This window comes from Paraburkholderia sediminicola (assembly GCF_902859805.1).
GTDB classification, from domain to species: domain Bacteria; phylum Pseudomonadota; class Gammaproteobacteria; order Burkholderiales; family Burkholderiaceae; genus Paraburkholderia; species Paraburkholderia sediminicola.
In genome coordinates, this window is record NZ_CADIKC010000001.1 from 1150868 (window position 1) to 1207763 (window position 56896).

Annotated in this window: 54 protein-coding genes (2 of these 54 cut by a window edge); 25 read left to right on the top strand and 29 right to left on the bottom strand. The window is 60.1% G+C overall.

The window, feature by feature from the left end; genetic code table 11:
* Positions 1 to 48 carry the 5' end (the start) of an MFS transporter gene (locus tag R8871_RS05100; RefSeq protein WP_175049339.1) on the bottom strand. It extends 1524 nt beyond the left edge of the window, so 48 of the gene's 1572 nt are visible here — the first part of the coding sequence; the start codon lies at positions 46 to 48; its stop codon lies beyond the left edge, outside the window.
* 167 nt (positions 49 to 215) lie between these two features.
* On the opposite strand from R8871_RS05100, the gene R8871_RS05105 reads away from it, so the two are divergent.
* Entirely contained in the window at positions 216 to 1106 is an 891-nt protein-coding gene (locus tag R8871_RS05105; protein WP_175049340.1) for a LysR substrate-binding domain-containing protein, read from the top strand.
* A gap of 217 nt (positions 1107 to 1323) precedes the next feature.
* Positions 1324 to 2985 carry an alkaline phosphatase family protein gene (locus R8871_RS05110; RefSeq protein ID WP_175049341.1) on the top strand — a complete coding sequence of 554 codons (1662 nt, stop codon included), beginning with the start codon at positions 1324 to 1326 and terminating at the stop codon, positions 2983 to 2985.
* Positions 2986 to 3045: 60 nt separating this feature from the next.
* Here the strand turns inward: R8871_RS05110 and R8871_RS05115 are convergent, their stop codons facing one another.
* The 3 genes from R8871_RS05115 to R8871_RS05125 form a co-directional block, all read right to left on the bottom strand.
* Complete coding sequence (locus tag R8871_RS05115; RefSeq protein WP_175049342.1) at positions 3046 to 3249, bottom strand: hypothetical protein; 204 nt, start codon at positions 3247 to 3249, stop codon at positions 3046 to 3048.
* A 64-nt stretch (positions 3250 to 3313) separates the two neighbouring features.
* Entirely contained in the window at positions 3314 to 3646 is a 333-nt protein-coding gene (locus R8871_RS05120; protein WP_233464891.1) for a hypothetical protein, read from the bottom strand.
* A gap of 201 nt (positions 3647 to 3847) precedes the next feature.
* The gene (locus R8871_RS05125; protein WP_175049343.1) at positions 3848 to 4612 is read right to left on the bottom strand and encodes an SDR family oxidoreductase; all 765 of its coding nucleotides are present in this window, start codon (positions 4610 to 4612) and stop codon (positions 3848 to 3850) included.
* A 139-nt stretch (positions 4613 to 4751) separates the two neighbouring features.
* On the opposite strand from R8871_RS05125, the gene R8871_RS05130 reads away from it, so the two are divergent.
* On the top strand, positions 4752 to 5669 hold the full coding sequence (locus R8871_RS05130) for a LysR family transcriptional regulator (RefSeq protein ID WP_175049344.1): 918 nt from the start codon (positions 4752 to 4754) through the stop codon (positions 5667 to 5669).
* A gap of 69 nt (positions 5670 to 5738) precedes the next feature.
* Here the strand turns inward: R8871_RS05130 and R8871_RS05135 are convergent, their stop codons facing one another.
* Together R8871_RS05135 and R8871_RS05140 are read right to left on the bottom strand one after the other, a co-directional pair.
* On the bottom strand, positions 5739 to 6494 hold the full coding sequence (locus R8871_RS05135) for an SDR family oxidoreductase (protein WP_175049345.1): 756 nt from the start codon (positions 6492 to 6494) through the stop codon (positions 5739 to 5741).
* Positions 6495 to 6548: 54 nt separating this feature from the next.
* Positions 6549 to 6950 (bottom strand): nuclear transport factor 2 family protein, encoded by a 402-nt coding sequence (locus R8871_RS05140; RefSeq protein ID WP_175049346.1) that lies wholly within the window; start codon positions 6948 to 6950, stop codon positions 6549 to 6551.
* A 228-nt stretch (positions 6951 to 7178) separates the two neighbouring features.
* On the opposite strand from R8871_RS05140, the gene R8871_RS05145 reads away from it, so the two are divergent.
* The gene (locus tag R8871_RS05145; protein WP_175049993.1) at positions 7179 to 7817 is read left to right on the top strand and encodes a TetR/AcrR family transcriptional regulator; all 639 of its coding nucleotides are present in this window, start codon (positions 7179 to 7181) and stop codon (positions 7815 to 7817) included.
* A gap of 258 nt (positions 7818 to 8075) precedes the next feature.
* The gene (locus tag R8871_RS05150; protein WP_175049347.1) at positions 8076 to 9212 is read left to right on the top strand and encodes a branched-chain amino acid ABC transporter substrate-binding protein; all 1137 of its coding nucleotides are present in this window, start codon (positions 8076 to 8078) and stop codon (positions 9210 to 9212) included.
* 105 nt (positions 9213 to 9317) lie between these two features.
* Here the strand turns inward: R8871_RS05150 and R8871_RS05155 are convergent, their stop codons facing one another.
* Positions 9318 to 9794 carry an Lrp/AsnC family transcriptional regulator gene (locus tag R8871_RS05155; RefSeq protein WP_175049348.1) on the bottom strand — a complete coding sequence of 159 codons (477 nt, stop codon included), beginning with the start codon at positions 9792 to 9794 and terminating at the stop codon, positions 9318 to 9320.
* Positions 9795 to 9964: 170 nt separating this feature from the next.
* On the opposite strand from R8871_RS05155, the gene R8871_RS05160 reads away from it, so the two are divergent.
* Entirely contained in the window at positions 9965 to 11194 is a 1230-nt protein-coding gene (locus tag R8871_RS05160) for a diaminopropionate ammonia-lyase (RefSeq protein WP_175049349.1), read from the top strand.
* Between the two features lie 36 nt (positions 11195 to 11230).
* Complete coding sequence (locus R8871_RS05165; RefSeq protein WP_175049350.1) at positions 11231 to 12394, top strand: M20 aminoacylase family protein; 1164 nt, start codon at positions 11231 to 11233, stop codon at positions 12392 to 12394.
* A 58-nt stretch (positions 12395 to 12452) separates the two neighbouring features.
* Here the strand turns inward: R8871_RS05165 and R8871_RS05170 are convergent, their stop codons facing one another.
* A complete protein-coding gene (locus R8871_RS05170) occupies positions 12453 to 13112 on the bottom strand; it encodes an FMN-binding negative transcriptional regulator (protein WP_175049351.1) in 660 nt (219 codons plus the stop codon).
* Positions 13113 to 13253: 141 nt separating this feature from the next.
* Between R8871_RS05170 and pdxR the strand changes: the two genes are divergently transcribed.
* Positions 13254 to 14777, top strand: coding sequence for a MocR-like pyridoxine biosynthesis transcription factor PdxR (gene pdxR / locus R8871_RS05175; RefSeq protein WP_175049352.1), 1524 nt, complete (start codon positions 13254 to 13256; stop codon positions 14775 to 14777).
* A 38-nt stretch (positions 14778 to 14815) separates the two neighbouring features.
* On the opposite strand, the gene R8871_RS05180 is transcribed toward pdxR, so the two are convergent.
* The 3 genes from R8871_RS05180 to R8871_RS05190 are packed head-to-tail and all read right to left on the bottom strand — an operon-like array spanning position 14816 to position 19036.
* The gene (locus tag R8871_RS05180; protein ID WP_175049994.1) at positions 14816 to 16273 is read right to left on the bottom strand and encodes an efflux transporter outer membrane subunit; all 1458 of its coding nucleotides are present in this window, start codon (positions 16271 to 16273) and stop codon (positions 14816 to 14818) included.
* 17 nt (positions 16274 to 16290) lie between these two features.
* Complete coding sequence (locus tag R8871_RS05185; RefSeq protein WP_407673120.1) at positions 16291 to 17928, bottom strand: MDR family MFS transporter; 1638 nt, start codon at positions 17926 to 17928, stop codon at positions 16291 to 16293.
* The gene (locus R8871_RS05190; RefSeq protein WP_246287393.1) at positions 17894 to 19036 is read right to left on the bottom strand and encodes an HlyD family secretion protein; all 1143 of its coding nucleotides are present in this window, start codon (positions 19034 to 19036) and stop codon (positions 17894 to 17896) included. The genes R8871_RS05185 and R8871_RS05190 overlap by 35 nt, the downstream gene beginning before the upstream one ends.
* Positions 19037 to 19145: 109 nt before the next feature.
* On the opposite strand from R8871_RS05190, the gene R8871_RS05195 reads away from it, so the two are divergent.
* Both R8871_RS05195 and R8871_RS05200 read left to right on the top strand, forming a co-directional pair.
* Positions 19146 to 19907, top strand: a complete 762-nt coding sequence (locus R8871_RS05195; protein ID WP_175049353.1) for a CerR family C-terminal domain-containing protein — start codon at positions 19146 to 19148, stop codon at positions 19905 to 19907.
* Between the two features lie 139 nt (positions 19908 to 20046).
* Positions 20047 to 20448 carry a hypothetical protein gene (locus R8871_RS05200; protein WP_175049354.1) on the top strand — a complete coding sequence of 134 codons (402 nt, stop codon included), beginning with the start codon at positions 20047 to 20049 and terminating at the stop codon, positions 20446 to 20448.
* A 94-nt stretch (positions 20449 to 20542) separates the two neighbouring features.
* Here R8871_RS05200 and R8871_RS05205 read toward each other — a convergent pair whose 3' ends face one another.
* Both R8871_RS05205 and R8871_RS05210 read right to left on the bottom strand, forming a co-directional pair.
* A complete protein-coding gene (locus R8871_RS05205) occupies positions 20543 to 20914 on the bottom strand; it encodes a hypothetical protein (protein ID WP_175049355.1) in 372 nt (123 codons plus the stop codon).
* 465 nt (positions 20915 to 21379) lie between these two features.
* Complete coding sequence (locus tag R8871_RS05210; RefSeq protein WP_175049356.1) at positions 21380 to 22279, bottom strand: LysR family transcriptional regulator; 900 nt, start codon at positions 22277 to 22279, stop codon at positions 21380 to 21382.
* A 123-nt stretch (positions 22280 to 22402) separates the two neighbouring features.
* On the opposite strand from R8871_RS05210, the gene R8871_RS05215 reads away from it, so the two are divergent.
* Positions 22403 to 23185 carry an SDR family NAD(P)-dependent oxidoreductase gene (locus tag R8871_RS05215; protein ID WP_175049357.1) on the top strand — a complete coding sequence of 261 codons (783 nt, stop codon included), beginning with the start codon at positions 22403 to 22405 and terminating at the stop codon, positions 23183 to 23185.
* Complete coding sequence (locus R8871_RS05220) at positions 23163 to 23663, top strand: nuclear transport factor 2 family protein (RefSeq protein ID WP_175049358.1); 501 nt, start codon at positions 23163 to 23165, stop codon at positions 23661 to 23663. The genes R8871_RS05215 and R8871_RS05220 overlap by 23 nt, the downstream gene beginning before the upstream one ends.
* Positions 23664 to 23834: 171 nt before the next feature.
* Here R8871_RS05220 and R8871_RS05225 read toward each other — a convergent pair whose 3' ends face one another.
* From R8871_RS05225 to R8871_RS05235, 3 genes are all read right to left on the bottom strand, one after another.
* Complete coding sequence (locus tag R8871_RS05225) at positions 23835 to 25208, bottom strand: MFS transporter (protein WP_175049359.1); 1374 nt, start codon at positions 25206 to 25208, stop codon at positions 23835 to 23837.
* Positions 25209 to 25212: 4 nt separating this feature from the next.
* Positions 25213 to 25965, bottom strand: coding sequence for an alpha/beta hydrolase (locus tag R8871_RS05230; protein ID WP_175049997.1), 753 nt, complete (start codon positions 25963 to 25965; stop codon positions 25213 to 25215).
* Between the two features lie 186 nt (positions 25966 to 26151).
* Complete coding sequence (locus R8871_RS05235) at positions 26152 to 27279, bottom strand: C45 family autoproteolytic acyltransferase/hydolase (protein WP_175049360.1); 1128 nt, start codon at positions 27277 to 27279, stop codon at positions 26152 to 26154.
* Between the two features lie 239 nt (positions 27280 to 27518).
* On the opposite strand from R8871_RS05235, the gene R8871_RS05240 reads away from it, so the two are divergent.
* A complete protein-coding gene (locus R8871_RS05240; protein WP_246287395.1) occupies positions 27519 to 28397 on the top strand; it encodes a LysR family transcriptional regulator in 879 nt (292 codons plus the stop codon).
* A gap of 29 nt (positions 28398 to 28426) precedes the next feature.
* On the opposite strand, the gene R8871_RS05245 is transcribed toward R8871_RS05240, so the two are convergent.
* Positions 28427 to 29101 carry a helix-turn-helix domain-containing protein gene (locus R8871_RS05245; protein ID WP_175049361.1) on the bottom strand — a complete coding sequence of 225 codons (675 nt, stop codon included), beginning with the start codon at positions 29099 to 29101 and terminating at the stop codon, positions 28427 to 28429.
* 100 nt (positions 29102 to 29201) lie between these two features.
* Here R8871_RS05245 and R8871_RS05250 point away from each other — a divergent pair, with 100 nt between their 5' ends.
* The 4 genes from R8871_RS05250 to R8871_RS05265 are packed head-to-tail and all read left to right on the top strand — an operon-like array spanning position 29202 to position 33651.
* On the top strand, positions 29202 to 30488 hold the full coding sequence (locus R8871_RS05250; protein WP_175049362.1) for an MFS transporter: 1287 nt from the start codon (positions 29202 to 29204) through the stop codon (positions 30486 to 30488).
* Between the two features lie 15 nt (positions 30489 to 30503).
* On the top strand, positions 30504 to 32030 hold the full coding sequence (locus R8871_RS05255; protein WP_175049363.1) for an amidase: 1527 nt from the start codon (positions 30504 to 30506) through the stop codon (positions 32028 to 32030).
* Between the two features lie 4 nt (positions 32031 to 32034).
* The gene (locus R8871_RS05260) at positions 32035 to 32391 is read left to right on the top strand and encodes a RidA family protein (protein ID WP_175049364.1); all 357 of its coding nucleotides are present in this window, start codon (positions 32035 to 32037) and stop codon (positions 32389 to 32391) included.
* A gap of 27 nt (positions 32392 to 32418) precedes the next feature.
* The gene (locus R8871_RS05265) at positions 32419 to 33651 is read left to right on the top strand and encodes an NAD(P)/FAD-dependent oxidoreductase (protein ID WP_175049999.1); all 1233 of its coding nucleotides are present in this window, start codon (positions 32419 to 32421) and stop codon (positions 33649 to 33651) included.
* On the opposite strand, the gene R8871_RS05270 is transcribed toward R8871_RS05265, so the two are convergent.
* Positions 33632 to 34084: a cupin domain-containing protein gene (locus R8871_RS05270; RefSeq protein ID WP_175049365.1), complete on the bottom strand. Its 453-nt coding sequence runs from the start codon at positions 34082 to 34084 to the stop codon at positions 33632 to 33634. The genes R8871_RS05265 and R8871_RS05270 overlap by 20 nt on opposite strands.
* A gap of 312 nt (positions 34085 to 34396) precedes the next feature.
* On the opposite strand from R8871_RS05270, the gene R8871_RS05275 reads away from it, so the two are divergent.
* The 3 genes from R8871_RS05275 to R8871_RS05285 all read left to right on the top strand — a co-directional run bounded on the left by R8871_RS05275 (position 34397) and on the right by R8871_RS05285 (position 38193).
* On the top strand, positions 34397 to 35356 hold the full coding sequence (locus R8871_RS05275; protein WP_175050000.1) for an MBL fold metallo-hydrolase: 960 nt from the start codon (positions 34397 to 34399) through the stop codon (positions 35354 to 35356).
* Between the two features lie 18 nt (positions 35357 to 35374).
* Positions 35375 to 36406, top strand: a complete 1032-nt coding sequence (locus R8871_RS05280) for a CobW family GTP-binding protein (RefSeq protein WP_175049366.1) — start codon at positions 35375 to 35377, stop codon at positions 36404 to 36406.
* A 167-nt stretch (positions 36407 to 36573) separates the two neighbouring features.
* Complete coding sequence (locus R8871_RS05285) at positions 36574 to 38193, top strand: methyl-accepting chemotaxis protein (protein ID WP_175049367.1); 1620 nt, start codon at positions 36574 to 36576, stop codon at positions 38191 to 38193.
* Positions 38194 to 38196: 3 nt separating this feature from the next.
* On the opposite strand, the gene R8871_RS05290 is transcribed toward R8871_RS05285, so the two are convergent.
* Entirely contained in the window at positions 38197 to 38427 is a 231-nt protein-coding gene (locus tag R8871_RS05290; RefSeq protein WP_175049368.1) for a hypothetical protein, read from the bottom strand.
* Between the two features lie 315 nt (positions 38428 to 38742).
* Between R8871_RS05290 and R8871_RS05295 the strand changes: the two genes are divergently transcribed.
* The 3 genes from R8871_RS05295 (at position 38743) to R8871_RS05305 (ending at position 41722) form a co-directional block, all read left to right on the top strand.
* Positions 38743 to 39522: a carbonic anhydrase gene (locus R8871_RS05295; RefSeq protein ID WP_246287399.1), complete on the top strand. Its 780-nt coding sequence runs from the start codon at positions 38743 to 38745 to the stop codon at positions 39520 to 39522.
* 164 nt (positions 39523 to 39686) lie between these two features.
* Positions 39687 to 40328: an MAPEG family protein gene (locus R8871_RS05300; RefSeq protein WP_175049369.1), complete on the top strand. Its 642-nt coding sequence runs from the start codon at positions 39687 to 39689 to the stop codon at positions 40326 to 40328.
* A 140-nt stretch (positions 40329 to 40468) separates the two neighbouring features.
* Positions 40469 to 41722, top strand: a complete 1254-nt coding sequence (locus tag R8871_RS05305; protein ID WP_175049370.1) for an MFS transporter — start codon at positions 40469 to 40471, stop codon at positions 41720 to 41722.
* A gap of 625 nt (positions 41723 to 42347) precedes the next feature.
* Here R8871_RS05305 and R8871_RS05310 read toward each other — a convergent pair.
* From R8871_RS05310 to R8871_RS05335, 6 genes are all read right to left on the bottom strand, one after another.
* On the bottom strand, positions 42348 to 42878 hold the full coding sequence (locus R8871_RS05310; RefSeq protein WP_175049371.1) for a GNAT family N-acetyltransferase: 531 nt from the start codon (positions 42876 to 42878) through the stop codon (positions 42348 to 42350).
* A gap of 213 nt (positions 42879 to 43091) precedes the next feature.
* Positions 43092 to 43841: a nicotinamidase gene (locus tag R8871_RS05315; protein WP_175049372.1), complete on the bottom strand. Its 750-nt coding sequence runs from the start codon at positions 43839 to 43841 to the stop codon at positions 43092 to 43094.
* Positions 43842 to 44303: 462 nt separating this feature from the next.
* On the bottom strand, positions 44304 to 44993 hold the full coding sequence (locus tag R8871_RS05320) for a DUF4336 domain-containing protein (protein WP_217468883.1): 690 nt from the start codon (positions 44991 to 44993) through the stop codon (positions 44304 to 44306).
* Between the two features lie 372 nt (positions 44994 to 45365).
* The gene (locus tag R8871_RS05325; protein ID WP_175049373.1) at positions 45366 to 46067 is read right to left on the bottom strand and encodes an alpha/beta hydrolase; all 702 of its coding nucleotides are present in this window, start codon (positions 46065 to 46067) and stop codon (positions 45366 to 45368) included.
* 518 nt (positions 46068 to 46585) lie between these two features.
* Complete coding sequence (locus tag R8871_RS38325) at positions 46586 to 47464, bottom strand: 2OG-Fe(II) oxygenase (RefSeq protein WP_217468884.1); 879 nt, start codon at positions 47462 to 47464, stop codon at positions 46586 to 46588.
* Between the two features lie 263 nt (positions 47465 to 47727).
* On the bottom strand, positions 47728 to 48177 hold the full coding sequence (locus R8871_RS05335; RefSeq protein WP_175049374.1) for a hypothetical protein: 450 nt from the start codon (positions 48175 to 48177) through the stop codon (positions 47728 to 47730).
* Between the two features lie 780 nt (positions 48178 to 48957).
* Between R8871_RS05335 and R8871_RS05340 the strand changes: the two genes are divergently transcribed.
* Positions 48958 to 49533, top strand: a complete 576-nt coding sequence (locus R8871_RS05340; RefSeq protein ID WP_175049375.1) for a hypothetical protein — start codon at positions 48958 to 48960, stop codon at positions 49531 to 49533.
* Positions 49534 to 50842: 1309 nt separating this feature from the next.
* Here R8871_RS05340 and R8871_RS05345 read toward each other — a convergent pair.
* From R8871_RS05345 to R8871_RS05360, 4 genes are all read right to left on the bottom strand, one after another.
* Positions 50843 to 51643, bottom strand: coding sequence for a PhzF family phenazine biosynthesis protein (locus tag R8871_RS05345; RefSeq protein WP_175049376.1), 801 nt, complete (start codon positions 51641 to 51643; stop codon positions 50843 to 50845).
* A 368-nt stretch (positions 51644 to 52011) separates the two neighbouring features.
* On the bottom strand, positions 52012 to 52626 hold the full coding sequence (locus R8871_RS05350) for a hypothetical protein (protein WP_175049377.1): 615 nt from the start codon (positions 52624 to 52626) through the stop codon (positions 52012 to 52014).
* A 978-nt stretch (positions 52627 to 53604) separates the two neighbouring features.
* The gene (locus tag R8871_RS05355) at positions 53605 to 54009 is read right to left on the bottom strand and encodes a hypothetical protein (RefSeq protein WP_175049378.1); all 405 of its coding nucleotides are present in this window, start codon (positions 54007 to 54009) and stop codon (positions 53605 to 53607) included.
* A 217-nt stretch (positions 54010 to 54226) separates the two neighbouring features.
* Positions 54227 to 55981 (bottom strand): type II CAAX endopeptidase family protein, encoded by a 1755-nt coding sequence (locus tag R8871_RS05360; RefSeq protein WP_246287401.1) that lies wholly within the window; start codon positions 55979 to 55981, stop codon positions 54227 to 54229.
* A 628-nt stretch (positions 55982 to 56609) separates the two neighbouring features.
* Between R8871_RS05360 and R8871_RS05365 the strand changes: the two genes are divergently transcribed.
* Positions 56610 to 56896, top strand: partial view of a LysR family transcriptional regulator gene (locus R8871_RS05365; protein ID WP_175049379.1) — the start only. 631 nt of this gene lie beyond the right edge of the window; 287 of the gene's 918 nt are visible here — the first part of the coding sequence; its start codon is at positions 56610 to 56612; its stop codon lies off the right edge, out of view.

Sequence of the window (56896 nt, forward strand, 5' to 3'; positions counted from 1 at the left end):
AATGGCGACTGAGCGCCCCAATGAAACGGAAGAAAAAGTGTTGCTCATCGACGCTCCCCCAACGGAAACCGGTCTGCGCTACGCCGCCTCGGCGCGCACTCCCGGCAGAGCGATCAACGATAATTCGGATTCAATCCGTTAAAAACCCCGTAGAGTTCCGCTGATAAAGGAGTTAAATTCCTGAATTCAATCGACTTTAAGAGCGTCGGAGCTTGATGGACAACCTCAACGGAATCGTCGCGTTTGTGAGCACGGCAGAGGCGCTTAGCTTCGTCGCCGCCGGCCGCAAGCTTGGCATCTCAGCGTCGGCGGTCGGCAAGACGATTGCGAAACTGGAACAGTCGCTCGGCGTGCGGCTCTTTCATCGCACGACACGAAAGGTCACGCTCACCGATGAGGGACGTCATTTCTACGATCGCTGTCGCCAGATACTGGAAGATTTGCGCGATGCTCAGGCCGTGCTGTCGGAGGCCGCGCAAACGCCACGCGGCAAACTGCGTGTCAGCCTGCCCGCGATCGGCTATCGATTCCTGTTCCCCGTGCTGCCGGAATTCACGCGGCTCTATCCCGATGTCGAACTTGATCTGGATTTCAACGACCGGCTCGTGGATGTCGTCGAAGGCGGTTTCGATGCAGTCATCCGTAGCGGCGCGCTGACGGATTCGAGTCTGATGTCGCGTCGTCTCGGCGCCTTCTGCTTCATGCTGTGTGCGTCGCCTCGCTATCTCGCGCAGGCGGGCGTGCCGCGCACGCTGCGCGACCTGGAAGCGCACGCGTGCGTGCGTTACCGGTTTCCAACAACGGGCAAGCTCCAGCCGTGGGGACTGCTGGCGGATGGCAGTGAGCCTGCGAATCTGCGCACGGCGATGACCTTCAACAACATGGAAGCGCTGCGCGAGGCAGTGATCGCAGATTTTGGCATTGGATATATGCCGGACTTTCTGGCCCGCGATGCACTCGCGACAGGCATGCTCACGACGGTGCTCAACGAACTCTGGATCGCCCCAGGACAGTTCTCGATCCTCTGGCCATCGAGCCGGCAATTGTCGCCGAAGCTTAGGGTGTTCGTCGATTTCATGTGCGCGAAACTGTTCAAGACTTCGTGAATCGACGGCTCAAGATGGCCAAATCCCACCGCGCGACCAGACCACGCAATGCTTAAGGAACCCTTAAGCAATACAAACTATTACGTGATTTTCTCACCGTTGCATAAATCGTTAATGCGTTATGGAATCGAAAGCGTCGATTCATCCAGCCGACTCAATTCCACTGCACATTCATCCCCGATTACCAAATGTTTCGTAACAACCAAAAGGACGAGAGATGAAGACGATCAGGAGATGGAAGCGTACGCAAAACGCGATTGGCGTAAGCGTTGCCTTGCTTGCCGGACTGTACTCGCTAGGCGCAGTGGCGGACGATGATCACGAGCATGAGTCAGTGAAACACGTGCTGCTGATTAGCTTCGACGGTTTGCATGAGCAGGACGTCGCACGCTGTATCGGTTCGAATGCATGCCCCAATCTTGCGTTGCTGGCCAAGTCGGGGACGACCTACACCAACGCGCACACGCCACATCTTTCGGATTCATTCCCGGGCCTCGCGGCGCTCGTTACCGGCGGCTCGCCCAAATCCGCGGGCCTGTTCTACGACGTATCGTATGACCGCACGCTCTACGCGCCGTCCGATAGCAGTTGCACCGGCAAGCAAGGCTGGAACGTCGTATTCGACGAGACCACAGGCATCGACGGCGAGAACGGCGGCGCACTGACCAATCTCAACGGTGGCGGCGCGTTCAATCCGCAAGCCATCCCGCATGCGTTGGTCAATGGTGTCTGCACGCCCGTCTATCCGCACAATTATGTGAAGACCAACACGATCTTCGAAGTGGTCAAACGCAACGTGAAAGGTGCGCGCACCGCATGGGCGGACAAACATGCGTGGGGCTACGACTGGCTCAATGGTCCCTCAGGCACAGGCGTCGACGATCTTTCTCGCACCGAGATCAATTCGATTGATCCGGTTACCAAAACGAACTACATCGACGTCTACACGCACACGGAAAAGTTCGACGATCTCCACGTGCAGTCGCTGATCAATGAAATTGACGGCAAGGATTCGACGGGCAAATCCAGCGCCGACATACCCACCGTGTTCGGCACCAACTTCCAGACATTGAGCGTCGCCCAGAAGGCAACGGTCGCGAACGGCGGTGGCTATCTGGATGCGAGCTTCACGCCGGGTCCGCAGGTGACCGGCGCGATTGCTTATCTGGACAACGCCTTGGGTCGCATCGTGTCCGAACTCAAGCAGCGCAACCTTTATTCGTCCACGGCGATCATCGTCACGGCGAAGCATGGGCAGTCCCCGACCGATCATTCGAAGCTGGTCAAGAACGGCGACACGCTCTCCAAACTGCTTGAAGCAAACAACTATCTGGATCCGAACGGCAACTTCGGGCAGAACAATACGAAAAGCGGCAACCTCAATGACGGAACGGGGCTAGTCGATACGGGCTTCGTGCAGACCGATGACGTCGGCCTGATCTGGTTGCGCGATCAAAGCCAATTGCCTGCAGTCGTGAAGACGCTGAAAGACAACCTGAGCTGCAACGCGCCCGGCATCTGTGCGGACGGTCCGCAGGCGTACATTCTGTATGGCGCGCAGTTGAACGGCTGGTTCGGCGATCCGGCACGCGGACGCACGCCTGACATCGTCGTCCAACCGAACCCGGGCGTTATCTATACCTCGAGTACGGCGAAAGACGAAGAGCACGGCGGCAACGCTCCCGACGACAGCCATCTCGGCCTGGTGGTCTACGTGCCTCACGCCCATCACGCTGGTCGGACCAACGACGAGCGTGTGACGACCACGCAGGTCGCGCCGACGATCCTGCGTTTGCTCGACCTGGAACCTGAACTGCTGCACTCGGTCGCTATTGAAGGAACGCGTGCACTACCGGGCTTCGATCGCGAGCATTTCTAAGCGAATGGATGCGCGTGCGAGGCTAATGCCGCGCACGCGCATCGCCGACGACGCTGTTTTTTAATCGCTCGATGTCGTTTCTGACGACGTCGCCGGGGACGTAGACAGCACCTTGATCGACTCCCAACGCGGATGCAGAAGTCGCAACATGGCGAGAATCGCGCTCTTGGAATCTTCTGACACGGTTAGCACGTCACTTCCTGTCTGAACCGCTTTCTTGCCATGCTGGCAATACTGATACTCCACGCGAACCGATACTGACATGATTACGATTTCCTTCCTGTTGAGACTGATCTCTTACGAGTGATCGACGATTGAACGCTACCAGTCAGTCCCGGTTCGACTCGATTCGATTGACGAATCCGCAATCCAGCAGGATCTGACACAAGGCTTCGGGTGAGCAGGATGATCCCGCCACTTCGCTCATCCGGGCGAGAACATCAGAGAACGAAGCAAGAACGCGCCAACTGTCATAGTAAGCATGCAGTTGCGGCACGACTTCATTGCCCAGTTTTTCCCAGCGGACGGAGAGCATACCGACCGTTCCGCCGCCTTCCACCCGGTACAGACCGAAGGTGACGGCCGAGACAACGGCCATCACCCGGCAATAGGAAGCCGGGTTCACATAGAATTCACGCCTAAGACGTTCATCGTTGTTCATCGCCGTTCTCCCCCGAGTTTTTACGGTTGTAACCCGTATAACGGCGCGCAAACGTCGAACCTTGAGTCTCGCAGGGCGTTATGGTTCACAGCGGCCCGCGCGGTATGCACGGGAGTTTCAGGCGGCCGCAGCCGAATTGCCTTGACCGCCTGACGATCTCTTCAAACAAGGCGTCCTGAACGTCGGACGCCATCAAGAGAGTTACGTACGCGTAATCGATGCGCCGCCATCGACCAGCGAAGCAGTACCGGTCACGAACGACGAGTCATCGGATGCGAGATAAAGCACCGAACGGGCGAGTTCTTCCGGTCGTGCAACCCGCTTGAGCGCATGCAAGCCGGTCACGAAGGCTTGCGAATCGGCGGTGTCGTTCATGTCGCGATACATCGGCGTGTCCACGGCGCCGGGCAGAATGGCGTTGACGCGCACACCTTGCGGGCCATATTCGGCAGCCAGCGCTTGCGTCAGCCCAATCAGGCCGGCTTTGCTCGCGGCGTACGCCGCAGTGCCCGGGAAGGCGAACGAGTAACCAACGAACGTCGACGTGAAGATGACCGACCCACCACCGTGCTTCACCATCTCGGGGATCTGGTGCTTTGCGCCCAAAAAGGCGCTCGTCAGATTGGTCGCCAAAGCAGCCGACCAGCCTGCTTCCGACACACCCGAGGTCGGGCCCATTTCACCGAGGGTGCCGGCGTTGTTGTAGGCGATATCGAGCCGGCCGAAGCGGCTGACGGCGAGCGCAACCAGCGCTTTCGCGAAATCCTCGGACTGCACGTCGCCCGCCAGGAACGCGGCCTCGCCGCCTTCGCTGACGATCTCCGCCGCGAGCGTTTCAAGTTCAGCTTCGCGGCGCGCCGCGATCACCACTTTTGCGCCTTCCGCGGCGAACAGTTTTGCGGTGGCACGGCCAATTCCCGCGCTGGCGCCGGTCACGATTGCGACTTTTCCTGATAAGCGTTGCATGTTCAATCTCCTGCTTCAGTGTGTTGACCAGTGCCCAGTGCCTTGGTCCGTGAGAAGCAATATAGGCTTCAGTCACTTTTGCAGGAAGGCTCAATACATGGGTATATCATTCAGCATTTGTGAATGATCGGGGAAAGACATGGACCGGCTGCGTGCTTATGAAGTCTTTGTGACCGTGGTGAGCCGCGGCAGCTTCACGCGCGCCGCCGATGCGCTCGAGACGTCGCCCGCAAACGTAACCCGCTATATGAATGAGCTGGAAGCGCACCTCGGCACACGTCTGCTGAATCGCACTTCGCGCAGGCTTTCTCTGACCGAGGGTGGCGAGACGCTTTACGCCCGCTGCAAATCTATTCTCGACGACGTCGCCGAGACTGAGGGGCTTGTGTCATCGGCGTCGGTCGAACCGCGCGGCCGGTTGCGCATCAATGCGCCTGTGAGCTTTGGCATTCTGCACCTGGCGCCGCTATGGCCCGAGTTCATGCGGAAATACCCCGGCGTGGAACTCGATGTCGCGCTGATTGATCGTGTGGTCGATATCGTCGAGGAAGGCTACGACCTTGCCATTCGCATCTCACGCGCCGGTTCGACCAGCCACGCGGCGCGCAAGCTGGCCACATCGAGAAACATCCTGTGTGCGTCGCCGGAGTACCTCGCGCGTTGCGGATACCCCGCAACGCCAGCCGACCTGATCGAGCATCAATGCATCGGCTACTCGTATGCCGCCACCGGCGACGAGTGGCAACTGATGGACCGTGAACGCAAACCTCACACCGTGAAGGTCAACTGTCACATGCATACCAACAACGGCGATACAGCACGTGCGGCGGCACTCGCCGGGCAAGGCGTGATCTGGCAACCCACCTTTCTTATCGGTAACGACCTGCGCACCGGCAAGCTGGTTCAGGTGTTGCCTGACTATCGCCTGCCTGACATCGACGTCCTCGCCGTGTATCCGAGCCGCCGGCATCTGAGTGCCAAGATACGTGCGATGGTCGATTTCCTCGTCGATGCGTTCGGCGGCGTGCCGCCGTGGGATCGGGATGAGGGAGGTTGAACGAAGGTCGTGCCGCTGCCGCCAGATACGCGTCGATTTGCCTGCGATGCGTATCCGGCAGGCAGTCAATCACCCACCGAAGACTGCCGTCATCTGCGCATTAAAGTTATTGACGAAGGCGTGCTCGCCGGGTCCCGGGTTCGCGCGGAACGCCTTCGCCCCTTCAACCAGCACCTCATCCGCGTCCGTTCCGAGGACAGCGATCGTTTCGTCGATAAAGGCGTCAAGCGGCATCGCCTGTTCGGCTTCGCGGCTGTTCATGAGATCCGTGCGCACCCAGGGCGGTGCGATTTCGAGTACCCGAACGTTTGTGTCCCGCAGCATGAAGCGTTGCGAGAGGACGTACGAATGCAGCGCCGCCTTGGTCGACGAATACACTGACGTCACGGCCAACGGAACGAAAGCGAGGACCGAACTCGTATAGGCGACGACAGCGTCGTTCCGGGTCTTGAGATGATCGAGCAGCGCCGATGTCATGCGGATCGGCCCGATGAGGTTGGTCGTGACCGTGGACACCAGCAGCGCGTCGTCGATGTGGCCACCCGCCTGGTCGGGCTCCATGATCCCGGCGTTGTTGATCAGCACGTTGAGGTCGGGATAGTCCGCGATCAGTTGCGCCGCTACCTTCTCGATGCTGGCCGGGTCGGCAACGTCGAGCTCGATCGCCGCCATGCCGGGATTCGCCGCCACCACCTCGTCGAGATGGCCGCGCCGGCGGCCGCTGATGATGACTTTGTTGCCACGCTTGTGGAGCGCCTCGGCAAGCCCGCGGCCAATGCCCGAACCGCCGCCCGTGATGAAGATCGTGTTTCCGGTGAGTTTCATGATCGTATTCCTGATGAAGTTGAAGTTGATTTGCTGTTGATGAGCTTGGCGTGGTCAGGCAGGAAAGCTGTCGCCGAACATCGGCAGGCCGCTCGCTGATTCCGCCTGGGTCGCTTCGTCCTGAAGCACGTCCCAGTGCTCGGCGAGCTTGCCGTTTTCAAAGCGGACGACGTCGGCTGCGATCCACGCAGCAGGCCGGCCGTGTCCCGAGAAGCGCCCATGTGCAATGACATAGTCGCCCTCGGCCAGGATCAGCTGGTTCTCATAGCGCAAGGTGTCGGGCAGCGTGCGGATCAGGTCGAACAGGCCGTCGCGTCCCGGCGCGATATGAGCGCTATGCTGGATGTAACTGTCTGACCAGAAGCGCGCGGCTGCTGCGTAGTCGCGCTTGTTGAACAGGGTGTCGAATGCTTCCAGCACGAGCGCCTTGTTCTGTTCAGGGGTTGTCTTCGTCATGTCGAAGTCCTCTTTCAAGAGTGAGGTGACGACGCGTTCAGGCGTCGGATAACCGTTGTGCCTCCCGCCGCCTGGACATACAGGTAAAGAAGGCTATACTTAAGACAATGGTGAATGACATTGTCATTGAAATGGATTGTGGGCGGCCACCCTGGCAATGTCAATGGTGATCACCATTGTATTTTTTGATGGGTCTTATTGGGCCGCACTCGGCCAAAGGGAGGGAAAGTGGGTGTTTCCAGGCAGCAGGCGGCGGAAAACCGGCACGCGATCGTGGCAGCGGCTGAGAAGCTGTTTCGCGAACGCGGCGTCGATGCGGTCGGTCTCGCCGAGCTGATGAAAGCGGCGGGCTTTACGCAGGGCGGTTTCTACAACCACTTCAAATCAAAAGACGCGCTGGTCGCCGCGGTGATGGAAAAGGCGATGGAAGAAGGCGGAGAGGCTTATGCTGCTCTGATCGACGGCGCGAAGTCATCGGGCGCTGACCCGGTCAAGTACAACATTGAGTGGTACCTGTCTCCCGAGCATCGCGCGAATATCGAGGCCGGTTGCCCCTGGTCGGGTTTTGTAGGCGACGCCCGCCGATTCGACGACGTCGCGCGCGGCGCTTATGCAGAGGGGCTCGCGGTAAACCTCGCCCGATTCGCCAGGGTCATCGAAGAGACCGAGGGAATCAGCGAAGGCGGCCGCAGCAAGGCGATCACTTTGTTCAGCCAGATGGTTGGTGCGCTGCTGCTTTCGCGTGCTGTTGCAGATGTTGACCCGGCGCTTGCGGATGAAATTCTTGACGAGGGTCGCCAGCATCTGCTCGCTGCGGTGGAGACGCAAGCTGAAACTCAATCGCGGGTGCGTTCGCGGCGGCGGTAGGTCAATGCGTAGTGCGGCGGTGTGACTAGAGCGTTATCGAGACTCACCGCCGCTTCGCGCTCCCGCTGCGACGCGGTCATCAACAATCTCTCACTTCCCCCCATCAGAACGATCAGAAATTGCACCACGGCGCACCCGGTGGATTTTGGCTATCGCAGCGCTCTTTTACGATCGTCATAGCCTCACGCGATCAGAAAAGGCCGCGGAAGTGCCAGCGTTTCCTCCAAACCATCGATGCAACCCAGCGAGCGCCCGAACATGCAAAACCTGAAATTCATTCCTCCCTTCCTCGCGATAGTGTTCGCGGCGCAACCGCTTCTCGCAGAAGCAGACGTCATGGTCAAGATCGGTCAGGTATCGCCGTTGTCCGGCGAACTGGCCCACATCGGCAAGGATGACGAAAACGGTGTCCGGCTCGCAATCGAAGATCTCAACGCGAAGAAACTCCGGATCGGCGGACAGCAGGTCACGTTCGCACTCGATTCGCAGGATGATGGTGCGGATCCGAAAACCGCCGTGACTGTTGCGCAAAAACTGGTCGATGATCGGGTTGCCGGCGTCGTAGGCCACGCCAACTCGGGTACGTCGATCCCCGCATCGAAAATCTACTCGGACGCCGGCATACCGATGATCACCGAGTCGGCAACCAACCCAAAGCTCACGGCGCAAGGTTTTAAAACCGTTTTCCGCATGGTTGCGAACGATGTGCGGCAAGGCACGGTCATCGGCACTTATCTTGTGAAGAACCTGAAGGCCACGAAGATCGCCATCGTCGACGATCGAACAGCCTATGGACAGGGACTGGCCGACGAAGTCGAAAAAGCGGTCAAGGCCTCGGGAGGCACCGTTGTCGCGCGTGAGTACGGTACCGACAAAACCACCAACTGGATGGCGGTCCTCACGACTATCAAGAGCCGCGTTCCGGATGGGATCGTCTTCACGGGCGGAGACACGCAAGCGGCCGCATTCGTCCAGCAGGCTCAGAAGCTTGGTCTGAAAGCCAAACTCATCGCGGGTGACGAGGCCTGTACGCCGCAATTCATCAAACTCGCGGGTGCCGCGATGAACAGCGGCACGTATTGCACGCTGGCGGGCGTACCGCCTTCGCAAATGCCGCAAGGCGACGCGTTCTTCAAGCGCTACCAGCAGCGGTTTGGCGTGCCCGTGCAACTCTACGCGCCGTATGCGTACGACGCCGTCATGGCGATGGCCAGTGCAATGCAGGCGGCCGATTCGGTCGACCCGAAAGTCTATCTGCCCAAGCTACAGAACCTGGCACTGGAGGGTGTGACGGGACAGATCAGGTTTGACGGCAACGGCGACATTCGCAACGGCGCGATTACCGTCCGGCAGTTTGGCCAAGGCGATTGGCACGACACCAGCGTCGTCAGATAAGAGCGGTCGCGACAACGTAGTGGGCATCGTCTGCCGCTTGTCGACAGCGATGCGACGCATACGTTGCGATCCGCCCGGCCCGGCGTCGCGCTCAGACGACATGCGTCAATCGTCGATATCAACAGGCACGCCCAATCCAACCTTCACGCGGCTCATGCTCACGAGCGTCTTGAAGCGCTTCACGTTGTTATTGGAAAAAAACAGTTGCCGGGTCAGGTCGGTGTACTGCTCCATATCGCGCACTGTGAGAATCAGTACGAAATCCCATTCACCCGCGACGTAGTAGCACTGCTGGATCTGCGGGCATTGTTCAAAGGTTCGCTTCATGGAATCGAGCAGATCGATCTGTTCGCTCTCGACTTCCACCGTGGAAACGATGGTGAGAGGACAGCCCACTTTTTCGGGCGAGACGATCGCTGTGTACCGATCAATCACGCCGTCTTCGGCAAGGCGGCGCAGACGGCGGTTCACCGCGGCAGTCGAGAGGTTGACCCGGGCGCCAAGTTCATTTTGCGGGAGTTGAGCGTCCTGCTGGATCTCGGCCAAGAGCTTGCGATCGAAAGCGTCGAGAGTGATAGCCATGAGGCGGGTCCCTGTACGAAAGCGAGAAATTATTGCGTCTGGACGCAAGATTTAGGGATTAATTTAAGCACGTCAAGCAATATTATTTTGGCATTGGTTGACTTATCGATTCCCCGCGGCGGGGAGCCCGACGGTCCTGCCGAACAATCATTCACTGGAGCCACACCGCAATGCTGATCGCGAACGAGCGCGCGTCGCACACCGACTACCCGAACGAACTGAAGGCAATTCTGAACGTGGAGGCCGCCGAACAGAGCCGCGCATGGCTTAAGAACTGGGCGCTTCTCGGTTCCTCGGCTACCCCACTGTGGGATCTTCCCGATGCGGCGGCGCGACTTGGCGTGGCGCGTCTGTGCATCAAGGACGAATCCGTGCGCTCGCCACTCGGCAGCTTCAAGGCGCTGGGCGCGCCTATTGCGCTCGTGCGCCTGATTTTGCGTTTGTGGCCCGAGCACAATCTCGACCCGAAGAGTTTGATCGAGGGACGCTACAAGAGCGTGCTCACGAACCTCGTCGTGATCAGCGCGACCGACGGCAATCACGGCAAAGCGCTGGCCGCAGCGGCACAAACACTCGGATGCAATTGCGTGATCGTTCTGCACGCCAACGTGAGCGCTGAACGCGAGCGAGCCATCGCTGCATACGACGCGCAGATCATTCGTATCAAGGGCAACTACGACGAGTCGGTGGAAGAAGCCGCGCGCCTCGCGAAAGACAACGGCTGGCACGTGGTCTCAGACACATCCTATGAAGGATACGAAGCCATTCCTCGCGACGTCATGCAAGGATACGGCGCGATTGCGGCCGAGATCGTCGAGCAATCCGAAAGTCATGCTGACGAATGCGCATTCACGCATATCTTTCTGCAAGGCGGTGTCGGCGGTCTTGCTGCCGGCGTCGCCAGCTATCTTTGGGAAATTCATGGCAGCAAACGTCCGCGCTTTGTTGTCGTCGAGCCGCAGCAGGCAGACTGCCTGTATCAAAGCGCGCGCGCAGGCCGGCCGGCGAAAGCAACTGGGTCCGTCGATTCAATCATGGCGGGCCTTGCATGTGGCGAAGCTTCACCGCTCGCGTGGAAGATCCTCGAGTCGTGCGTAGACGACTTCATGACGATCAGCGACAAAGACGCGATTGCCGCGATGCGCAGGCTCGCAGCAGGAACGGGTGCGGACGTTCCGCTGGTAGCCGGCGAATCCGGCGCGGCGGGTTACGCGGGCCTCGAAGTCCTCATGCAGGATTCGCAACTGGCACGCGCCGCCGGCCTGAACAAAGATTCGCGCGTTCTGGTGATCAGCACTGAAGGCGCGACGGCGCCGTCGGTCTACCTTGAATGCGTGGGCGAAACAGCCGGTTCGGTTCTTTCACGTCAGGCTCAATGGCTCGAAGCCGCGGTTCGATAAGACAACCTGAATGGCCATCGAAAAGGGATAGATGTTATGGAAATCGCCTTGCAATCGCAGTTGAAGAGTTGGCGTCAGCATCTGCACCAGAACCCGGAAACCGGCTTCGAGGAAGTCGCGACTTCGGACTATGTTGCACGCGCCTTGAAGGCCCTCGGCCTCGACGTGCACCGAGGAATCGGCGGCACCGGACTCGTCGCGAATCTCACGGTCGGCAGCGGCCGTGGCGTGATTGGTCTGCGTGCCGACATGGATGCGCTGAATATCGTGGAGAACGCACCGGATCGCCCGTATGCCTCGCGAACGCAAGGCAAGATGCACGCCTGCGGACACGACGGACATATGTCGATGATTCTCGGGGCCGCGCGCCTGCTTGCCGAGAAGAAGAATTTCAGCGGCACCGTCCGATTCATTTTTCAACCGGCCGAAGAGCATGGCCGCGGTGCGAAAGCGATGATGAACGACGGGCTTTTCGATCGATATCCTGTCGACGCGATCTTTGGCGCGCACAATATGCCCGGCATGGCCGCCGGAACCTTCGCGACACGCGCGGGCGGCATCATGGCCAGCGAAGACAATTTCGTCATCCATATCAAGGCACGTGGTACGCATGCAGCGAGACCGCACATGGGCGTCGATCCGATTGTGATCGCGTCGCAAATCGTGCTGGCATTGCAAACAATCGTGTCCCGCAATCTCGATCCGAGCCTGCAGGCGGTGATCTCCTGCACCGAATTCATTACGGATGGTATCCGCAACGTCATCCCGTCAAACGTAACGATCAAGGGCGATACGCGCAGCTACACGCCCGAAGTCCAGGCCATGCTGGCAACCCGCATGCGAGAAATCAGCGAAGGAATCTGTCACGCGCACGGGGCTGAATGCGCGTTCGAATACACCCACGAATTCGCGCCTACGGTGAATTCACCAGAATATGTGGACCTTGCGGTTTCGGCCGCGCGCAATATCGTCGGCGCAGAAAACGTCGACGCCAGCGTGCAACCCATGATGATCTCCGAGGATTTCGGCGCGTTCCTTCAGGCAGTGCCGGGCAACTTTATTTTTATCGGCAATGGCGAGACGGGGAAGGAAGGGAGTACTCCGCTCCACAACGCCACCTACGATTTCAACGACGAGATCCTGCTCACCGGTGCCCGATACTTTGCCGAAATCGCGCGGCTCGCGCTCCCTGCTGCTTGAGCCGCGCCCCTTCCTGCCCAGCATCAGAGACCGCACTGGTCGCGGTTTTTGATGAGCGTCAGGCGGGGGAATCGCCTGCCTTTGCGGCCTTTATTGCGGCGCACTCAAGCATGGCTTCGCCGATCACGTTTTCTCCCCGCTCGTTGAGGGCAGTGCCGGCCCCTTCTATATCCCGCACTTCCTTGTTCTGGCCGAGCTTGATCTTCCCGACCAGGCGGGTGATTTCGATCTCGACCCCGACAATCGCCTTGAGCATCATGTCGATGTAGTCGGCCGTGCTGTCCGTCATCTTCCACGGACGAGGCTGGGAAGCTTCATGGGTCCGCGTAAGACGGGCGACCAGCCCGCGAACATAGCGCTCGTCGTCGCGGATGGTCACCCGGCCGTGCGCGTGGACCACCCTGTAGTTCCATGTCGGCACCTGCCTGTGAAGCTCGTGCTTGCTCGGATACCAGTTGGGCGAGATGTAGGCGTCGCCCGCGCGAAACACGACCAGTACCTCGTCTCCGTTGGCCACGTCCTGCCAGACCGGATTGGCGCGAGCCACGTGAGCATGCAGGACGCCATACGCGCCTTCGCCGGCTTTCAGATCAAACGGAATGTGGTTGGCGTCCAGACCGCTTTTGCCGTGCGTGAACAGAGTGCCGAACGGATTCTCTGTGATCAGCGCGTGCAGCACCTCGGTGCGTGGTTCATCAAAATGAGTGGGTACGTACATAGGGGGCTCCGTGATGAGTGCAGCGATGCGCTAACCCTCATTGCAGGCAACGCCGGTGCGGCAGGCCTGTGAAGAATTGTGGCGGCAAACTGGTTTATATTGTAGAACCAGTTTGGATCATTTTCATTGGACCAGAAAGTCATGGCTCGCAAACCGAAAGCGGTGGAAGTTCCGGCGATCGGCATCCTGGATCGAGCCGCGGGCCATTTGGGCCGTCAGCTCGCGCAGGCACTCCGCGACGCCGTCCGCCGTGGCGACCTCAAACCCGGCGAAGTGCTCCCCTCCACACGCACGTTGGCTGCTTCGTTGCATGTTGCACGGGGAACTGTCGTCGAGGCATTCGAGCAACTGATCGCCGAAGGCTTTCTGCAATCGCAGCCTGGCTCCGACACACGCGTCGCGCAATCGCTGACGCTGCCTGCCGACGCCCGAGGGCGATCCTCATCCGTTGAAACTGCCCCGCTTCCAGAACGCGCCCGTCTGTTCGCACAGGTTGCACGTCAGTTCTCTGCCGTCCCGCAGGCGCCTTTCGCCGTTTCGGTACCCACAGGCCCTGCCGCTCCGGACGATGCCTGGCGCCGGCTCGGCAACCGGCTGCGCGCCCGCGGACCTGGCGCTCCGGCCGGGTATGGCGACCCACAAGGAGCGCTGGCGCTGCGCGAAGCGGTGGCCGACTACGTCAGGAAATCGCGCTCGGTTCGTTGCGAGGCTGAGCAGGTGATCATCACCAGCGGCACACAGCAAGGCCTTTACCTCTCATGCCAGGTGCTGCTCGACGGCGATGCGTCAGCGTGGGTGGAGGACCCGGCGTATAGGGGCATTACAGCCATTCTGGAAAGCACTGGTCGCCCTGAGCGCATGATCCGGGTGCCCGTCGATGCGGAGGGCCTCAACGTCGATGCGGGTATCAAGCTGGCCCCGCATGCACGTGCGGCATTCGTCACATCGTCGCACCAGTATCCGCTGGGAATGCCATTGAGCATGGCGAGGCGCAACGCGCTGCTGGCGTGGGCCAGCGCGAACAACGCCTGGGTGGTGGAAGACGACTACGACAGCGAACTGCGTTATGCGGGACATCCGTTTCCGTCGCTTCAGGGGCTCGATCCTAACCGCGTGGTCTATCTCGGCACGTTTAGCAAGATCCTGTTTCCGTCATTGCGGCTCGGCTATGCGGTTGTCCCGCCGAACCTCGTGGAGGCATTCTGCGGCGCGCGCGTGCTCATGGATCGCAATCCCCCAAACGCAGATCAGCACGTGCTGGCAGCCTTCATTGCAGAAGGCCATCTGGACCGCCACATCCGGCGTATTCGTGGCGTCTATGCGGACCGCCGCGCGTGCATCATCGAGACGCTCGAGCGACTGCTGCCGAAAGAGGTTGCCTGGTTGCAGCCGAGCGATCAGGGCATGCACCTCGTGCTCTGGCTTGGCGGAGACGTCGACGACAGGCTCGTGGCGTCGTTAGCAGGTGAGAGTGGGGTTGCTGTACGAGCGGTATCGCCCATGTACTCCAATGGAAAAGGTCCAATGGGTTTGATACTGGGTCTAGGTGGTTTCAGCGACGCCGAAATCGAAGTTGCCACGCAACGTCTCGCCTCGTGTATCGAGGCTGCGGCAGAAGCGGCGCGCCGTGCGAATCCGCAGGGCGCCGCTACCGCTAAAGCGTAACTGAATGATCTAGCCGGAAATGGTCGGCCCGGGCGGCGCTAGCCCTGCTGCGCTTGCCAGCCAATGCCGAGGCTTTTCTGCAGCGACACAAAGTCCTTGAGCAACTCGGCCTGTCCCGCGACCACATTCTGCTGCGCAGTGAATTCTTCGCGCTGCGTGTCAAGCAGATCGATCAGCGTGGCGACGCCGGCGGAATAGCGCTGCCGCATCAGCGTAGCCGAGTGGCTTGCGGACGATTCCACCTTTTGCAGCGTGACGACATGATCGCGCTGATGCCCATAGCGCGAGAGCGACGAGTTCGCGTCCTGCAGCGCGCCGAGCACGGCCTTCGTATAACGCGCTTCGGCTTCGTCACGCGATGCCTCGGCTGCGTGGACGCTGCCCAGTGTGCGGCCAAAATCGAACGCGTTCCATTGCAGATACGGCGCGCCGATCCAGCTGAAATTGTTCTTGCGCACGAGATGACCCGGATCGCCTGCGCTGAAGCCGATATCGCCGAGCAACGTCACCTTCGGGAAAAAATCCGCGATGTGTTCGCCGATCTGCGCATTGCTCGACGCAAGCCGCCGCTCCGCAGCGCGAATGTCGGGACGCTGCTGCAACATCGCCGACGGATCGCCGATCGCCACTGTGCCGGGTAACGCCGGCAGCGGCCGCGTGCTCGCGAGTTGCTGGTCCAGCGCGCCAGGCTCACGGCCGGTCAGCACCGCGAGGCGGTCGAGCGAATCGGTCAGTTGCGCGTCGAGCGGGATCAACGTTGCGCGGGTGTTTTCAACCTGCGTGCTCAGGCGTTCGACATCGAGGTCTGCTGCCGTGCCGCGCTCCCGGCGCTGCTGCGTGAGCGTCAACATCTTCTGTTCGGTTTCCGCCTGACGCCGCGCGAGTTCAAGCCGCGTCTGCTGATCGCGCAGTTCGATGTAGGCCTGCGCAACCTCGGCCGCGAGCGACACCTGGGTGTCCGCGAGATCGGCGTCGACGGCTTCCGCATCCGCGGACGCCGCTTCGATGGCGCGCCGCGTGCCGCCAAACAGATCGATTTCCCAGGTGGCGTCGAAGCCCGCGGTATAGAGCTGCAACGGGCCACGACCCGACGACGCTGTACTACTTCCAGAGCTGAGCGAACTCAGATCAGGCGAGCGCATGCGCAGCGCGGCAGCATCGCCCGAGATTTTCGGCAATTCGTTCGCACGTTGCTGCTGCAGTTGTGAACGCGACTCCCGCAACCGGGCCTGCGCAATATGCACGTCGGGACTATGTGCAAACGCGGCGGCAATGAGATCGTTCAGCTGCGGATCGTTGAATGCGAGCCACCACTGATTCGGCGCGGGCGTTGCAATCGTAGCGTTAGCCGGAGCACGCACGAAGGTCGCGCTGCTGCGGGCGTCCTGCGCAACCGGCGGTGCGCCGTGATAGTCCGGGCCGACCGTGCAACCCGACAAAGCGGACAGAAACACGGCGGCGGCCAGTGCGATAGACGAAGGACGGTTGAACATCATGGTGTGATGAAAAGACATTAGTGTCCGGCGGAAGAAGGCGGCGGGGCATTCCGGTTGGGTGTTTTCAGAAGCAGCGCAAGCGGAATGCAGGCGATCAGCGCGATGCCTAGCAAGTAAAAGGTTTCCGAATAGGTCATCACGATGGCCTGCTGCTGGATTTGCGCGCCGAGTTGCCCGAGCGCGCGCACCTGCGAGTACGCCATGTCGCCTGTATGGGCGAACCAGTTCGCCGCGTTTGCCGCCAGGCTCTCCTGGCCGATCAGCGAATTGGCGCTGACTGACTCGCGGATCATCGCGGTATGAAAGGTCGTGCGCCGGTCGATCACGGTCCCGATGATCGCAAGGCCGATCGATCCGCCGAGATTGCGCGCCATGTTGTAGAGACCGGCGGCGTCGCCGGAATCTTCGCGCGACACGGCCGCCATCGACGCCTGATTGAGCGGCATCATCGCGAGCATCTGTGCGGTGCCGCGTATCAGCTGCGACCAGATGAAATCGTGCCCGACACTCTGTGCCGTCAATTCAATGTCGATCATGCAACTGATCGCGTACAACACCAACCCGGTGATCACGAGCACGCGGAAATCGACTTTGCCAAGCAGCCGCGGCAGGATCGGCATGATCATGAAGGCGGGCAGCCCGGAAAGCAGCATGATCGCGCCGGACTGTTCGGCGTTGTAGCCCGCGACCACCCCGAGAAACTGCGGCAGCAGATACGACACACCATAAAGCGCTGCGCCGACCGCGGACACGATCACGATCACGCTGGCGTAATTCGGGTTGCGCATCAGACTCAGCCGCACGATCGGTTTCTTCGCGGTCATTTGCGAGGCGGCGATCAGGATCATGCCGAAGAGCGACACGCAGGTGAGCGCCATGATCATCGACGATTCGAACCAGCGCTCGCGCTGACCCTCCTCGAGCACGACCGTGAGCGAACTGAGGCCGATCGCAAGACCCACGATGCCGAGCCAGTCCGCCTTGAAAAACGCTTCCCAGTGCGGCCGGTCTGACGGCAACCCGACGGTCAACAGGGTCATCAACGCAAGGCAGATGGGCAGATTCATGAAGAAGCACCAGCTCCAGCTGATGTTCTCCGCGAGCCAGCCGCCCACAACCGGTCCAAGCAACGGCCCGAGCAATACGATCAAGCCGAACATGGTCATGCCGACAGGCATCTGCGATAGCGGCAGGCGCGTGCGGATGATGGTCTGCGCCGTCGGGATCAGCGCGCCGCCAGCGAAGCCCTGCCCGATGCGGCCGACGATCATCATCGGTAACGTGTGCGACCAGCCGCACATCATCGAGAAGGCAATGAAAAACGCTGAGTTGATCAGCAGAAAATTACGCAGGCCGAACACTCGCGTAAGCCATGCCGCCAGCGGAATCATCACGATTTCCGACATCAGATAGCCAGTCGAAATCCAGGTGCCTTCCGTACCGGTGGCGCCGATTTCACCCTGGATCTGCGGCAGCGCGGAGTTCGTGATCGAGATGTCGAGCGTCGCCATCAGGGCGCCGAGCGCGCCCGCGGCGACGGCGATCCAGTCGCCGACGCTGGCCCGCTCTTCCCCACGCGGTGCGGCTGGCGCGGCGGCGGCGGGAGCTGTGGTTCCCGATTCAGCCACGATGGTTCTCGCTGTCGATGCGCGCATCACGATCGCGCGCTGAACGTGTGTCGACATCCACGGTTACCGACAGCCCCGGCAAGAGCACGCTGCGCGTTTCCGTACCCGTGTCGATGCGAATCCGCACGGGGACCCGCTGCACGATCTTGGTGAAGTTGCCCGTGGCATTTTCCGGCGGCAGCAGCGCGAATTGCGAGCCCGTGCCGGGCGAGAAGCTGTCGATCACGCCGTGCAGCGTATGACCGGGCAACGCGTCGACATGCATTTCCACCGGCTGACCCACGCGCATCCCGCCCACCTGCGTTTCCTTGAAGTTCGCCAGCAAGTAGGTGCTTTGGACCGGCACGACCGTCAGCATCCGCGTGCCGGGTTGTACGTACTGACCCACGCGCACGGTGCGATCGCCGACCTTCCCGCCGAGGACACTGCGCACCACGGTGTTGTCGAGATCGAGATGCGATTGCTGCGCGCTGGCCTGGGCCGCTTCGAGTTGCGCGCGCGCCTGCGCGAGCTGCGCGGTGGCCGAACCGATCTGCGAGCGTGCTGCCTCGACCGCCGCCGCATTCGCGGCGAGCGTGGCATTCGCCTGATCGCGGCTGCTGGTCAATTCCGCCAGCCTTTCGCTGCTTTCAGCGCCGGTGGCCACGAGCGGCGCGTAGCGGCGCACTTCGTCGCTCGCATGCTGCGCGCTCACGCGCGCCACCTGCTGCTGCGCCTGGGCTTGCGCAATGTTGGACTGCTGCTGCTTGATGTCGGCCTGCGCGCGTTCGATGTCAGCCTTGCGTGCATCGATTGTGGCCCGCGCCTGGTCGAGCGCGACCTGATACTGGCGGGCGTCGAGATGGACGAGCGGATCGCCCGGCTTCACGACCTGGTTGTCCGCGACGTAAACTTCCGTGACGTAGCCGGCGATCTTGGGCGCCACGGTGACGCTGTCGGCCTGCAGATACGCGTCGTCGGTACTTTCGATGAAGCGGCCCACGGTCCACCAGCGGGCGAGCCAGACGGCGCCGACGATCAACGCGACAACGCCGAGCGCGATCAGCACCTTGCGCCGGCTGGGACGCCTCGCGCCTGCTGCGGGCGAATCTTCGGCGGGTATGGGGCGGGAGGGAGAGCCTGCGGTCGCTGACATCGTATCGGTCCAATTGTTTCCACGTGGCACAATTATTCCAGTTGATCAAATTGTGTCAAGTGATATATTTCTTACGAATTCCCGCAATACGTGTAATGGAGAAAGATGCATGAGCACCGCAAAGAAGCTGCGCCGCTCGCCGGAAGGCGGCTATGCACGCGGCGACGAAACGCGGCACCGGATCATCGAGGCGGCGATCGAACTGTTTGGCGAACACGGTTTCGAGGGCGCGTCGACACGCGACATCGCGGCCCGCGCCGGCGTCAACGCGCCCGCACTGCAGTACTACTTCGAGAATAAGGAAGGGGTGTATCGCGCATGCGTCGAGATGCTCGCCGACGACGCATGGGAGACATTCGGCCCGGCTATCGACCGTGCGCAGGAAGTACTGCGTGAGAACGCCGACATCCCGGCGCTGATCGACGCCTTCCTCGGTATTCAGGTAGCGATCGCGCACGCCGCTTTCATCAAGGCATGCAAACCTGGCCGGCGGATGTTCTTCGCACGCGAACAGGCAGGACACGAACCCCAGAGTGCCATGCAGATTTTCGGCGCCCGGATCCGCCAGCCGCTCAACGATGCCAGCACGGCGCTAGTGGCGAGAATTTCCGGGCGTGCGGTCGACGATCAGGTCACCTTGATCCGCACCTTCAGCCTGCATGGGCAAATGGTTATTTTTCACATTGCGCATCCGTCCAAGCTGTCGATGCTCGGCTGGAAAAGTATTGACGCGGAAAAGGCGGCGCTGCTCACGTCGACCATCCGCGAGCAGACTCGCACGCTGCTCGAACACTGGAGCCGGGAACGCGACGAGGCGCACACACCCGCAGCGAAAACCACGGGCAGGGGAAAGTCACGCAAGCAGCCGTGATCTCAGGGTGGCGCACCTTACGGGCTCGTCACCCCCGGTCCTTGGCACGCCCATCGCCTGACGGGTCGCCGCGTTCAGCGCCCTTGCGCAAGATGCCATTACAATCCAGCACTTCGATCCGACAACGGTGATTTGCGCCATGAAATATCTCTCTGCATTGACATTCGCCGCGGTCATCGCTGCCGCAAGCTCAGTCGCGACGGCCCAAACATCCGCGGGCAACGACACACCCAAACTGCAGTGCGCGATTGGATATGTCACCGGTGTCGGTGGAGCGGCTCAGAGCTTTCGCGACTACCTCGCGACGCCTGACCGAGACAAGTATCGCTTTGTTGCTGACAACCCGATCCAATGCAAAATCTCCGACGAGGGTCGCGCGTCTGGCTGTACCGGCGTAACAAACCTTAGCCGTGAAAAAGTCAGCGTGTATGACGACGTCGACAACGCGACGATAGCCGTGGTCGCGCGCGTGGAACTCGAGCACGGGACCTACCCGGTGATCATCGTCGTGCGGCGGCAGGATGTGAAGTGCGAGGAGTGAGCGCTGTCTGGCGCGTCATTGACGATCGCCGGTTGGGTGCGAGCAACAACCCAGCCGGCGAAGAGAGGATTCCGAATCGAAGACGCCGTTGTGATCAACGGCGTTTCATTTTGATCACACGCGAAATCTGGCCAAGCGTAAATCCGGTGTTCTGCACGTATTTGGCGTAGTCGAGTGGAGCAGTGAACGATTCGTCGGTAACGTACTCGCCCATGTAACGGAATCGGTCAGTTGCTGTTCGGACAAAAACAGGAAGCGGCTCGGTCTGTCGCGCGAGCGTGCGGCCGGCCGCACGTGCAGCGGCACTGCTATCGCAGACGATCACATCCGGGGCATAGGGGTTGAGGTCCTGACGCAATCGCGCAGCGACAACCCTGCCGCCCTTTGTCGGCAAGAATGCCTGCTTGCATCCTCCCGTCACCCTGTGAATGTCTTCGCGGGAATACTCTTTTCCAATTTCAAACATGATTTTTCTCCGAAGAATGACGCCTGGCTTTGAAGCAGCGGCGTCAAGCGGAGCGATGATATCGAGGTGTGTCTAAAGCCCTCGTATAAAGAGTGAGCTACTTGATAAAGAAGGTATGTGGGTCGAGAGCAATAGCAGGACGTGCGATTAGATATGCTGAATTTACGGCAAGCACCGCGCGGTTTTATAAATTCGTTATACGGTTGATGACAGAATCTCGTGGTCACAGAGCGAGGGTCTAAATGATTCGGCCGGAATCACCCTCTCTGTCTCCGCAGTCTTCCCGTTCGCGTTTTTCCGTAGACGGTTGCCGCAAGCGCTTGTAGGAACACGCCGAGGTGTTTTGGGGGCGAAAATCGCACGACGTGCATGGATCGGCCATAAACCAAGGATGTGTTTCTACGAGTGCTTGCGACAGCGTTGCGCTACGCGCGGCGAAGTCACCCAGCCATTTCCCGCCACAACTCACGCAGACGCGAACAACGTAGCGGCCCAATCCGCAAACACCCTCACCTTGGTGCTATATCTTCGGCTAGGCGGATACGCGATATAAACGTCAAGCGGGTCCGGTCGCCATCGCGTGAGAATGGGTACAAGTTTCCTCTGCTTGATGAAAGGGCGAACCATAAAATCCAGCGTGTGGACGATCCCCAAACCAGCCAGTGCGGTAGCAAGGTGCGAATTGCTCTCGCTAACAAGAACGTCGTGGCGTACGCGACCAAGCGTGATCGTCTCCTCGTCCCTGCGAAACATAAGCGGTTGCGTCACACCTGTACTGGCAGAAAAGTATCCAACAACCGGCAGGTTGTTATCCACGATTTCCTGAGGATGTTTCGGCGTGCCGTGCTTCGCAAGATACGCGGGACTCGCACATGTGGTCCACACAAGCTTCCCGATTGGATGCGTCACGAGATCCGGATCATCGGCTGTACTTCGAATTGCGCAATCTATGTTTTCGGCGACAAGATCTGCGGTACGGTCAGTGACGCTTAGTTGAACCTGTATGTCCGGGTAACGTTCAAGAAAGGCCGGCAACGCGGGAATGAGAATGCCGCTTGCAGTCGATCCACCGGCGTCGACTCTCAGCACACCACGCGGGCTCGCCTCCTCCCGGCCGAGCGTCGCCTCGATGTCATCGAGCTCGCTGAGGAGTTGCCGGGTGCGCTCATAGTAAGCCGCGCCATAGGTCGTCACGCTGACCCGCCGCGTATTGCGCTCCAGCAGTTTTACGCCAAGATGCGCTTCCAGTGACTGGACCCATTTGCTCGCCGTGGCATTGGGCATATTCAGAGAAAGGGCCGCCCGCCCGAAACCTCCTGTCTCGACAACGCGGACAAAAATGCGAATGGCCTGCAAATGGTCCATGGATTTACCTCGTCAATTATTCACACAGGTGAATAGATAAACCACAATATACATATTTATCTGTGTGGGTGTTTAAACTAAGCTGGGCTTCTCCATCCACACAGCTGAAGCAGGAGCCCAGAAATGACAACGTCTCTCTACGACAACATCCATTCGACCAGGCATGCGGGAAAGGTGGCGCTCGTCACCGGCGGCGGCACCGGAATCGGTCTCGCGACCGCCAAGCGCCTCGCTCGCGAAGGTGCAACGGTGTTTATCACCGGTCGACGCCAGGCAGAATTAGACGATGCGGTATCTGAAATCGGGCACGGGGCACGGGCGATTCGCGGCGACATTTCGTCGGCCACAGACCTTAAGAGAATCGTCGACACCGTGTCTGAGGAGCATCAGCGGATAGACATTCTGTTTGCCAATGCGGGCGGCGGCGAGTTCACCCCGCTCGGACAGATCACCGAAGCACAATTCGACAAGTACTTCGACATCAACGTGAAAGGCACCCTGCTAACCGTGCAGAGCGCGTTGCCGCTTATGCAGCCCGGCAGCGCCATCGTGATAACAGGATCGATCACATCGATACAAGGCGTACCGGCATTCGGCGTTTATGCCGCCACCAAGGCCGCCTTGCGCTCCTTCGCACGCACCTGGGCATCCGATCTCAAAGGCCGCGACATCCGCGTCAATGTGGTCGCGCCTGGTGTCGTCGTCACACCTGCCTACAAAACCGAACTCAAGATGAGCGACGAACAGATCGAAGCCTATTCCAGGGAGGTTGCCGAAACGACACCGCTTGGCCGTGTCGGCAGCACCGATGAAATCGCCAAGGCAGTGTCCTTTCTCGCCTCGGACGATGCCAGCTATATCACCGGGATCGAACTGTTCGTTGATGGCGGACGCGCGCAAGTCTGATTTTTTCGGCGCCGGTTCGATGGCTGCTCGACATTGGCGGGCAGCACTCATTTTTAACGCACGGGCTGGTGATGCCGGTGAACTGTCGCCCGGCCCGGCCCGTGCCTACTCAAAGGAATTCACGATGGAATTTTCTGTGAATGAACTGATGAAGCGAAACTTGCTCGCCGTCTTCAGCGAGCGAGATTCTGTGGCGCGAATGAAGGAACTGGAAACCATCTGGCTGCCTGAGGGTATCTTCGTCGATCCGGACGGCCGGCATGTCGGCCTCGACGCCATCCACCGCAGGGTTAATGAGTTACAGGCGAGATTCCCCGGTTTCGACTTTGTCGAGCGTGGACCCGTTGACGTGATGCATGGAATCGGACGTCTCGCGTGGGGATATGGGCCCGACGACAATCGAACGGCCGTGACGGGCATCGACATAGCGGTCACGCGCGACGGGAAAATTCTCGAACTGTACGTGTTTATAGACTGACTATTGGGGGACGTCTGGATGATCCCGATTAAGGTGACATCGACGCCTGCCGATGCCACCAAGGATTCACCCGGCGTGCATTTCTTTGACGTCTGATAACGTCCACCGCGTTAGATGAGTTCCGCGATTCGATCGATGAGCAATGCCGCAGGAACGGCCAGTCCGCACGACCTAAACCGCCGGATCGCCGGAGTCCACACGCTGCTGCATACCTGCCTCGCGTGCCGCACGCCGTTGCCTGCGCTCCAGCCGGTCTTCCTGCAACACTCGCCGTCCGGTGCGCGAAACGAGCACGAGCGCGATTGCCAGCAAGCCTGTGCCGAACAGGTAGCTCGGTGGAATGAAGTGCGCGTCCGTGAAACGCGCCACCAGCGAGATATAGAACGGCGCCAATCCGCCAAACAGCATGACCGAGGTGTTATACGAAATAGCCACGCCGGTGGACCGCCCCTGCACGGTGAATATCTTGACCAGCATCCCCGGATGCGCCGCGCCTTGCAGGGTCAGGAAGAGTATGCCGACAACCCGTACGATCATCAGACGGCTCTCCGTGGGGTCGGCCAGCAAATACGCGAACAACGGAAAGACGCAGATCAGCCAGCCCACGATAAAGAAGAAGAACAGCCGATAGGCGCCGACACGGTCCGCCAGCAAGCCGAACACTGGCGACAGAACGCACATCACGATACTCGTGATGAATATCCCTTGCAGCGACGAACTGAGCGACAGATGCAACTGAAGCTGCGCGTAGGTTGGGAGATACGCATTCCAGACATAGTTCAGCGACGTGCCGGCGATCATCACGCCCATCGCGCACACCACGGCATCGCCGTTCTCACGCACAAAATCGCGTAGCCGCTCGCGCATGGGCGCCCGTGCCGCGGGGCGTGCCTGCAACCGGTTGAATTCATCCGATTCGTCGACATGATGGCGGACGTAGAAACCGATTGGCCCGACCAGCGCGCCGATCAGGAACGGCACGCGCCATCCCCAGGCCGACAGATCCGCATGCGACAGGTGACTCGAAAGCAGGTAACTACACCCCGAAGACAACATCGCGGCGATCCCGAGCGACAGCATATTGAAGCTGCCGTAAAACATCTTCCGGTTGGGCGGCGCGACCTCGTAAATCGTCACCGACGACAGCGCGAATTGCGCCCCCACCGCGAAGCCTTGCACCAGGCGGCCGACCACCACCAGCAGCGGCGCGACGAGCCCAAGGGTCGCGAAGCCCGGGGTCAGCCCGAGGATCAGCGAGCCCACCGACATCAGCACCATGATCCACGACAGCACCTTCACCCGCCCTACCCGGTCCGCGACCATCCCCATCACAACGCCGCCGATTGGCCGGACCAGGAAGCCGACCGCAAACGTGGCGAAGGTCAGCAACAACGCCCCGCTGCGATCGACGCTGGGGAAAAACACCCTGGCGATTGTGCTCGAAAAATAGGAGTACACCATGAAGTCGAACCACTCGAAGGTGCCTCCTATCACCGTCGATACAATGGTTTTAAAGACTTTCCCTGAATCGCTTTGGGCGTCCATGTGTTTATCCTCCGGCCCGCAGGGTGCGCAACGTCTGCGCAAAGAAGTCCTGAACCACCTCGACGACCTGCATGCCGTTGTGGGCGATATTGGCCATCTCGTCGAAGCGCACGCGAACGCCGGCTGCCTCGAACGACGCCTTCAGCGTGCGCAGCCGTTCCGGGCGCGTCGCGCCGGCATCGTTGATACCTGGCAGATACATCGGGCTATCTTCGGATACCGTAATTTCCCAGGTTTCCAGATCTGCCCGGCCTACCACCATCTGCACCGGCACACGCTGCAAGGTGGCCAGATCGAACGGCTTGCCGAAGTGACGCTCGAAGCCGCCCGTACCTAGCCACCAGTCCTTCGTGTCATCGAGTACGGTGACGTTGCCTGGCGCACCGATCGACGCGGCCCATAGCCGCTCCGGATGCGCGTACGCAAAGCGGTTCACGTACTGCCCGCCGCCCGAATAGCCGAACAGTGCGAACTTGTTGAAGTGCTTGCCATAACGCTCGCCCACTTCGGTCACCATGTCGAGCAGCACTTTGTCGTAGCGGATATCGCCTTCGATCAGGCGCTTGAAGCCGCTGCGCTCGCCATCGCCGCGCACGCCAACCGGAAACAGCGGGCACAGCACGATGCAACGGTTCCAGCGGCCGAACGGCGCGAACGCATCGCGATACTGCGTGAACTGACGCCCCGTGCCATGCATCACGACGACTAGCTCCACGTCGTTGCCAGGCGTCAGGACTTCTGGCGGCACATACAGCACATACGGAAAGCGCGGATCGTGGCGGCTCGCGTACACGGTGGTCGAACCCAGGTCGTACAGTGCCTGCGCTTTCTCATGACCCGGAGTGGATCGCGTCTCTGCATCGAACATCTGTCATTCCTCTCTGACGATTTCAGCGGTCTCGTGTGTGCCACGCGTTGCGCGGCACACGTGTTTATTCACAGCTCACGCCGCTTCGGCGAGCGGTTCGTGGTGCAGGCTGTAGCGGGTGAAGATGCGGTTGAGCGCGGGCAGCGGCGCGACATCCATTTCCCCTGCGGCCGGCACCATGACGATCATCGCGACCGTCGCGGTCATCGTGTGACGTGTACCCGGGCGCGGCGGACGGCACACCGAAAACGGCGTGGCGAACGCATCGAACAGTGCAGCCTTGACCGCGTCGCGATCCACCTTCGGTGCGGCCTTCAGCAACTGACGCACACGCCAGTCGCGGTAGTAGCTGTCCGGCGAGCTCTCGCAACCGGTATCCAGCAGCTTGGTGCGGGCGACCGGGCTGATCCAATGGTTCGCATGCACGATCATCTGGTCGTCGTCGGGATAAATCGGGAACGCTTCGTTCGGCGCGCATTCGAAGTCGATGCCAAAGCCCTCGGCCATGCCGAGCATGATGTTGTTCGAACACGATTTCGGCGTGGTGGCGATCACCCGCAACGCGTTCGCGAACACCGGCTCTTCCAGCACGCGCCGGCGCAGCAGCGACAGCGGCACGCCCAGTTGCATGAAGTCACGTTCGGACTCGAGATAATTCGCGGTGATCGACACGCCCGCGGCATTGAGCCCGCTACGCGCAAGACCGCCCGCTTCGACGAAGGTCAGGAAATCGGGGCCGTCGTCGTTGCGTACGCGCAAGACGATGCCGGTATCGACGCAATCGGCTTTCCAGTCCCAGTTCTGCGCGTGGATCAACTGCCCGGTCGACGTGCGCGACGGCAGCACCAGCACGCCGGTACAACCGTCTTCGTCGTCGGCTTGCAGCGCCATTTCGGCTCGCGCCTTGGCCAGCACCTCGGTACGGGCATTGATCATCACGATGTCTTCGAACGGCACTTCCGCGCCGGTGGCGATGCCACGCATCTCGTCCAGGTACTCAGGTTGAAACTCGCCGATGACCTGTTCGAGCGAGCGGATCAGCGCTGTCTGCGACGCCTCGCTGTAGCCAAGATTGCGCAGCGTCTGGCCGTAGCGGGATGCGCTCAGGCGCACACGCGCCGCCGCCGCACGACCGTATTGCAGGCCGCGCTCATACGGCTTGCCTGACACGCTAACGAATGGAAACTGCTGGATTTGCGACATGTGTGGGACTCCTCGCCCTGGCTGCCGCCGAGGACATGAAGCGGGCCTAAGCCCGCGCTGACGCCATCGGCCTGATTTGTGACAAATCGATTCTCATCGGCCACAAACAAAATAAAAAGCGTTATTTTCTTTACCGAATGGAAAGAAAAATTTTCGTTTCGTGCGATCATGCAACGCGTGGAGACGGGGAAAAATCGTGCAAACCGTGCACGTCCCGAAGGGCCTGGAGGAGATTCCGCATGAGTGAAATTCGAATGCTGCGGACGTTTCTCGCTATCGAGAAGCACGGGACCATGGCGGCCGCCGCCGATCGCATGGCGCTCACGCATGCCGCTGTCGGCGCGCAGATGCGCACGCTGGAGCGCGTGTGCCAGCGGCAGTTGTTCGACCGCAGCGGGCGCAGCATCCAGTTGAACGATGCCGGCCGTTCGATCATCGAGCAGGCGCGCATGGTGGTGGCCGCGTACGACTCGCTGTTGCGCGGCGTGGCCGACAAACTCAGCATCGAAGGCTCGATCACGATCGGCTCGACCGCGTCGTCGATGGGGTTTCTGGCGGCCAACGTGATCCAGTTGAGGGTCTCCTACCCCGGCCTGAAGGTACGTCTCACGCACGGCGACAGCGCGGAATTGGGGCGCCAGGTGCGCGCCGGAGAAATCGACGCAGCGGTGATCGTCAGCGAACCCCGTGTGACTACGCTACCCGAGTTGTGGGAGCGCCTTTACGATGAGCCGCTGGTATTGCTGGTCAATCCGGCGATCGCCGCAGACGATGCGTCGGTGACCTCATTGCTGAAGCGGCATCCGTTCATCGGCTTCGAAGCGGCATCGCTGACAGGCACCCATGTGGCGAGCCTGCTCCGGCGGCTGCGCGCCGAGGTCAATCCTATTCTGGAAATGAACTCCATTGCCGCGATTGCCGATCTGGTTCGGCAGAACGTGGGCGTGTCGATCGTGCCGCGTTTGCGGCACGCCGCCTGGGACGAAGACCCGCTGCTGTCGGTGAGGCCCATTCCGGGCACGGCGTGGCGCCGGCACATCGGATGGTATGAATTCGGGCGGCAGCCGCTGGCCACCGCGATCGTCAAGAATCAATTGCTTGCGGCGCTGGCCGAGTAACGGCGCAGCGCCGGGCGGCAATGCGCCGCTCAGATGGCGTCATTCGGCCGATGCTCATCCGTATCTACGCAGCACACCAACACCTCCGCATCGTCCTTGCCGAGGCTCAGGTAAACATGCCCAATCGAGCTGTCGAAATACAGGCTATCGCCCGGCATCAATTTGAACGACTTGCCTTTCTCAAACCGCAATTCCAGTTTGCCGGCCAGCACAAAGACGAACTCCTCGCCTGAATGCCGGATGTACTCCGGGAAGTCCGAGACGGCGCGGGCGCGAATATGCGCGCGCATCGGCACCATCCGCTTGCCGGTCAGATTGTTGGCGAGCATGCCGTACTCGTAGTTCGGCGTGTCGTAGATCTCCTGTTTGCCGTTCGCTGTAAAGGACGGTTTCATCACGCCCGGCGGCTGGCTGCGTTTGCGGCTGCGCCTGAAAATCGCGTCGAACTCCAGTTCAAGCGAATGTGCCAGGGCCGCGAACTTGTCGTAGGTCAGGGCAATATCGCCGCGCTCGGCCTTTGAGATCGTCGATACGGCGATGCCGGAGCGCTCCGACAACTCCGTCAGGGTCAGCCCGCGCGCCTTGCGCGCCTGCCGCAAATGGCCGCCTACCAGTTTGTGGTCGAGCGCGGGTGGCGCCTCATGCGCCTCATGCGGCTCGTGCGACTCCTCGGCCTGCTTGTCCATCACTGCTGCTTTGGCCATCTCACTCACTTCCACAGAAAATTTTCTCACATACGAGAATTTATTTTTTCTCGTATATGATAACTCACGTCGATTCCACCCTTTCTGTGGGAACCCTATCGTGTCTACCCTTGCTCTGAGTAAGTCCGGTCTGACGAAAACCCACGTTATCACCGCCACGACGATCGGCACGGCGCTCGAATTCTACGACTTCACGATCTACAGTTTCTTCGCGATCCAGATCGGGCAACTGTTCTTCCCGGGCGCAACGCCAGTCAATCAGTTCCTGCTGTCGATCGGCGTGTTCGGCGTAGGGTTCGTGGTGCGGCCACTGGGTGGAATCGTGATCGGCGCCTACGCGGACCGCGCGGGGCGCAAGAAAGCGATGGTTCTCACCATCATGCTGATGGCGCTGAGTTGCGCGATGATCGCTTGTGCGCCGACCTATGCCGTGGCAGGGCTCGCCGCGCCGTTGATCGTGTTGAGCGCGCGCCTGATCCAGGGCTTCGCCGCAGGCGGCGAGTTCGGTCCGGGCACCACTCTGCTGGTCGAATATGCGACCGACAACACGCGCGCCTTCTTCGCCAGCTGGAACTTCGCGGCCACCGCGGCCGGTCTCGTGCTCGGCGCGCTCGTGGCCACGCTGATCAATGCCGCGCTGCCCAAACAGGCGATCCTCGACTGGGGCTGGCGTATCCCCTTTCTGCTTGGCATCGTCGCCGCTCCGGCCGGCATGCTGATCCGCAAGCGGCTCGAAGAAACGCTCGCCGAGCGCAAACCCGGTGAAGCGCCGCCGCGCGGCGCGTTGAAAGCGGCGCTGACCACGCATCTGAATCTCACCATCCTCGGCACGTTCGCCGAACTGGGCGGCTCCGTGTCCGTCTACATCACAGCGTTTTTCCTGCCGAGCCATGCGGTGCGCGCCTTGCATCTGTCGTCCACCGCGGCTGTCACGTCGGGCATTGTCAGCTCGCTCGTATTGTTCGCGGCGGCGCCGCTGGCGGGCATGCTCGCGGACCGCTTCAGCCGCAAGCGCGTGCTGGTTATTTCGCGCGTCGTGATGCTGCTGCTCGTCTATCCCGCTTTCGCCTTCCTCAGCGCGCATCCGTCGATGACCGCGCTGTGCGTCGTATCGGCCGTACTCGCCGTGTTTGTCGCAGGACAGATCGTGCCGGTGCTCGTGATGATCCCGGAACTCTTTCCGAAGCATGTCCGCGCAACCGGTATTGCGCTGACCTACGTAGTGAGCGCATCGTTCTTTGGCGGCTTCTCGCCGTTCATCGCAAGCTGGCTGGTCGCGCAAACCGGCAATCCGCTCGCGCCGGCCTGGTATGTGGCCGCCGCGTGCGCCATCTCGCTGGTGCCGGTAATCTGGTTAAAGGACCGTACGGGCGAAGCGCTCGCCTGACGAATCGAGGATGCAATGAGTCACGATAATGAACTGGTTGGACGCAGTGCCGTTGAGCTGCGCCGCATGATCGGTGCGAAAGAGATTTCGCCGGTCGAACTGCTCGACGCCTGCATTGCGCGTATCGAGGCGATCAATCCCGCCGTCAACGCAGTGACCGCGACGGACTTCCCGGCCGCGCGAGTAGCTGCGAAGCGCGCTGAAAAGCAGGTGCTCGACGGCGAAGCGCTCGGCTTGCTGCACGGCTTGCCGCTCGGGGTCAAAGACCTCGAAAATACAGCAGGTCTGCTGACGACTTATGGCTCGCCCATGTCGCGCGGCAACGTTCCCACTCAAGACGTGGTGCTGGTGGAGCGCCTGCGCGCCGCCGGCGCGATTGTCACCGCGAAGACCAACGTGCCGGAGCTCGGCGCGGGCGCCAATACGCGCAATCCGGTATGGGGCGCAACGGGCAATCCTTTCAACCCCACGCTGAACGCGGGCGGCTCGTCGGGCGGTTCGGCCGCCGCGCTCGCGTGCGACATGCTGCCGGTCTGCACCGGCTCCGATACCGGCGGGTCCTTGCGGATTCCGGCGTCGAAATGCGGCGTGGTGGGCTTTCGTCCGACGCCCGGCCTCGTGCCGAATTCGCGCAAGCTGGTCGGCTGGTCGCCGATCTCGGTGGTCGGGCCGATGGGCCGCACCGTGGCCGAGGCCTGCCTGCAGCTCGCCGCAACCGCGGGAATCTCCGCTGGCGATCCGCTCAGCTTTCGCGTCGATCCGCTGGACTTCGCGCGGCCTGACGATATCGACCTCAGCTCGCTGCGAGTCGGCTGGACCGAAGACTTCGGCAGTTGCGACGTCGACGGCGAAATCCGCAAAGTGTTCCGCGAGCGCATCGCGCTGATCGCGCCATCGTTCCGTTCCTGCGAGCAGGTGAGCTTTGATCTCGGCGACGTACACCGCTGCTTCGACGTGATCCGCGCGGAGAGTTTCGTCGCCGGTCTGCATGATGCCTATACGCGGGACCCGAACCAGCTCGGCCCCAACACGCGTGCGAACTACGAAATGGGCGCGAGCATGAATCTCGCCGACAGCGCCTGGGCACAAGCCGAGCAGACCCGCATTTTCAAACGCTTCCAGAGTGCGTTCGAGCAGTACGACGTGATTCTCTCGCCGACCACGCCGATTTCACCGTTCCCCTGGCAACAACTGTACGCGGCGCAGATCGACGGCCGCGAACAGGACAACTACTACCGCTGGCTCGCGCTGACCTACGTCGTCACGCTCACGACGCATCCCGCCGTGTCGCTCCCCTGCGGGGTCGACCATGCGGGCATGCCGTTCAGCTTGCAGATCGTCGGCCCGTTTCATGGCGATCGGAAAACGCTCGCCGTCGCGCACGCCATGGAGCAGGTCTTCGATCAATCGCCGGTCTTGCGCCGGCCGCGTCCCGATCTGTCGAAACTCACCCAGGCTGATCCGTCGCTGAAGTCGATCGTGACGGCGCCGCCTCTTTTCAACGAGTCCGGCCCGAATGACGCCGGCATTTCAACGGTCTAAACACATGTCGAATTCAATCGAACGTCTGCAAACGAATGCGCGCATGAGCCAGGTGGTGATCGCCAACGGCGTGGTGTATCTGGCCGGCCAGGTGCCCGACACGGCCAACGTCTCCGTGACCGAACAGGCCAACGAAGTCCTCGCGCGTATTGACACGCTGCTGGACGCGGCCGGCGTTGACCGTACGCGCCTGCTGTCGGCGAATATCTGGCTGAGCGATCCGAAGCACTTCGCCGAATTCAACGCAGTGTGGGACGCCTGGGTGCCGGCCGGCCACGCGCCGACCCGCGCCTGCGTCCAGGCGCTGCTGATGAAACCCGGCTGCGATGTCGAAGTCGCGGTGACGGCACTGTCGGCGTAATCGTCCGTCCGTGAACTCATGAGCACAATGAAATTCGATACTGTCGTACTGGGCGCGGGCATCGTCGGCGTGTGCGTCGCCGTCCATCTTCAGAAACGCGGCCAGCGGGTTGCGCTGGTCGATCGCAAGGCGCCCGGCAATGAGACATCGTTTGGCAACGCGGGGCTGATCCAGCGCGAGGGCGTGTATCCGTATGCTTTTCCGCGCGAACTCGGCACGTTGATGCGATACGCGCGCAACCGGTCGCCGGAGGTCCGCTATCACGCCAACGCGATGCTCAAAGCCGCACCGTTCCTGTGGCAATACTGGCGCAATTCTCATCCGGTGAAGCATGCGGCGATCGCGAGGTCGTACTCGACGCTGATCGAACATTGCGTGAGCGAACACCGCTCGCTAGCCGCCGATGCCGGCGCGAGCGCGCTATTGCGTCCGATCGGCTGGATGAAGGTATTCCGCACTGAAGCGGTTCGCGACAGTGAAACGCGGCTTGCCGAGCAGTGGCATCGCGAATACGGCGTCGAATTCGAATCGCTCGACGCGGCGAGTCTGCAACAGATGGAGCCCGATCTCGACCGCAGCCTGATCGGTGCGTTGCGCTACACGGCATCCGATTCTGTCAGTGACCCGAACGCGCTCGTCACCGCTTACGCAGAATACTTCGAGCAGCTTGGCGGGCGCTGTTTGATCGGCGATGCGAATACGTTGCGCGACCATTGGCAGGTGGATACATCGGCGGGCACCGTCGTGGCGTCGTCGGCGGTGGTCGCGTTGGGCCCATGGTCGGATCAATTCAGTTCACGGCTGGGCTATCGCCTGCCGCTTGGCACCAAGCGCGGGTACCACATGCACTATGGCGCGCAGCCAGGCGCGCGTCTGAATCACCCGGTCCTCGATGTCGAACGCGGTTATCTGCTGGCGCCGATGGCCAAAGGTATCCGACTAACAACAGGCGCCGAAATCGCGCTGCACGACGCACCGAAAACGCCCAACCAGCTTGACGCCGTCGAGCCCACGGCCCGCACGCTGTTCCCGCTGGCCGGGCGTCTGGACGCCGAACCCTGGATGGGCCGCCGCCCATGTACGCCTGACATGATGCCGATCATCGGACCTGCGGCGAACCACAAGGGTTTGTGGTTCGCATTTGGTCATGCGCATCACGGGCTGACACTGGGTCCCGTAACCGGACGATTGATCGCGGAGATGATGACCGGCGAGGAGACTCTTGTGGATACCCGGCCCTTCAGGGCGGACCGCTTCTAGCCGCCGGCACCAGCCCGTACCTTGACATGACATCCATAAGCTTTGCGCGGTCGGGCGGCCCACCGGCGCTTACGATTGCCCCGACGTCACGAAAATACTGAGCACCTATATCGGGCGTGAGGACGATCAGCGCGCGGGCCGTGTCATTGTGCGGGTTGCTAAAGTGGTGAACCGACCCGCGCGGAGTAAACATCCATTCTCCCGGTACGAGGTCGCGGACTACTCCGTCGACCGAGTACCGAAGCATGCCCTCCAGCACGTAGACGCACTCTTCGTTACGCGTGTGGCTATGTGGCGGTGGGACTTGTGAACCAGGTCCCACCGTCAGTTCGAAAACGCCCATCCCACCCGTAGCGGTCCCATCGATCAGGTATTGAATGCTCAATTGACCAATGTTGATGGGTTCGATCGGAGTTGCGCCGTTAAGTGTCATTTTCGAACTCCTTTGGATTAAGGATACTCGTTAGTCCACCAGCGTTGCAGGTACGGGGCGGGCCGCTTGCGGCGTGTACGCCGACCAGACGGAACCCAATTCATCCAGGATTATGCGCCGCTCAAGGATATATTTTGTCCCGGAGCAGCGACGGACCGTAACCGGCAGGACAGCGTCTGGATCGCGGGCATACTGGCCGATGTGTTGCCCGCAGAGGATTAACCCAGCAAAATCGAGCAGACCTCAACCAAAAATATCAGGAGAAACAGAACCATGAGTGATCAGCCGTTCGGACGTTCCCGTCGTGATTTCATGCGTATTGCCGTGACAGCAGGCACGACCGCGGCGCTGCCGTGGATGCAGGACGCCCACGCGCAGTCACCGGCCAACGCTTCAACCACGGCACCCGCTGCGGGACATTCGGCAAAAGGCACGCAGCTGATCCTGCTCGGCACCAAGGGCGGCCCTACGCCTTCTGACCTGCGCGCGGCGCCGGCGAACGTCCTGGTGGTCGACGGTCAACCCTACGTGGTCGATTGCGGCAATGGCGTCGCGCTGCAGTTGACCAAAGCAGGCATCAAGCTGCCGGCCATCCGTGACATCTTTCTGACCCACCACCATTCGGATCACAACGCCGACCTCGGCAACCTCGTGTTTCTCGCCTGGGCCACCGGCCTGCATACGCCCGTCAACCTGTACGGGCCGCCGCGCATGACAAAGATGATCGACGACTTTGTCGATATGAACGCGATCGACCTCGACGTGCGCATGCGCGAAGAAGGCCGCCCGCCGTTCCGCCCACTGATCAACATCCATGAATTCGACGGCCCGCGCCTCGTGATGGAAGACGACCGCGTGCGCGTCACCTCGACCCTGGTCGACCACTACACGATCAAGCCGGCGTTCGCTTACCGCTTCGAGACTCGGGACCGCACCGTCGTCTTCTCCGGCGACACGACCTATTACCCGGCGCTTGCCGAGTTCGCCAAAGGCGCCGACGTCCTCGTGCACGAAGTGATGTACCTGCCCGCGCTCGAAAAGCTGATGAAGACGGTCGACAACGCGCCGACGCTGCTCGATCACCTCATGAAGAGCCACACCAGCACTGAACAGGTCGGCAAGATTGCCGCGGCGGCTGGCGTCAAGACGTTGGTGCTGAGCCATTTCGTGCCGGGCGGCGATCCCGCGATTACCGACGAGATGTGGGCCGCCGATGCACGCAAGCATTTCGACGGACAGATCATCGTCGGCAAAGACCTGCAGGTTATTTGAGTGTCGGGAAAAGCCACCATGCAAGCTGCTGCGATTCCCTTGACGTTGCTGACTGGTTTTCTCGGTTCGGGTAAGACCACGTTGCTCAATCGCCTGCTGCCGCAACCCGCGCTGGGCCGCTGTGCGGTGGTGATCAATGAACTCGGTGCGATCGGTCTCGATCATCTGTTCGTCAGCACCTCGCGCGATGAAACCATCGCCCTGCTGGAAAACGGCTGCCTGTGCTGCGGCGTGCGCGACGAACTGGCTGCGACCGTGACCGATCTGCTGCAGCGCCGCATGCGCGGCGAGATTCCCGCCTTCGAGCGGATTCTGATCGAGACCACGGGGCTGGCGCGGCCAGGCCCGGTAATCTCTTTGCTGCTGGGTGATCCAGCACTGGAGGGGCGCTTGCAACTCGATGGCATCGTAACGACCGTCGATGCGAAACACGGCGCCGCGCAACTTACCCGACATGAGGAATCGCGTCAGCAGGTGGCCGTCGCGGACCGGCTGTTGCTGACCAAGGCCGAACTGGTCGATGCGCCCGCGCTGGCGGACCTCGAGGCCGCGCTTGAGGCGCTGAATCCGGGTGCGCCACGCATCCCGGTGCGTAACGGAGAGATTGACGCACAACAGCTGCTCGACATCCTGACACCGCGTGCCTTGCGGCCCTGGTTGCGCGCCGAGCCTGCGCCGCGCAAATCGCTAATGCGCGGCGCAACCGCGTCACGCGTGGCCCATCCGGACATCGACAGCTTCTGCCTGACTTACTCGCAGGCCTTGCCCATGCAGGCGTTCGAAACCGCATTGACCGTCCTGCTCGGCTACCACGGCGAGCGCATTCTGCGGGTTAAGGGGATCGGCAATTTCATCGGCGAATCGCGGCCCGTTGTATTCCATGGCGTGCAGCAGTTGCTGCATGAACCGCTGCGGCTTGAAGCGTGGCCAGACGATGACCACACGACGCGCCTCGTGTTCATCGTGCAGGGTCTCGCCAGGTCGGTGATCGAGGAGACGATCACGCATTTTCTGCGCGAAGCCGGGGTGGAGGCCGCGGCAAGCTGTTAACCGAGGGTTTCACAGGACGAAACTTTCACTCGCATCCGCCGATAACTCGAACAGGAACTACCTGGATGGCCGCCGGACAGTCTGCCGGCGTCATCCGGCGCGCCCATCACGTGCCACTTCGCACGGCAGCCCTGCGCGGTTTCCATTCGTTTGCTCGAGGACTCAGGATGCACAAGCTCAGTTTTAAGCAGAAGCTGTGGCTGCCGCTGATCATCAGCCTCGTCGCGTTGCTCGCCGTCTCCGTATCGGCGGCGTGGCAGTCGCGCGAAACGCGGATCGAGGAACGTAAGCACGACCTCACGAACATCGCGCACGTCGGGCTCAGCATCGTGACGGAGTATGCGGCACTGGCGCAAAGCGGCGCGCTACCGGAGGCCGATGCCCGCAAGCAGGCGCTCGAACGCCTGCGCGGCGTTCGCTACGGCGAAGACGGCTACTTCCTCGTGATCAACTCGAAGCCGCAGATGGTGATGCATCCGATCAAGCCGGCACTCGAAGGCAAGGATCTCGCGAGCAGTGCGGATGCCGACGGCCGCCACCATTACGTGACTTTCGCGTCGGCCGCACAGGCGCCGGACGGCGGCTTCGTCGACTACGTGTTCCCGCATTCGGGCGCGGCGCCGGCGCAGGCGGTGGGCAAGATCGGCTACGTGGTGCGCTATGCCCCGTGGGACTGGATCATTGCGACCGGCGCCTATGTCGACGACATCGACGCGGCGTTCATGGCGTCGCTGTGGCTGATCGGCGCGATCTTCGTGGCTGTGTCGGCGGTGCTCGTGACGCTCGTTGCGTTGACGAACCGCAGCATCGCGCGCACGGTCGGCGGCGATCCGGCCTATGCGGCGAACGTGGCGGACGCGATCGCATCGGGTGACCTGACGGTGGCGATCCGCACGCGCGACGGCGACACGTCGAGCCTGTTGCACGTGATGCAGCGAATGCGCGACGCGCTGACGGGCACCATCTGCCAGATCAAGCATGCGTCCGACAACGTCGCGTGCGGCGCGAACGAGATTGCGAACGGCAATGCGGACCTGTCGTCGCGCACCGAGAGCCAGGCGGCGTCTTTGCAGGAAACGGCGTCGAGCATGGAGCAGATGACGGCGATGGTCCGCCAGACGGCGGACAACGCGCGCACTGCCAGCGAGCTTGCGGCCGGCGCCGCGACCATCGCGAACCGCGGTGGCGACATGATCACGCAGGCCGTCGCGGCGATGAAGGGTATCTCGAGCGAATCGGGCCGCATGGTCGAAATCATCGCGACGATCGAGGGCATCGCGTTCCAGACCAACATTCTCGCGTTGAATGCGGCGGTCGAAGCGGCACGCGCGGGCGAGCAGGGCCGAGGCTTCGCAGTCGTCGCGAGTGAGGTGCGCAGCCTCGCGCAGCGTAGCGCGACCGCGGCGAAGGAAATCCGCGAGCTGATCAGTCATGCGGTGGGCAGCGTCGGCAGCGGTGCGACGCTGGTCGAAAACACCGGCTCGACGATCGACGAAGCGCGCGACGCGATCATGCGCGTGACCGGTGTCGTGCAGGAAATCGCGGCGGCCGCGGCGGAACAGAGCGCCGGCATCGACCAGGTGAATCTCGCGGTCACGCAGATGGACAGCATGACGCAGCAGAACGCGGCGCTTGTTGAGCAGGCGGCGGCCGCGGCGCAGTCGCTGAAGGAGCAGGCGATGAGCCTGCAACGCGCGGCGGCGGCCTTCCAGGTGAACGACGCAAACGCTAGCGGCGGTACATCGTTCGCGCCGGCTTCGGCGTCGCGCCGCGTGGCGTTCGCGTAGGCATCAAACTACCTGGTCAGTAATGCGAACGTGAGCATCGGTGATGTGGAATCCATGCTTCTCGATGTCGTCCAGACACTCTCCCGAGTCAACGCCCGGGGTCGGTTTGTCCCGGCTGAGTTCCACTGACTTGAACGAAGCCCAAGGCGCGAACCTGGCCGGCAGATTCTCTCCGGTGGCGTTTGCCGTGAAGCCAAACACCCGGCCGGGCCCCCGAAAAATATAGACAAGCATTTCGTTCACTCCTGCGAAGGACCAATACGTTTGCCCGATCTGGCATATGGGCGGCTGCGAATCAATCTATGACGGGAAGCGCGGGCACGCCAATTGACGGGCCTCGAACCGAGTCAGGCATTGTCAAATTCGCAATACGCTATCACGGCTGACTCTTCGCAGCGGTGGGATTTTCCGGACACTGCGCGTGGCGACGGTATAGACTCAAACTTATGCAAGTTGGTTGAACTAACGCGTGGCGTTGGAACACCACGTGAGGTGCACATAGCAGCGGATCGGTGTGCCATTTGCGTTGCGATGCGGCAAGGCACCTGTTTGCGGCCGGACGCGCCTAGTAATGGCGGAGGCATTCAAATGTGTGATGTCTGTGGTGATGCGCAGCACGAGCCTCAAGTATCGCGCCGGGATTTCCTGAAGACTGGCGCACTCGCGGCGCTCCTGCCGTGGAGCATGGGCGCCGCCATCGCGGCCGAGCCGCCAGCACCTGGCGCATCGCCACCGCCGAACTCGATCCCGCCCGCGGATGCGTTGAAACGAATCATGGATGGCAACGCGCGCTACGCCGCTAACGCGCCGAACGAGCGCGACTTTTCATCGGGTCGCGCCGCCCGTGTGCAGGCGCAGTATCCGATCGCCACGATCCTGAGTTGCGCCGATTCGCGCGTGGCGCCGGAGTTCGCGTTCGATCAGGGGCCGGGCGATCTCTTCGTTTTACGCGTTGCGGGCAACGTCGTGAACCCCGATCTGCTTGCGTCTCTTGAATACGGCGCGCAGTTCCTGGGGGTGCCGCTCATTATGGTGCTGGGTCACACCGGATGCGGCGCGGTCGACGCCGCAATCAAAGTATTGAAGGCCAAAGCGGTTCTTCCAGGCCATTTGCCCGGACTCATCTCGGCAATCAAGCCAGCCGTCATCGCCGCCGAGAAGACGAAGACCGGCAACTTGCTGGACAACGCGGCCGCCGAGAACGTACGACGGCAAATGGCTCGACTCAAGCGCTCACCGCCGATCGTCCAGCAACTTTACGAGAGCAAGAAGATTGACATTGTCGGCGGCATGTACGACCTCGCCACCGGCAAAATCGCGCTCGTCTAAACGAGTGGGTTTATCCTTCCGCAGGTGCCAGCAACCGTACGGCGGTTTTGCACAAGGTGTTGTCCGCTTCCGGGCTCTCTTCAACGCTGAATCAGCGCTGAAGAGAGCCGTCTGCCGTTGGCCAATGCCGATGCCCCCGTATGAAACACTCGGAGGAAAAATCCATGACCGACCCGACCTATCACGCGTCCGACTTTCGACAGCAGCGCAGCGTCGGTATTGCCGGCATCGCAGTAGCGTCGCTGTTCGCCTCGGGGCTCTGGTTCGGCATCGATCTTTTGATGTCGCCCCTGCCAGGCATGGACAGCCTCGGCGCGCGGATGCTTCTAACGCTTAAATGCTGCTGTGCCGCGGTGCTGTTCTGTCTGGTGACGGGTGTCGAAGCCGTAGCGCACGAACGATTGACCTCGCCCGCATTCGATCCGTTGGCCGGCTTCGAGACACGCAGGTTGCGCGTCAATCAACGATACCTGCAGAACACGGTGGAGCAGATCATCGTGTTTGCGGCATCGTTGTTCGGCCTGGCCGCCTACTGCCCCGACGGCTCATCCATGCGCGCGGTCGTGGCGACGACCGTGGTCTGGATCGTCGCGCGGGGCGCATTCTGGCTCGGCTACCATCGCAGCGCCGCGTTGCGCGGACTCGGAGCGCCGGGCATGGCGGTCAGCATGATCGTGTTGCTGTACGTGACGAGCCGGTTTGGGCGTGAGATCGCGGGGACGGTGGGCGCGATTGCGCCGCTCGCTGCATTTGTCGCGATCGAGGTAGTGTTGTTTTGGGGGACGCGGCCGGTGAAAGCGGATTGATTTAATGGAGTCCGTCGGCTCGATTGTCTCGGCTCGACGCTATCGCCACGCACTTGAATTGATCCCGCGGCCGGTAGTTAGGACAGCAGGAACGGGCCTTGCTAACCCATGCGGCGTGCAACGCCTGATGGTTATGTCCCATGAAAGCTACCCGCGCCCTGGAAGCACTGAATTTCTTCGTTGCTGACGTGCAGGCCGGTATCGGCCCGTTTCTCGGCGTGTTCCTTCAGGCGCGTGGCTGGGGCACTGACCTGATTGGGACAGTCATGACGATCGGCGGCATCGCCGGCATGATCGCAACCTCGCCCGCCGGCGCGCTTGTCGATGCAATTCGGCATAAGCGCGCGCTGATCGTGGTCGCGGGGGCAATGACTGTAGCGGCATCGGGCGTACTGTGGGTGTCGCACGATTACTGGATGGTCGCGGCATCGCAGGTAGCAACGGCGATCACGGGAGCGGCGCTTGGGCCTGCGATGACTGGCATCACACTCGGCATCGTGCGGCAGCGCGGCTTCGACCGGCAGTTTGGACGCAATCAGGTGGCCAATCACGCGGGCAACGTTGTAGCCGCTGCGCTATCCGGCTGGCTAGGTTGGCGCTACGGCTTCGGTGCTGTCTTCGCGCTGAGCGCAGCGTTCGGAATCTTGTCGTTGATTGCGGTGGCGATGATCCCTGCGAACGCAATCGATCACGATATCGCTCGTGGACTGGGCGCCGACGGCTCGACCGGAGACGCTGCCGACGTCAAGGTGAGCGGCCTGCGCATTTTGCTTCAGTGCCGTCCGCTGATCGTGCTTGCCGCGGCGCTCGCGTTGTTCCATCTGGGCAATGCCGCGATGCTGCCGCTCTATGGCCTTGCCATCGTCGCTGCTCATCAAGGAGAGCCGAGCGCGTTTACAGCCGAAACCATTGTGATCGCACAACTGGTGATGGTCGGCGCGGCCATGTTCTCTTACCGTCTGATCCGCTGGCGCGGTTACTGGTGGGTGATCCTGGTCACGTTTCTCGCGCTGCCGCTGCGCGGCTTGATTGCCGCGTCGGTGATTCAACAGTGGGGCGTATGGCCAGTTCAGGCACTTGATGGCATCGGCGCAGGCCTGCAAAGCGTCGCTGTTCCGGCGCTCGTGGTCCGGCTGCTGGAGGGGACGGGTCGGGTCAACGCCGGTCAGGGTGTGGTGATGACCGTGCAAAGTGCGGGCGCGGCCCTGAGCCCGGCGCTGGGCGGCATACTGGCGCATCGCTTCGGCTACCCCGCGGCGTTCATCACGCTTGGCGCGATCTCAACGGGCTCGCTGATACTCTGGCTGGGCTTCGGCGCGGGCCTTAGACATGTCTGTCGTGCCCGCGGCGACATCGATGACGACACCGTCAATGCGCGTCCTGTCGAGTCTTGATTGCTTTTTGTCTTCGAATGTCAATCACGGTCGCCATTTGAACGCCTGTCCGACGAACTATCTGGATCCCTATTCCCTGATTTCCTCGTTCGAGGCAGCGAGTGTCCGATCTGTCCGGCGACATTGTGGATAGACGAACGCATGTACCAAGGCCACCAGGCCAGATGCCAGAACCACAGGCATGCTCCGCGGTATCCTCGGAGCCATTCACGGTTTATGCCCGTCACAGGAAAGCTTTCAAGGCTGCGATGGCCGAGCGCCATCACACCAATCGTCATCCAGACAACCGCGATCACGAGGGTCGGAAGCGACAGAACGCACGCGGCGACAAATATCGCAAGCGGCAAACAGATAGTGAATGGCGAGCGGGTTTTCATTTTGCTTTTGCCCCCCTTTATAACGGATCTTATTATTTTAGATTAGCGTATTTTGCAGGTTTCAACCGATAGGGTTTTCTACCATCGTGTGTTGGCTGGTCAGTAACATTGCTGCGCGATTCGCGCTATGTAGTAATAGTCAGGTTTTTCCGTGCTGGAAATGTCGTCGCCGTATTTTGCCGTTGCGCTCCGGCTTGAACCCATGTCGGCATATGGCCCAGACCGTGTGAACGCTCTCACGGCATTTCTCAGGAAATCAGACTCGCCACGTCGTCCCACACAAAGACGATGTTTTGCGATCGCCAGACCGGTCCCGGATCAATGTACTCGCCTGCTGGCCGGCCATTCAGCGCCTCGTAAAAGGCCATCGCAGGTTCGTTTCCCTTGACGACGCTTAACGCTGCTGCCTGATAATGCATTTTTCTCAAATGAATCGCGAGTTGCGCAAGCAACGCGCGACCAATACCGCGGCGCTTGAAGTCGGGATCGACATAAAGGAATTTGATCTCGCCGCGACCGTCGAATATCGATTCTGAAGATCCACCAGCGGCGCCGATTCCAACGGTTCTACCGTCGATCTCAGCAATGAGCACAATCTGGCTGTTGTCATTCGCAGACAGTTTTTCCTTCCACTGCTTGCCGCGATGTTGCTCATTGAGGACGGCATAGGCTTCCGTTGGCGCAAGATCCTGGTAGGTATGCCGCCAGACCTTCACATGAAAATCGGCGATCATTTGAGCATCGTCGATATTTGCGGACCTGATGGATATTCCAGTCATTTAAGGCTCTTTCGGATTCAGAATTGCGCCGGTGGGGATGGGTGCGCGCAAGAGATTGTCCGCGATCTGGGCGGCTGTGTCGAACGAACGCTTGTGGCCGATCACAGGCCGTCATCCAAATATTGAACTCTTCCTGGACACGTTGGACGCCCAAGGCACAACCCTAGTCTGCAAGGTTGTGCGATATCCACGGCGGTGATCTGAGCCGTCCGCTCACGTCGACAAGATATCCTTTGATTGAATCCGCTTTACGCCCACGCGGTCCATGTTTTTTCGCGCAGCCGCAAGTGAGCCGTTGAGGTCAATCGGACGCGTTGCGTCTTCGATGACGTATGCGTTGAAGCCCGCCTTGCGGGCGTCCATTGCGGTCCATGCAACGCAGAAATCGGTCGCCAGTCCGGTCACAAACACGGTGTCGATACGCCGCTGCTTCAGATATGCCGAGAGGCCGGTTTCCGTCTTGTGATCGGCTTCCTCAAACGCGGAATAGCTATCCATGTCCTTATGAAAACCCTTGCGTATGATCACTTGCGCAGTCGGCAGCTTAAGGTCCTTGTCGAGCGCGGCGTCGTCTGTGCCTTGCACGCAATGGTCCGGCCACAAGACCTGCGTGCCGTACGACAACTGTGCCGTCTCGAACGGTTTCTTACCGGGATGGGAACTGGCGAACGACGCGTGTCCCGGCGTGTGCCAGTCCTGCGTAATGACAATGTTCTCGAACTTGCCGGCCAGCTCGTTGATGAGTGGCACGACCTCGGCGCCGCCTTTCACCGGCAGCGTTCCGCCATCGATGAAGCAATTTTGCACGTCCACGACGATCAATGCGGATTTGCTGCCGGGCGTGATGTGTTTGCCCGATGCAGCCGACGCTGCCAAGGCGCTCAGGCTTCCAAGGCCACAAAGATGAACCAGACCGAGTGCGGCGGTCGACTTGATCAGTGCCCTACGACGGTTTTCTCCCATGGCGAATCCCCTTTTCGATTGAAGCGCCAATCATAGAGGCGCCAAATTTATTCCAGACTGCGTCTTGAGGCACCTGTCTTGTTGAAAGACAACGCATAAATAGTCGCACAAAAATTTGCTGGATGGTTTGATGGCGGGGGGAGTGCTCTTTGAGTCAGCCCGGTGTATGCGGAAGAAGGCCGCTTTGTCGATGAGCTCGGGGGTGATGTTCAATGTCTAGGAATGGTTGAAGCTGATGCGGAGCGAACTTCTGTTGTCGAGCCTGAAGCGCCATTCGCAGGCGCGGCGTTCCGGATATGCGTGCGTCGGTTCCGCCCCGAACGGCGGACGTTCGCCAAGTGGCTCTTGTCGTGAAATTGCCAGCCTATATAGGGAGTAACCGCGAATGCTGGAGTAAGGGGTGAGCCTTTCCTCATTCAGGTCCGTCTGAATTCCGGTTGACCGGTGCCAAGCGATGCACGACTAAAGCCACGCCATGCCCTCACGGACCAAAGCGTGGGCGTCGTCAGTCAAGAGGTCGCCATGTGCGAGCACGACGCGTTCGAACGGCCAGGCGAGCAAAGTGTCGATGCAGACGCGTGCGCGTTTGCGGTCGCGATATGCCATGCGCAGCAGCGGATGCCAGCTGACACGACCGAGGATTCCGCCCAGGCGCAAGTAGTTGCGTGTCAGCCAGTGAGGCGACTGATGAAAGTTCTCCACCAGATCGCAGGCAATCAGCGTGCGCGTGGCCGGATGGTAGAAAACCGTCTCGCCCAGAATACAGCCTTCGATCGTTAGCAGTTCCAGGTCGTCGCGCCAGTCTGGATGAGGCTGATCCGTCAGCACCGCGTCGAAGCGAAGATCTTTTCGCTTGCGTTGCAAGGCCGCCGGGCCGTGTAGCATCGCCCGCGGATAGGCTGCCGCAGTTTCCGCCGCATACATGTGATGAAAGAGGTTCGGACAAACGATATGTGCGACGGGCCCCAAGGCATCTATCGCGGACCGTACTTCGACGCTCAACGGGATCGGCGAATGCAACAATAGCTTGCCCGACGACAGCCGGATGACCGTCAAGCGCGTGCCGATATGTAAGCCAACGAAAGAATGGGGGGCCAATGCGGTCCAGATATTCTGTGCGAACGGCTGAAGAGCGGTCATCGCCAAATCCAACAAGGGTTGGTTCCTAATCGTTGCACTGTACGCTCTAAGCCCCCAATCGAAAACGTTCGCCATGCGCAAGCGGCCATCGCAACCTCATACCGATCACCGGCACTTGAGGAGCGGCAGCGGTCCAACGCAGGTCGATCTGTGGCGAGCCGTCTTATCCATGAAGCATTGGACCGGTTGAATCCGCCGTCGACTTCGGCTGTTCGGCATCGGATCGAGGTCAGTCTAGTTGAGACGCTTGCGGAAACCTTCGAACTCTTCGGTGCATGCGGTCGCCCGAACAACTGGCCTCCGAAACAACGCTCGTTGCGCAGGCCAGTTGTTTCCGTGATCACCGCGGGCAATTGTGTCGCGACCAATATCGGCAGTTCACTACTATCGGTTATTGACCAACTGAGTGGCAGCTTCGTCAATGAGCGCGGCGACTTCGACAGGCTTCGAAGCTAAAGAGGCGTGGCTCGCGGCAAGAGTGATCACTTTCCTCGCATTGAGCCGCGCCGACATCTTCGTCTCGTTCTCCGGTGTAATCATCCGGTCCTCACTGGAAATCTGATACCACGATGGTTTCTTCTTCCAGGCGGGAGCGGTAATGGTGTTGCCAAAGGTGCTGGCAAGCGGCGCCTTTTGCGTCACGGCCATGACGAGACCCTCTTCCGGTGTCAGATCCTGGCAGAAGCTCTCATGGAATTTATCGGCCTTGATCCACAGGTAACCGTCGCTGTCAGGCTCGAGATTGGGCGCTGCGACAGGAAGGTGTTGCTGGGTAATGCCGCCAGGGCTTTCTCCCGCATCAGGTGCGAACGCGGCAATATAGACGAGCCCGACCACGTTCGGCTGATCCCCCGCCTCTGTGATAACAGCACCACCATACGAGTGGCCGACAAGCAGGACAGGTCCCTTCTGTTGGGCAATCATCTTGCGTGTGCGTTCGGCGTCGTCGGCAAGCGATGTCAACGGCATTTCGACGGCGTGGATAGACGTGTAGCCTTTGCGCGCCAGCTCGACGATGACCTTCCCCCAGTGCGCTGCGCCACCCCAGAAACCGTGCACCAAAATGACTGTAGGTTTATCGCTCATGCTTCACTCCTGATTGACACATTTCGCCGACGCAGTTGTGTGTCCATAGCCTGCCAGCGGAAGGGCTATTCACGGTTCCGGGAATGCTGACCATAGTAGATCATTCGGCGATGCTTTAACCGTAGCCTCGATTCATGAAATTTTGCGGGCACTTCGCGATCAGGCTGAGCGGCCGGTATCGAGCAAGTCGATCGTCTCTTTCGGGTCGGCCTGAGCCGGTCAACATCCGGTGCAGTACTGCCACGTTCAGCCATTCGTCTAATGCATTCAACGGACACCCGGACGTCGCCTCGTCCACGGCAGCGGGCATTTGGGATCGATAGGGTCGTCGCAAATCAGTACATGGCAAGTTTCCGTCATAGACGGATCCCCGCACCGTAGCTATCGGCAGTTGTGCAATGTCGTGACCCGGCGTTGGTTTCGCGCGTGTCCCATTGGCAGCGTGCCGATATGGACAGTCACGAAATCCGACGACTGATGGTCAACCTGGTCCGCAAGGTCGCGATCACGAACGCTAATCACAGCTGCGCACGCGCCTCGGAATGCGCCCGCTGCATCATCCAGCATGCGATGCTCATGCGATCGCGCGTGGCGGGCAGCACCTCGTGCTCAAACTGTGCCGAAAGAAACAACAGCAGCGTTCCTGCGCGCGGAAAGACGTCGTGATGTGACTGATCGGCAAGGTAGAGCCGCAGGGCGCCGCCCTCGGCGTCCTGCCACTCTTCGTTGAGGTAGAACACGGCGGAGATCACGCGGCTGTCGTTGTTACGCAGGCAGTCGAGGTGGCGTGCATATCCGGCGCCTGGCCGATATACCGCGTAGTGCGATTCGCTATCGACCAGGCCGAGAAACAGGTCACGGTTGAGCGCAATCCGTAGCGCTTCGATGCGATCGGCAAACGCCTGCTGCCGCGTGCTCAGCGCCTCAGGTTGGAACCAGAGCGTGCTATCGCCACGCAAAAGTGTGGCAGCGCGATCGGCCCCTACACGGGCTGGGGTCAACAGCTGTGCGTCGTGCATGTCGATGCATTCGGTCGACAAGGCCTGCGTCTGGATTCGCGACAAAAAGTTTGGCACGACACACCAGCCATTGCCGGCGAGCGCAGTCGTCGCGATGTCGAATTCGCTGGACCGAGAATTCACCGAGACATTAATCGCCTGTTCCGGAGCGGGGCCGCGGATCAGGCAATCGACGAGCACTTCTATTTCCGTTTCAGTCAGAGGTCGTTCCAGAAACTCATCCTCTTTCACGTGCTCTCCCGATCGCGCTTCGCTCGGGTCTGCTACAAGTTTGCCAAAACCATCCGGCGATGGTGGAGGTGCGTCGGCCACAGGGATAAGCACGCGCTGGAGCCTAAGAGGAAGGGTGGAGCTAAGGTAGTCTATCTGTTTGGACATCGGCGCAGTCTACACGAGCTGTACAAACCGACAGCCGATGCTCGAACGGAGGCTTTGGCCGACCCTTGTACACGTGAAAACGGCCATCAGGACAACGTCGGACCCAACGGCGGAAGCGGGTCGCACTGAAACAAATACCATCGCCCTACGACGCTGGCCACGGAGCTGCGCCGAACTTCCGTACCCGACCCGGAGCGGCCAGTCAATATTTTCAGAAGCAGACGTTCGACCGTGTGCGGCGGCAAGCTGGGTTGTTGTACGGGTCATTGGAGATTGATGACCTTTCCACCGTTGCGCTCAAACTCAGAGCGGGTCGTACGACTGACTTCCTGCGCTAACGAGTCACAATGAAGAATGTCTCGAAAAGACATTCTTGGTCGCCGATATCCTTCTCGGAACACTTGGAACGAGAATCCTTTGCCGCTCGGAGTTACTTCTTCAACGCGAGCCAGCCATGAACACTTGAAGTCGGACCGCTTAAGAGCGGCGTTTACTCGATGTTCAACTGCCATGTAACCGTCTGTACCATCTGCTATTGCTCGGAACTCTTCTCCCGTTACTTGAGTAACAACGATTTCCGGTCGATCCGTGCTCGTTAAAGACACCCATCCGAGAGTCGCCATATCGGTGTCGGCAGAAAATTCAACGATGGGGAATTGCTTGGCGCTGGTGTTCGACTGTAACCATACGATGGTGTCATAGATAGTGGTCATGGCGGAGAATAGATGAATCAAGGAGCGAAACCAGCTTTATAAAGGAGGATTGTCGACGATCTACGCGGTGGCGTCGACCTTCTCCTCCTGGCCGAACTTAGCCGGACGACGACCGGCTAAGTTCGACCCGAAGCGGTCAATCACTTTTCTGCAAAGCCGACGTTCGTTTTACTCTAGTCAGCCGGCGCGATCCGCACCGCATGCAGCGCAAAATCTGGCGGTGGGTGTGCGAAGCGGTTTGCCGCAAACATTACATGCGGGTCCGTATAGCATGAGGCGGTGGTGCATAAGTGCATTTATATGCCCGGCTGCAGATCCAGTAATGCGTTCGTAGGCCACCAAGGACGGAAGACGCATATTGTCTCGCAAGGCTTCCGCGAGAGACGCGCCCGTCTCTCGTCGATATTCCTGTATCTGCTCTATCAAAGACATGGGGTCAACCAATTGCCACTCGTCCTCCGTGAGCATTGGTACGTCCGTCTCGCAGCGCCAACAATAGATCGTTCTAGGCATTTTTGGGTTCCTTGGTCTATGCCTACGTCGGTAACTGCAGTCAGTCAATTTCCCTCGGAACGTTTATTTTGTCCGTTCTGTTGGATTATCGACGATCTGGACCTCGCAGTCGAAGGTCTCCTGTTGACCGAATTCTTCCGGATGCGTTGGGCTCAGTTCGACCCCGGAGGGACTGTCGCGGAAACCCAATGCGGACATTCGCGTGGACCATCGACCGCCGGTCCACGTATGACACAATCGACTTATTTGGGCTGACGGCGACACCGTATGACAAACACCCAAGCTGCGGGCAACGCTGTTCAAACCAGCCCGTTGGCGGCGGCCTTTCCTGCAGAGCTTCGCTCCGAAGTGACCGTCGTCACGGATTTGATTCGACCCAGCACGGCGACTCATCCCGGATCGTCAGTCGTTGTTCGAGGCGAATCACTCAATATCCCGTATCGAATTCACCACGATTGCGACGACACGCTATTCCCTCTGCTGAACGAGGTTCAGGCGGCAATCTATGCGTGTGTGCTGACGAGGCACCACGACGGACACGTACGCCAACGCCATATCGAACGGCTGGTCACTTCGTCCGAACCTTGGGTTGCGCCGTTCGTCGTGCACCTCTGCGGTGAGTACGTCATCGAAATTCTCGCCGTGATCGAAGCGAATTTGTCGTCAATGGATCAGTGCGTCTACGGGGTGTTCCTCCGGGAAAACGCGACGTTCTTGAAACGGACACACGATCGGATGGTGAGTTATTGGGACTGCTATTATCGCTGGCTCTACAAGCGAAAACTCGACTACGTTGGATTTCAGGTATTTGAGCGATTCCGCGAATGGCGTGCTTCCGCCTAACGGGCGCGATCGCCCTGGCCGCGCGTCTCATGCAAGAAGTATAAGTCGCGTCTGAATGGAACGGCGAAGACTTGCCGCGTAGCGCCCTACATACACTATCAATTCCCATGAAAAAATCGGTTTGGCTTCTTCTCGTGCTCGCCGTACTCTCATGGGGGATTTGCTATGCGTACGTATCCAGCTCCATTCACTTTGGCTGGTTTGGAACCTTGCTCGCATCAGCCGCAGGAATACTCGCGACAATATCTGCTTACCAGACAGAAGAGAAGGCACATACTCGCGGCGGCGTCGTATACAAGTCCAAATCGCCCATCCAGTTTCTCCTCGCGCACCTCTTGCTGGGCCTGTTCCTGATGGCAATTGCGCTCTTTAGCGTAATGGGGTGCCTTGGATACGCGAGTGGCTCGTAGGAATCTATCCGAGATTGTCACCGATTCGAGCCACGTGGTCGACCGGCCGTTCATGGCCGAATTTAGCCGGATGGCGACCGGCTCAGTTCGAGCCACAATGGTTATCCAGCTGTCCTCATAACGGACATTCGATTTATCATCCTAGCCATGATCGACCCATCAGCCGCAATGAGCCAAGACAGCGCACCTCCGCATCCGTCGGCCGTGCGCGCCACAGTGGCCTTTTTGCTCAGTGTGACGGCAGCGACTGTCTATATCATTGCATCAAGGTTTCCCCATGTAATCGAGCAGCGAGCTGCGGGTGGACTGCTATACCCGCTCTCGCAAACACTTTTAGTTCTTCTTTCAGACTGCGGCCTCATCGTCGTCATTTGGTTACCAGCTGCGTTCTTTTCCGCTCTGCCGTGCGTTCTGCTTAACCTCCTGGCTTCCCGATACCGCATTCGGAACCCTCTCTTTTATGTCTTGACAGGATGTGGTTTAGCGCTTCTCGCTGTCGCTCCCATAATCTCGGCAACATCTGGTTGGACGTGGTACACAGATCCCCCGAACCCTCCGCCGACCCCGACGTTTTGGCAGGAGTTCAATTCAATCGCAACCGTATTCGCAGTTGCGGGTGCCGTCGCAGGCCTGACGTACTGGTTCGCAGCAGGTCGCCATTTCCGCCGGAAGTATCCCTGACATTGACTTGGCGAATCTCTCTGTCCAGTGGAACTTCCTGGCCGACCTTTGCCTAACGCCGATCGGCGGCACGCGACCCTGAGCTGCCTTTCGACCAGACGCGGCCTCAACGGCGGCTTCGAAGGTATATCGGCCGCTCCTGCAGTCGCGTTGGCCGACGCGCGTGATCGGACTGCGGGACTGCAGCGAAAGACTCTACGCAGCGTGACCTTTATCTCCTACGCTTCAGGGACTTCGATTGTCCCTTCAAGATATTGAACGGCCTGACCGGAGATATACACTCGGTCGTTCTGTACACGGCAATGGAGCAGCCCGCTGCGGCGTGACGCCTGCAAGGCCACGAGTTCGGACTTGCCCAAACGCTCGGACCAGAATGGTGCAAGCGCTGCGTGAATGGATCCGGTCACCGGATCTTCATCGCCGCCATTGGCAGGCCAGAAATAGCGGGACACAAAATCGTGGTCATCGCCGCGAGCCGTCACGACCACATCGAGCGGAGCAAGTGTTGACAGCAGCTTGAGGTCGGGTACGACGGATCGCACTTCGTGTTCAGTTGCGTAGACGGCGACGTAGGCTTGCTGATTTACCAGTAGTTCCTGAGGCCGCATCGAAAGCCCCATCATCAGGTTGTCGGGTATCTCGTTCAATCGTTCAGGCCGACGCTGTGGGAAGCTCATTTCAATCAGACCGTCATCCATACGGCGAACAGTAAGCCGACCGACTGCCTTCGCAACAAATTCGATGACTTCCAGATCGTCACGTCGCTTGAAGATCACATATGCACTTGCCAGTGTGGCATGTCCACAAAATGCGATTTCGGTGAGAGGCGAAAACCAGCGCACGTCGAACGCGCCGCCGGCATTTTTCACGAAGAATGCTGTTTCAGACAGATTGTTCTCGGTAGCGATCGCCTGCATCAAGCTATCGGGCAGCCAGTGTTCGAGCGGCACCACCGCAGCGTAGTTGCCCTTAAAGACCTTGTCCGAAAATGCATCGATCTGATAGATGGGGAGTTTCATGAAACGTTCCTGTTCAAAGCGATAGGTTTGTCGGTAACCTGCAGTCCAAATCGTTGAACACAATATCAGCCCGTTCAGCTGGCCAACATGTACAGTTTTCGATGCTGAGGACAAAATGCAACCGTGGTCAGTGACCATCCGTCTGAGCCGACGACGCGAGGCATAGGCCGAGTGTGAAGGTCCGTTGTCTGGCTAATGCCGACATCCGAATGTCCGCGTGAGCGAGCGGTCGAATGTCCGTAGATGGCCGATCCCGGTCCGACGGCGAACTTCCGCAACCGACCCGAAGCGGTCCTTCAAGGTTCTTGATAGCGGCCATTCGTCCGCCTCGTGATGCTCCGAGCGGGTTGCCGCAGTTGTCTCTGCGGCTAGTTATCGGCGGCTGTTCTGCTCGTTCTTCGAACAGAACAAACTTTCTCGACCTCAAGCGACGGCGTCACGCGGTAAGCAACTATCTCCGTGTTGGTTTCTCCTTCGTCCCAAAGAACGGCGTAGGAGCGGCTCCGCCACGTTTCGAAGTAGACGAACGATTTGCCGCAGTACCCGGCTTCTTGAGAGAAATCATCAAGAATCGAGTTGTCTATTAAGCGGTAGCCATCGGACGCGCGGGCGAGATAGGTATCGCGTACGCAATAGGCCGTTCCCACACGCCGCGAGATTCTGACGATAGGGTGGGATCGGCCGGGTATCGCTATATTTGTCACATAACCAGTTGTATCTGCATATTGAACCAAAGTGGTTCGGATGGAGTCGGCTGCCCCCGGTGCAGCGCCCCCCCAAAACTGGTCAGCCCGAACCTGCTCTGCGGTGCAGCTATCGAAACACAGTTCCCGCGAACCCAAAGTCGCAATATCGATACGTGGATGCTGTCGTTGCAACTGCGACAATGTCGTTTCAAGGTGTTCGCAGGTTGTTTGTGCATGAACAACCGCGCCGTAAGTTCCGATGCATGCCAGCGACGCTGAAGCAATTACGGCCTTCATGAATATGCGCATGTCCAGAGTAGTATCCCTTCGAATGTTCGGTTCCGTGGCCCCATGCCGATCCTGAGGCGAATTGGCACATATCCTCAACTATTCAGGCGGCGATGTCGAATGGCCGATATTGGTCACGATCCATTTCCGCCGAATGCTCATTTAGCGTCCGAAAACTGCCTTCGGAATATCGATCGTGACTGGCCCGCCATCGTCTGGATTCCTACCAATATATCTAGGCCATGCTGTTTCGTTACAGAATAGCCCATCCAACGTCCCTCCATTTCCGCGGATTGTCTCTTGCAATCGCTTGTCAGCGAGGGCGCGTCGATGCGGTGTATCCGGCTCCAAGGTTACCGAAGGTATGAACTGCGCATGTTCACTATTTTGGTTGTTCTTATTCGCGAAAACCCAGAGTTCCCCGCGACGCAGCGTCAGAAACCGAAACTCTCGTCCATAGTCAGGGCAAGCGGGATATAAGCCGTTCCCGGATTCGTCGCATATGCTCACGAGCGCCGAGCGATCATCTAGCATCACGCCAGAGAGACGGCCACCGTTATTATTGGTAGAAAATTCATCCCAAGTTCCCGACACTGCGGAACCATCCTGAACGAGGTTGAACGAAACCCCACGTCCGTTTGAGCAATCCGTAGGCGGGGTCTCCCATACCCATTTCCCGGCTAGTTGCCCAAGCGCTGAAGTCGCCATGAGCGCGACCACGGCTCCCGCAAGTCCAAGTCCGACTTTCGATATTTTCAGTTGCATTGGACGCCGGCAATCGCCGTTCGTGGTGGTAGACGTTGCATGTTGAACGATTGTCGACGATTTCGCGGTGGGAGTCGACTGGCCGCTTGTGGTCGTCCTCTGCCTGTCGGGGATCGGCGGCACGCGACCCTGAACGGACTTCCGTTTCGCCAGAAAGCGGTCGTTGGGAGGCATCACCGATGCTACGCAAGCATTATTCCGGCCAAATTCTCGATTGAAAAGTTAGTCAAAATCGATCCTAAAAGCGCACTCGTCTCCGTACTGCAGCTTTAAATCGATCAGGACTGAATTCGAGAGCGCAGTCGTCAAAGCAGCCTTCAACTCCGGGGTGACGCCGTCCAGGTGAAAGGAAAACCACCACCCCGGTGACGCATCGACCCAAGACACGAATAAGTCTTCGCTGCTGGCGCTCCAAAACTGAACGTTCTTCACCGTCGCGGTAGACGCTTCACTAATGATCCTGTCGCGGGGTATCGCAATCTGCTCGCCATCATCGCTCCAGTGCGTTACTCGCCTACTTTCTGGATTGGCAAGCACAAGTCCAAGAGGCTGGAGCAACGCCTCGACAAAGCGAAAAACGTCCGAAAATGGACCCTTCAATAGTACCGTCAATATAGGCTTCGCCATGGCGCTAGCGAACTTCAGAATTGGTTGATCGTAGCTGTAGTTGTAACGGCGAGATCGCGTGGCAATCTTCCGTCGTGGCCGATTGTTGACGATTCTTGTGAAGATGTCGAATGACCGTTCATGGCCGAACTCCGCCGGCTGATAAGCGACTCAGATCGACCCCGAACGGACCAACGCGAAACACAAGAGCAGCCGTTCGACACACAGCGGATGCCCGCTACGCCACAACCACGCTGTAGACGAAGATCGCGTTATTGATCGCGTGCACCAGTATGGGCATCGACAGCCCCTTCGTCTTCCTGGTCAGCCAACCGGCAATCAAGCCCATGACGAACAGGTAGATAAAATGGCGCGTGTCTTCGTGCATACCGGCGAATATCGCGGCCTGCAGCACGTTGGCCCAGCCGAAGCTGATATGTCGCGACAATCCTCCTAACAGGCAACCGCGGAACACCAGTTCTTCGATTATTGGCACAAACACTGATAACACCAGTAGCGCGAGCGGAATACCACCGAGCGCGATTGCACCGTGCGTCAGATTCACCGCCCACGAGTTCGGAGCAAAGCCGTGCTGCACGTCGTGCCGAGCCAGCAAGCGGGGGATCTGATAGATACCGTACGCGACGACGGGTACCAACATCCACGTCCACTTCCATCGTCCACTGCCGAGCCATTCGCGCCATCCGATCAGCCGACCGACTGCCGCTAGCCCGAGCGCGCTGAAAAACAGTGCCCACAAATGTGAAATCGCAATGCGATTCGAGGCATCGATGCGCACCACGCCGCTGCCGGTCGGCGACAGCGCGGCCGTGCCCGTGCGAAAGATCGTGACGAGATAAAGCGCCATGGAGAAGGCGCCCAGCGCCCACCATGCGTGCCGCAAACCTATCCGCGCAAAGAGTGGTGCGGACGTTTTTCCGGCGCGTTGCCGGACCGTACCACGGTAATGCACCGGGAAGAGCAACAGGCCTGGCGATGCAAGATACAGCGCGAGCATACCGAACAGGCCGGCCGCGAGTGGGAGCAAATCGACGCGGGCCGCGATAGCCGGATTGAGGTCAAGCAGATGCGCGTACGCATACGCGAACGGCGTCGCCTTACCGGTCTTCTGGTACTGGTCGCGGATAATATCCGCAGCTATCTTCGCGTCGCCCACATCGAATGCAACATCGAGGCGAAGCTGTTGGTTCTGCGGAGACTCGAACTTATGCGACGCGGTGTCAGCGGTCAGAGCCGCTTGCGCAGCGGCCGAATCGCCGGCACGCTGCAATACACGCGCCGTCGTATAAGCGTCGATCTTGAGTCCTGCACGTTGGGCGCGATGAAACTCGTCGCTAGCTTCCGTGCCAGGCAGCACTTCGACAGCCGTATTGATGCGTACGGCTTCCTGCCATGGGGTCTTGGCGACGGGTGCCGCGGCCAACAGCTTGCCGGCATCGCGTGCGCGACCCGTTCTTGCCAGGTACCGCATCGCGTCGATCAGGCGGTCATTGGCCGGATCGAGCTGCACCGCGAGAACCGCCTCCTGGCCAGCCCGGGTGTCGTTTTTCGTCGTCGCGTAAGCGCGTGACAACGCGCCATGAAGACGCGCGCGCTGCGCGGCGCTCCAGCCGGTCGAATGGGCGACGAGCGGCTCACCATACGCGAGCGCATCTGCACCGAACCGATGTTCGAGCAGATAAAGTGCCGCTTCGGGATCGGTTGCAAACTCCTTGTTGAGCGCGGTGCGACAAGTTTCCAAGTCTTTCCCGGCGACCTCGCCCCAGCTCAGATCCTCCGACCACGCGAAGCGCTCGATAAATTTGCATTGCGCGAGAAGAAGCGACATATCACCGGGGCTTTTGCTCTGAGCCTGACGATAAAGGTCGAGCACCTGCTGGTAGCTGTTCTTTTCCTGGTCCACGACGAATTCGGCGGCCTGCTCTGGCGCGCGGATTTTGTCGGGCGACAGGCGGCCCGCGTCGGCTGCCACGGCATGGCCCGTCAGTAGTGCGCTGCCTGCAATAAGGAGGCAAGACTTAAGGATGCTGGCGAGCGTAGAAGCAGATGGCAGACTGAGCCAATGAGATTGCGGACCTTTTGCGCGGCTGACGTACGCGCTTTGACTTGCCGGAGCACGCCGACGGCACATGTCCATACGTATGCTTCCCCCTCTGGGACACAATATTGTTGTTCGCGCCGCAATCAATAACGCTTGTGGCGCAGAACGCGCCATCAGAAGCGCCGAGTGCCCCGGTCAAGGCCTCAGCCACGCAGAGCATTCGGATTTTCAGGCAACGCGAGTTGCGGCGCCGCCATTGGTCTGATGATTGATTATCGGCTGTGGGAGATAACTTCTTTAGCGTTCTTGTATTAATTGGCTTCTGTTTTCAATATCAAGGCGGCGTGCTCTTCATACGCCATGTCAATAGTCGACCCGTCATTATCAATAGCAACCCTGCTTGTTCAACCTGGCAGATTGTGCTTCCGGCACGATCCGTCAAAGCCCGCTGTCGGTTAAGCGCAAAAAGTCGGCCGATTATTGTGCCACACGCACGAATTGACAACGCACAGCGGTACACCGACACTGAGTGATTCCTTTCACCGTTGCGACCTTTGGAATGAACTTCGAGATATCCGACTTGCGCGCCTTTGTCGCGACAGCCGACCTCGGCAGTTTTCGCGCTGCTGCCGACACGCTGCATCTATCGGCGTCGGCGCTGTCGCGTCGAATCGAGAAACTGGAGGACACGCTGGGCGTCAGGCTTTTCGAGCGAACCACGCGCAAGATGGATCTGACCATCGTCGGTCGCGGGTTTCTGGATCGGGCGTATCGAATCCTCAACGAGATCGACAACTCGATGCTCGAGTTCGACGATTTCGCGCGCAAGATGACAGGCGAGCTCAC

Excerpts from the sequence above, each read along its gene's own strand:
- R8871_RS05105 (WP_175049340.1), top strand. The coding sequence starts at position 216 with ATGGACAACCTCAACGGAATCGTCGCGTTTGTGAGCACGGCAGAGGCG.
- R8871_RS05260 (WP_175049364.1), top strand. The coding sequence starts at position 32,035 with ATGTCGAATTCAATCGAACGTCTGCAAACGAATGCGCGCATGAGCCAG.
- R8871_RS05285 (WP_175049367.1), top strand. The coding sequence starts at position 36,574 with ATGCACAAGCTCAGTTTTAAGCAGAAGCTGTGGCTGCCGCTGATCATC.
- R8871_RS05305 (WP_175049370.1), top strand. The coding sequence starts at position 40,469 with ATGAAAGCTACCCGCGCCCTGGAAGCACTGAATTTCTTCGTTGCTGAC.
- R8871_RS05325 (WP_175049373.1), bottom strand. The coding sequence starts at position 46,067 with ATGAGCGATAAACCTACAGTCATTTTGGTGCACGGTTTCTGGGGTGGC.
- R8871_RS05165 (WP_175049350.1), top strand. The coding sequence starts at position 11,231 with ATGGAAATCGCCTTGCAATCGCAGTTGAAGAGTTGGCGTCAGCATCTG.
- R8871_RS05310 (WP_175049371.1), bottom strand. The coding sequence starts at position 42,878 with ATGACTGGAATATCCATCAGGTCCGCAAATATCGACGATGCTCAAATG.
- R8871_RS38325 (WP_217468884.1), bottom strand. The coding sequence starts at position 47,464 with ATGTCCAAACAGATAGACTACCTTAGCTCCACCCTTCCTCTTAGGCTC.
- R8871_RS05155 (WP_175049348.1), bottom strand. The coding sequence starts at position 9,794 with ATGGCTATCACTCTCGACGCTTTCGATCGCAAGCTCTTGGCCGAGATC.
- R8871_RS05120 (WP_233464891.1), bottom strand. The coding sequence starts at position 3,646 with ATGAACAACGATGAACGTCTTAGGCGTGAATTCTATGTGAACCCGGCT.
- R8871_RS05355 (WP_175049378.1), bottom strand. The coding sequence starts at position 54,009 with ATGGCGAAGCCTATATTGACGGTACTATTGAAGGGTCCATTTTCGGAC.
- R8871_RS05110 (WP_175049341.1), top strand. The coding sequence starts at position 1,324 with ATGAAGACGATCAGGAGATGGAAGCGTACGCAAAACGCGATTGGCGTA.
- R8871_RS05195 (WP_175049353.1), top strand. The coding sequence starts at position 19,146 with ATGAGCACCGCAAAGAAGCTGCGCCGCTCGCCGGAAGGCGGCTATGCA.
- R8871_RS05190 (WP_246287393.1), bottom strand. The coding sequence starts at position 19,036 with ATGTCAGCGACCGCAGGCTCTCCCTCCCGCCCCATACCCGCCGAAGAT.
- R8871_RS05265 (WP_175049999.1), top strand. The coding sequence starts at position 32,419 with ATGAAATTCGATACTGTCGTACTGGGCGCGGGCATCGTCGGCGTGTGC.
- R8871_RS05130 (WP_175049344.1), top strand. The coding sequence starts at position 4,752 with ATGGACCGGCTGCGTGCTTATGAAGTCTTTGTGACCGTGGTGAGCCGC.
- R8871_RS05225 (WP_175049359.1), bottom strand. The coding sequence starts at position 25,208 with ATGGACGCCCAAAGCGATTCAGGGAAAGTCTTTAAAACCATTGTATCG.
- R8871_RS05300 (WP_175049369.1), top strand. The coding sequence starts at position 39,687 with ATGACCGACCCGACCTATCACGCGTCCGACTTTCGACAGCAGCGCAGC.
- R8871_RS05205 (WP_175049355.1), bottom strand. The coding sequence starts at position 20,914 with ATGTTTGAAATTGGAAAAGAGTATTCCCGCGAAGACATTCACAGGGTG.
- R8871_RS05350 (WP_175049377.1), bottom strand. The coding sequence starts at position 52,626 with ATGAAGGCCGTAATTGCTTCAGCGTCGCTGGCATGCATCGGAACTTAC.
- R8871_RS05275 (WP_175050000.1), top strand. The coding sequence starts at position 34,397 with ATGCGTATTGCCGTGACAGCAGGCACGACCGCGGCGCTGCCGTGGATG.
- R8871_RS05210 (WP_175049356.1), bottom strand. The coding sequence starts at position 22,279 with ATGGACCATTTGCAGGCCATTCGCATTTTTGTCCGCGTTGTCGAGACA.
- R8871_RS05270 (WP_175049365.1), bottom strand. The coding sequence starts at position 34,084 with ATGACACTTAACGGCGCAACTCCGATCGAACCCATCAACATTGGTCAA.
- R8871_RS05160 (WP_175049349.1), top strand. The coding sequence starts at position 9,965 with ATGCTGATCGCGAACGAGCGCGCGTCGCACACCGACTACCCGAACGAA.
- R8871_RS05220 (WP_175049358.1), top strand. The coding sequence starts at position 23,163 with ATGGCGGACGCGCGCAAGTCTGATTTTTTCGGCGCCGGTTCGATGGCT.
- R8871_RS05290 (WP_175049368.1), bottom strand. The coding sequence starts at position 38,427 with ATGCTTGTCTATATTTTTCGGGGGCCCGGCCGGGTGTTTGGCTTCACG.
- R8871_RS05280 (WP_175049366.1), top strand. The coding sequence starts at position 35,375 with ATGCAAGCTGCTGCGATTCCCTTGACGTTGCTGACTGGTTTTCTCGGT.
- R8871_RS05315 (WP_175049372.1), bottom strand. The coding sequence starts at position 43,841 with ATGGGAGAAAACCGTCGTAGGGCACTGATCAAGTCGACCGCCGCACTC.
- R8871_RS05255 (WP_175049363.1), top strand. The coding sequence starts at position 30,504 with ATGAGTCACGATAATGAACTGGTTGGACGCAGTGCCGTTGAGCTGCGC.
- R8871_RS05245 (WP_175049361.1), bottom strand. The coding sequence starts at position 29,101 with ATGGCCAAAGCAGCAGTGATGGACAAGCAGGCCGAGGAGTCGCACGAG.
- R8871_RS05150 (WP_175049347.1), top strand. The coding sequence starts at position 8,076 with ATGCAAAACCTGAAATTCATTCCTCCCTTCCTCGCGATAGTGTTCGCG.
- pdxR (WP_175049352.1), top strand. The coding sequence starts at position 13,254 with ATGGCTCGCAAACCGAAAGCGGTGGAAGTTCCGGCGATCGGCATCCTG.
- R8871_RS05240 (WP_246287395.1), top strand. The coding sequence starts at position 27,519 with ATGAGTGAAATTCGAATGCTGCGGACGTTTCTCGCTATCGAGAAGCAC.
- R8871_RS05140 (WP_175049346.1), bottom strand. The coding sequence starts at position 6,950 with ATGACGAAGACAACCCCTGAACAGAACAAGGCGCTCGTGCTGGAAGCA.
- R8871_RS05235 (WP_175049360.1), bottom strand. The coding sequence starts at position 27,279 with ATGTCGCAAATCCAGCAGTTTCCATTCGTTAGCGTGTCAGGCAAGCCG.
- R8871_RS05345 (WP_175049376.1), bottom strand. The coding sequence starts at position 51,643 with ATGAAACTCCCCATCTATCAGATCGATGCATTTTCGGACAAGGTCTTT.
- R8871_RS05185 (WP_407673120.1), bottom strand. The coding sequence starts at position 17,928 with ATGCGCGCATCGACAGCGAGAACCATCGTGGCTGAATCGGGAACCACA.
- R8871_RS05135 (WP_175049345.1), bottom strand. The coding sequence starts at position 6,494 with ATGAAACTCACCGGAAACACGATCTTCATCACGGGCGGCGGTTCGGGC.
- R8871_RS05340 (WP_175049375.1), top strand. The coding sequence starts at position 48,958 with ATGACAAACACCCAAGCTGCGGGCAACGCTGTTCAAACCAGCCCGTTG.
- R8871_RS05125 (WP_175049343.1), bottom strand. The coding sequence starts at position 4,612 with ATGCAACGCTTATCAGGAAAAGTCGCAATCGTGACCGGCGCCAGCGCG.
- R8871_RS05180 (WP_175049994.1), bottom strand. The coding sequence starts at position 16,273 with ATGATGTTCAACCGTCCTTCGTCTATCGCACTGGCCGCCGCCGTGTTT.
- R8871_RS05215 (WP_175049357.1), top strand. The coding sequence starts at position 22,403 with ATGACAACGTCTCTCTACGACAACATCCATTCGACCAGGCATGCGGGA.
- R8871_RS05115 (WP_175049342.1), bottom strand. The coding sequence starts at position 3,249 with ATGTCAGTATCGGTTCGCGTGGAGTATCAGTATTGCCAGCATGGCAAG.
- R8871_RS05200 (WP_175049354.1), top strand. The coding sequence starts at position 20,047 with ATGAAATATCTCTCTGCATTGACATTCGCCGCGGTCATCGCTGCCGCA.
- R8871_RS05170 (WP_175049351.1), bottom strand. The coding sequence starts at position 13,112 with ATGTACGTACCCACTCATTTTGATGAACCACGCACCGAGGTGCTGCAC.
- R8871_RS05335 (WP_175049374.1), bottom strand. The coding sequence starts at position 48,177 with ATGACCACTATCTATGACACCATCGTATGGTTACAGTCGAACACCAGC.